This is a genomic window from Maritalea sp. (assembly GCF_047634455.1).
Lineage (GTDB): Bacteria > Pseudomonadota > Alphaproteobacteria > Rhizobiales > Devosiaceae > Maritalea.
The window spans coordinates 1-55,008 of sequence record NZ_JBLIAI010000014.1; the positions used below are offsets into that span (position 1 = coordinate 1).

51 protein-coding genes, 1 tRNA gene and 1 pseudogene are annotated in these 55,008 nt (G+C 51.2%); 31 read left to right on the plus strand and 22 right to left on the minus strand.

Going from position 1 to position 55,008, the window contains the following annotated elements; genetic code table 11:
* The 11 genes and pseudogenes from ACJAZW_RS05785 to ACJAZW_RS05835 all read left to right on the plus strand — a co-directional run.
* Window positions 1-219 (plus strand): annotated as a pseudogene (locus ACJAZW_RS05785) (3-phosphoshikimate 1-carboxyvinyltransferase); the annotation flags it as partial.
* A 14-nt stretch (window positions 220-233) separates the two neighbouring features.
* Window positions 234-857, plus strand: a complete 624-nt coding sequence (cmk, locus tag ACJAZW_RS05790) for a (d)CMP kinase (protein ID WP_415155973.1) — start codon at window positions 234-236, stop codon at window positions 855-857.
* 226 nt (window positions 858-1,083) lie between these two features.
* The gene (gene rpsA, locus ACJAZW_RS05795) at window positions 1,084-2,799 is read left to right on the plus strand and encodes a 30S ribosomal protein S1 (protein ID WP_415155975.1); all 1,716 of its coding nucleotides are present in this window, start codon (window positions 1,084-1,086) and stop codon (window positions 2,797-2,799) included.
* 184 nt (window positions 2,800-2,983) lie between these two features.
* Window positions 2,984-3,931 (plus strand): signal peptide peptidase SppA, encoded by a 948-nt coding sequence (sppA, locus tag ACJAZW_RS05800; RefSeq protein WP_415155977.1) that lies wholly within the window; start codon window positions 2,984-2,986, stop codon window positions 3,929-3,931.
* Between the two features lie 48 nt (window positions 3,932-3,979).
* Window positions 3,980-4,258, plus strand: a complete 279-nt coding sequence (locus ACJAZW_RS05805; protein ID WP_415155979.1) for an integration host factor subunit beta — start codon at window positions 3,980-3,982, stop codon at window positions 4,256-4,258.
* A 51-nt stretch (window positions 4,259-4,309) separates the two neighbouring features.
* Window positions 4,310-4,657 (plus strand): lipopolysaccharide assembly protein LapA domain-containing protein, encoded by a 348-nt coding sequence (locus ACJAZW_RS05810; RefSeq protein WP_415155981.1) that lies wholly within the window; start codon window positions 4,310-4,312, stop codon window positions 4,655-4,657.
* An 83-nt stretch (window positions 4,658-4,740) separates the two neighbouring features.
* A complete protein-coding gene (locus tag ACJAZW_RS05815; protein WP_415155983.1) occupies window positions 4,741-5,385 on the plus strand; it encodes a phosphoribosylanthranilate isomerase in 645 nt (214 codons plus the stop codon).
* A gap of 24 nt (window positions 5,386-5,409) precedes the next feature.
* A complete protein-coding gene (gene trpB / locus ACJAZW_RS05820) occupies window positions 5,410-6,630 on the plus strand; it encodes a tryptophan synthase subunit beta (protein WP_415155985.1) in 1,221 nt (406 codons plus the stop codon).
* Window positions 6,631-6,673: 43 nt separating this feature from the next.
* Entirely contained in the window at window positions 6,674-7,498 is an 825-nt protein-coding gene (gene trpA / locus ACJAZW_RS05825) for a tryptophan synthase subunit alpha (RefSeq protein WP_415155987.1), read from the plus strand.
* A 177-nt stretch (window positions 7,499-7,675) separates the two neighbouring features.
* Window positions 7,676-8,668 (plus strand): acetyl-CoA carboxylase, carboxyltransferase subunit beta, encoded by a 993-nt coding sequence (accD, locus tag ACJAZW_RS05830; RefSeq protein ID WP_415155989.1) that lies wholly within the window; start codon window positions 7,676-7,678, stop codon window positions 8,666-8,668.
* A gap of 6 nt (window positions 8,669-8,674) precedes the next feature.
* Complete coding sequence (locus ACJAZW_RS05835; RefSeq protein ID WP_415155991.1) at window positions 8,675-9,979, plus strand: bifunctional folylpolyglutamate synthase/dihydrofolate synthase; 1,305 nt, start codon at window positions 8,675-8,677, stop codon at window positions 9,977-9,979.
* Between the two features lie 558 nt (window positions 9,980-10,537).
* Here the strand turns inward: ACJAZW_RS05835 and trxA (ACJAZW_RS05840) are convergent.
* The 13 genes from trxA (ACJAZW_RS05840) to ACJAZW_RS05900 form a co-directional block, all read right to left on the minus strand.
* The gene (gene trxA / locus ACJAZW_RS05840) at window positions 10,538-10,861 is read right to left on the minus strand and encodes a thioredoxin (RefSeq protein WP_415155993.1); all 324 of its coding nucleotides are present in this window, start codon (window positions 10,859-10,861) and stop codon (window positions 10,538-10,540) included.
* A gap of 14 nt (window positions 10,862-10,875) precedes the next feature.
* Complete coding sequence (trxA, locus tag ACJAZW_RS05845) at window positions 10,876-11,199, minus strand: thioredoxin (RefSeq protein ID WP_415155995.1); 324 nt, start codon at window positions 11,197-11,199, stop codon at window positions 10,876-10,878.
* Window positions 11,200-11,271: 72 nt separating this feature from the next.
* Window positions 11,272-14,742, minus strand: a complete 3,471-nt coding sequence (gene addA / locus ACJAZW_RS05850) for a double-strand break repair helicase AddA (RefSeq protein ID WP_415155997.1) — start codon at window positions 14,740-14,742, stop codon at window positions 11,272-11,274.
* Window positions 14,739-17,777, minus strand: a complete 3,039-nt coding sequence (gene addB / locus ACJAZW_RS05855; protein ID WP_415155999.1) for a double-strand break repair protein AddB — start codon at window positions 17,775-17,777, stop codon at window positions 14,739-14,741. The genes addA and addB overlap by 4 nt, the downstream gene beginning before the upstream one ends.
* Before the next feature lie 28 nt (window positions 17,778-17,805).
* Window positions 17,806-18,300, minus strand: coding sequence for a tRNA (adenosine(37)-N6)-threonylcarbamoyltransferase complex ATPase subunit type 1 TsaE (gene tsaE, locus ACJAZW_RS05860; protein ID WP_415156001.1), 495 nt, complete (start codon window positions 18,298-18,300; stop codon window positions 17,806-17,808).
* Between the two features lie 12 nt (window positions 18,301-18,312).
* Window positions 18,313-20,709 (minus strand): ATP-binding protein, encoded by a 2,397-nt coding sequence (locus ACJAZW_RS05865; RefSeq protein WP_415156003.1) that lies wholly within the window; start codon window positions 20,707-20,709, stop codon window positions 18,313-18,315.
* A 237-nt stretch (window positions 20,710-20,946) separates the two neighbouring features.
* Complete coding sequence (gene ahcY, locus ACJAZW_RS05870) at window positions 20,947-22,350, minus strand: adenosylhomocysteinase (protein ID WP_415156005.1); 1,404 nt, start codon at window positions 22,348-22,350, stop codon at window positions 20,947-20,949.
* A 98-nt stretch (window positions 22,351-22,448) separates the two neighbouring features.
* Complete coding sequence (locus tag ACJAZW_RS05875) at window positions 22,449-22,952, minus strand: DUF2937 family protein (protein ID WP_415156007.1); 504 nt, start codon at window positions 22,950-22,952, stop codon at window positions 22,449-22,451.
* Window positions 22,953-23,014: 62 nt separating this feature from the next.
* The gene (locus ACJAZW_RS05880; RefSeq protein WP_415156009.1) at window positions 23,015-23,335 is read right to left on the minus strand and encodes an HPr family phosphocarrier protein; all 321 of its coding nucleotides are present in this window, start codon (window positions 23,333-23,335) and stop codon (window positions 23,015-23,017) included.
* An 11-nt stretch (window positions 23,336-23,346) separates the two neighbouring features.
* Window positions 23,347-23,748 carry a PTS sugar transporter subunit IIA gene (locus ACJAZW_RS05885; protein ID WP_415156011.1) on the minus strand — a complete coding sequence of 134 codons (402 nt, stop codon included), beginning with the start codon at window positions 23,746-23,748 and terminating at the stop codon, window positions 23,347-23,349.
* 132 nt (window positions 23,749-23,880) lie between these two features.
* Window positions 23,881-24,351, minus strand: coding sequence for an HPr kinase/phosphorylase (locus tag ACJAZW_RS05890; RefSeq protein ID WP_415156013.1), 471 nt, complete (start codon window positions 24,349-24,351; stop codon window positions 23,881-23,883).
* Window positions 24,352-24,360: 9 nt separating this feature from the next.
* On the minus strand, window positions 24,361-26,139 hold the full coding sequence (locus tag ACJAZW_RS05895) for a stimulus-sensing domain-containing protein (RefSeq protein WP_415156015.1): 1,779 nt from the start codon (window positions 26,137-26,139) through the stop codon (window positions 24,361-24,363).
* Window positions 26,140-26,144: 5 nt separating this feature from the next.
* Window positions 26,145-26,855: a response regulator transcription factor gene (locus tag ACJAZW_RS05900; RefSeq protein ID WP_415156017.1), complete on the minus strand. Its 711-nt coding sequence runs from the start codon at window positions 26,853-26,855 to the stop codon at window positions 26,145-26,147.
* 344 nt (window positions 26,856-27,199) lie between these two features.
* On the opposite strand from ACJAZW_RS05900, the gene ACJAZW_RS05905 reads away from it, so the two are divergent.
* From ACJAZW_RS05905 to ACJAZW_RS05915, 3 genes are all read left to right on the plus strand, one after another.
* Window positions 27,200-28,795, plus strand: coding sequence for a phosphoenolpyruvate carboxykinase (locus ACJAZW_RS05905; RefSeq protein ID WP_415156019.1), 1,596 nt, complete (start codon window positions 27,200-27,202; stop codon window positions 28,793-28,795).
* Window positions 28,796-28,967: 172 nt separating this feature from the next.
* Entirely contained in the window at window positions 28,968-29,159 is a 192-nt protein-coding gene (locus ACJAZW_RS05910; protein WP_415156021.1) for a hypothetical protein, read from the plus strand.
* A 99-nt stretch (window positions 29,160-29,258) separates the two neighbouring features.
* The gene (locus ACJAZW_RS05915) at window positions 29,259-30,044 is read left to right on the plus strand and encodes a MerR family transcriptional regulator (RefSeq protein WP_415156023.1); all 786 of its coding nucleotides are present in this window, start codon (window positions 29,259-29,261) and stop codon (window positions 30,042-30,044) included.
* Window positions 30,045-30,047: 3 nt separating this feature from the next.
* On the opposite strand, the gene ACJAZW_RS05920 is transcribed toward ACJAZW_RS05915, so the two are convergent.
* A complete protein-coding gene (locus tag ACJAZW_RS05920) occupies window positions 30,048-30,812 on the minus strand; it encodes a GNAT family N-acetyltransferase (RefSeq protein WP_415156025.1) in 765 nt (254 codons plus the stop codon).
* A 45-nt stretch (window positions 30,813-30,857) separates the two neighbouring features.
* On the minus strand, window positions 30,858-31,439 hold the full coding sequence (locus ACJAZW_RS05925) for a cell wall hydrolase (protein WP_415156027.1): 582 nt from the start codon (window positions 31,437-31,439) through the stop codon (window positions 30,858-30,860).
* A 300-nt stretch (window positions 31,440-31,739) separates the two neighbouring features.
* On the opposite strand from ACJAZW_RS05925, the gene ACJAZW_RS05930 reads away from it, so the two are divergent.
* Both ACJAZW_RS05930 and ACJAZW_RS05935 read left to right on the plus strand, forming a co-directional pair.
* On the plus strand, window positions 31,740-33,014 hold the full coding sequence (locus ACJAZW_RS05930) for an MFS transporter (RefSeq protein WP_415156029.1): 1,275 nt from the start codon (window positions 31,740-31,742) through the stop codon (window positions 33,012-33,014).
* Between the two features lie 23 nt (window positions 33,015-33,037).
* Complete coding sequence (locus tag ACJAZW_RS05935) at window positions 33,038-33,457, plus strand: GNAT family N-acetyltransferase (protein ID WP_415156031.1); 420 nt, start codon at window positions 33,038-33,040, stop codon at window positions 33,455-33,457.
* A gap of 19 nt (window positions 33,458-33,476) precedes the next feature.
* On the opposite strand, the gene ACJAZW_RS05940 is transcribed toward ACJAZW_RS05935, so the two are convergent.
* The 5 genes from ACJAZW_RS05940 to ACJAZW_RS05960 all read right to left on the minus strand — a co-directional run bounded on the left by ACJAZW_RS05940 (window position 33,477) and on the right by ACJAZW_RS05960 (window position 39,003).
* Complete coding sequence (locus tag ACJAZW_RS05940; protein WP_415156033.1) at window positions 33,477-33,680, minus strand: hypothetical protein; 204 nt, start codon at window positions 33,678-33,680, stop codon at window positions 33,477-33,479.
* 167 nt (window positions 33,681-33,847) lie between these two features.
* Complete coding sequence (locus tag ACJAZW_RS05945) at window positions 33,848-34,762, minus strand: homocysteine S-methyltransferase family protein (protein ID WP_415156035.1); 915 nt, start codon at window positions 34,760-34,762, stop codon at window positions 33,848-33,850.
* Window positions 34,763-34,768: 6 nt separating this feature from the next.
* The gene (locus ACJAZW_RS05950; protein WP_415156037.1) at window positions 34,769-35,389 is read right to left on the minus strand and encodes an NYN domain-containing protein; all 621 of its coding nucleotides are present in this window, start codon (window positions 35,387-35,389) and stop codon (window positions 34,769-34,771) included.
* Window positions 35,390-35,504: 115 nt separating this feature from the next.
* Window positions 35,505-38,366: a DNA polymerase I gene (polA, locus tag ACJAZW_RS05955; RefSeq protein WP_415156039.1), complete on the minus strand. Its 2,862-nt coding sequence runs from the start codon at window positions 38,364-38,366 to the stop codon at window positions 35,505-35,507.
* A 94-nt stretch (window positions 38,367-38,460) separates the two neighbouring features.
* Entirely contained in the window at window positions 38,461-39,003 is a 543-nt protein-coding gene (locus ACJAZW_RS05960; protein ID WP_415156041.1) for a gluconokinase, read from the minus strand.
* Between the two features lie 199 nt (window positions 39,004-39,202).
* Between ACJAZW_RS05960 and ACJAZW_RS05965 the strand changes: the two genes are divergently transcribed.
* Window positions 39,203-39,279 (plus strand) — tRNA-Arg (locus ACJAZW_RS05965).
* Window positions 39,280-39,311: 32 nt separating this feature from the next.
* Here ACJAZW_RS05965 and ACJAZW_RS05970 read toward each other — a convergent pair.
* Window positions 39,312-40,280: a LysR family transcriptional regulator gene (locus tag ACJAZW_RS05970; protein WP_415156043.1), complete on the minus strand. Its 969-nt coding sequence runs from the start codon at window positions 40,278-40,280 to the stop codon at window positions 39,312-39,314.
* Window positions 40,281-40,413: 133 nt separating this feature from the next.
* Here ACJAZW_RS05970 and ACJAZW_RS05975 point away from each other — a divergent pair, with 133 nt between their 5' ends.
* From ACJAZW_RS05975 to alr, 11 genes are all read left to right on the plus strand, one after another.
* Complete coding sequence (locus tag ACJAZW_RS05975) at window positions 40,414-41,190, plus strand: transporter substrate-binding domain-containing protein (RefSeq protein ID WP_415156045.1); 777 nt, start codon at window positions 40,414-40,416, stop codon at window positions 41,188-41,190.
* Between the two features lie 234 nt (window positions 41,191-41,424).
* Entirely contained in the window at window positions 41,425-42,072 is a 648-nt protein-coding gene (locus ACJAZW_RS05980; protein WP_415156047.1) for an amino acid ABC transporter permease, read from the plus strand.
* Between the two features lie 18 nt (window positions 42,073-42,090).
* Window positions 42,091-42,747, plus strand: coding sequence for an amino acid ABC transporter permease (locus ACJAZW_RS05985; RefSeq protein ID WP_415156049.1), 657 nt, complete (start codon window positions 42,091-42,093; stop codon window positions 42,745-42,747).
* A 14-nt stretch (window positions 42,748-42,761) separates the two neighbouring features.
* A complete protein-coding gene (locus ACJAZW_RS05990) occupies window positions 42,762-43,532 on the plus strand; it encodes an amino acid ABC transporter ATP-binding protein (RefSeq protein WP_415156051.1) in 771 nt (256 codons plus the stop codon).
* Window positions 43,529-44,881 (plus strand): aspartate aminotransferase family protein, encoded by a 1,353-nt coding sequence (locus ACJAZW_RS05995; protein WP_415156053.1) that lies wholly within the window; start codon window positions 43,529-43,531, stop codon window positions 44,879-44,881. The genes ACJAZW_RS05990 and ACJAZW_RS05995 overlap by 4 nt, the downstream gene beginning before the upstream one ends.
* Window positions 44,878-45,570 carry a CoA transferase subunit A gene (locus tag ACJAZW_RS06000; protein ID WP_415156054.1) on the plus strand — a complete coding sequence of 231 codons (693 nt, stop codon included), beginning with the start codon at window positions 44,878-44,880 and terminating at the stop codon, window positions 45,568-45,570. Before ACJAZW_RS05995 ends, ACJAZW_RS06000 begins: the two co-directional genes overlap by 4 nt.
* A complete protein-coding gene (locus tag ACJAZW_RS06005) occupies window positions 45,557-46,210 on the plus strand; it encodes a 3-oxoacid CoA-transferase subunit B (protein WP_415156056.1) in 654 nt (217 codons plus the stop codon). The genes ACJAZW_RS06000 and ACJAZW_RS06005 overlap by 14 nt, the downstream gene beginning before the upstream one ends.
* Window positions 46,211-46,217: 7 nt before the next feature.
* The gene (locus ACJAZW_RS06010; RefSeq protein ID WP_415156058.1) at window positions 46,218-47,510 is read left to right on the plus strand and encodes an ArgE/DapE family deacylase; all 1,293 of its coding nucleotides are present in this window, start codon (window positions 46,218-46,220) and stop codon (window positions 47,508-47,510) included.
* Window positions 47,511-47,521: 11 nt separating this feature from the next.
* Window positions 47,522-48,697: an acetyl-CoA C-acyltransferase gene (locus tag ACJAZW_RS06015; RefSeq protein WP_415156062.1), complete on the plus strand. Its 1,176-nt coding sequence runs from the start codon at window positions 47,522-47,524 to the stop codon at window positions 48,695-48,697.
* Between the two features lie 10 nt (window positions 48,698-48,707).
* Entirely contained in the window at window positions 48,708-49,865 is a 1,158-nt protein-coding gene (locus ACJAZW_RS06020) for an amidohydrolase (protein ID WP_415156064.1), read from the plus strand.
* Between the two features lie 2 nt (window positions 49,866-49,867).
* Window positions 49,868-50,986, plus strand: a complete 1,119-nt coding sequence (gene alr, locus ACJAZW_RS06025) for an alanine racemase (RefSeq protein WP_415156066.1) — start codon at window positions 49,868-49,870, stop codon at window positions 50,984-50,986.
* A gap of 694 nt (window positions 50,987-51,680) precedes the next feature.
* Here alr and ACJAZW_RS06030 read toward each other — a convergent pair.
* Window positions 51,681-52,247, minus strand: a complete 567-nt coding sequence (locus tag ACJAZW_RS06030) for an ArsR/SmtB family transcription factor (protein WP_415156068.1) — start codon at window positions 52,245-52,247, stop codon at window positions 51,681-51,683.
* A gap of 215 nt (window positions 52,248-52,462) precedes the next feature.
* Here ACJAZW_RS06030 and ACJAZW_RS06035 point away from each other — a divergent pair, with 215 nt between their 5' ends.
* From ACJAZW_RS06035 to ACJAZW_RS06045, 3 genes are all read left to right on the plus strand, one after another.
* Complete coding sequence (locus ACJAZW_RS06035; protein ID WP_415156070.1) at window positions 52,463-53,308, plus strand: sterol desaturase family protein; 846 nt, start codon at window positions 52,463-52,465, stop codon at window positions 53,306-53,308.
* Entirely contained in the window at window positions 53,305-54,303 is a 999-nt protein-coding gene (locus ACJAZW_RS06040) for a VTT domain-containing protein (RefSeq protein ID WP_415156072.1), read from the plus strand. The genes ACJAZW_RS06035 and ACJAZW_RS06040 overlap by 4 nt, the downstream gene beginning before the upstream one ends.
* Window positions 54,304-54,371: 68 nt before the next feature.
* Window positions 54,372-54,566, plus strand: a complete 195-nt coding sequence (locus ACJAZW_RS06045) for a hypothetical protein (RefSeq protein WP_415156074.1) — start codon at window positions 54,372-54,374, stop codon at window positions 54,564-54,566.
* The last annotated feature ends 442 nt before the right edge of the window (window positions 54,567-55,008 follow it).

Genomic DNA, 55,008 nt, shown 5'->3' on the forward strand with positions numbered 1-55,008 from the left:
GACTTTTTGAGTGTTGAAGGCGGCAATGGCCTTGTTTTGGGCGGCGGCCGGGTGAAAACTCATCTGGACCATCGGATTGCCATGTGTTTTTTGGTGATGGGGATGGCCACAACAAAAGACGTCAGTATTGATGACAGCAATATGATCGCCACTAGTTTCCCTACATTTGCGCCTGAGATGAGCCGTTTGGGCGCCGAATTTGTTCGCCTAAATAGCTAGAGGATCATATTGAGATGTTGATTGCTGTTGATGGACCCGCCGCTTCTGGAAAAGGCACAATTGCTAAGCGTTTGGCCGCCCATTTCGGCTTGGCGCATTTGGATACGGGGCTCCTTTACCGCGCTGTGGGCTTGGCGACCATGGGGAAAGAGGGCCAGGCGGACTTTGAATCTGTTGCAATTGATGCAGCGATCAATCTGGATACTTTGACCTTGGATGAAGACATTCTGTCCACCGCAGAGGTTGGACTGGCGGCCTCAAAAGTGGCGCAAATCCCAGAGGTGCGTAAAGCGCTCAACCGCATGCAACGCACCTTCATGGAACAGCCGCAAGGCGCGATTTTGGATGGGCGCGATATTGGCACCCGAATTTGTCCGCAAGCCGAAGTTAAATTGTTCATTACGGCCAACGCTGACACGCGGGCGCGCCGTCGCACGGAGCAGCTTTTGACTCGTGGTCTGGATGTGACGTATAATGAGATCCTAAAACAGATTGAGAAACGCGATAAAGATGACCGGGAAAACCCGGCGGGCGCGTTTTTTCAGGCGGCGGATGCCCACTTGCTAGATACATCAAAATTGAGTATAGAAGCGGCATTCAAAGCAGCTCTTGATATTGTTGGGCGCGTTACCGGGTAAAAGATCAGCATTTTGGTGCTAAATCCAATCTTTTTCCCTTTGAACGCCAGAACAGATCAGGACACGAGAATACTGGCTCATCTGCTTTGGATAAATCGGTGTATCACGTTGAATGCGGACCCTTTACGTGCCGGATTTGTTGGTTTCAACAATCGGGGTTAAGCGCATTTGGCATTGATGCTTTTTTGAAACACTAAACATATTCGGCACGCCGAACGGAGTACGCATGACAGATACTGCTGTCTCGATGGAAGATTTTGAAGCTCTATTATTTGAAAGCTTTGAAGTAAATGAACCTGCAGAAGGCAACGTTGTTAAAGGTAAGATTGTTGCGATTGAAAAAGATCTCGCAGTAATCGACGTTGGACTTAAGACCGAAGGCCGCGTGCCTTTGAAAGAATTTGGCGCAGCTGGCCGTGATGGCACGCTTGTTGTCGGCTCAGAAGTCGAAGTTTATGTTGATCGCGTTGAAAACGCGATGGGCGAGGCTGTTCTGTCCCGCGAAAAAGCGCGCCGTGAAGAGAGCTGGGTTCGTCTTGAAGAACTCTTCGAAAAGAACACACGTGTTGATGGCATCATTTTTAACCAAGTTAAAGGTGGTTTCACTGTTGACCTTGATGGCGCAACAGCGTTCTTGCCACGTTCTCAGGTAGATATTCGCCCAATCCGCGATATCGCACCTTTGATGAACATCTCACAGCCTTTCCAAATCCTGAAAATGGACAAGCGTCGCGGAAACATCGTTGTTTCTCGTCGTGCTGTTTTGGAAGAAAGCCGTGCAGAGCAGCGTTCTGAAATCGTTGGTAAGCTTGAAGAAGGCCAAGTTGTTGATGGTGTTGTTAAAAACATCACTGACTATGGTGCATTCGTTGACTTGGGTGGCATTGACGGCCTATTGCACGTCACGGACATCGCATGGCGTCGTGTGAACCATCCTTCAGAAGTTCTGACAATTGGTGAGACCATCAAGGTTCAAATCATCCGCGTGAATATGGAAACACACCGTATTTCACTTGGCATGAAACAGCTTGAAGCTGATCCTTGGGAAACAATTGGCGAGAAGTACCCACTTGATAGCCGCTTTACTGGTCGCATCACAAACATCACCGATTATGGTGCGTTTGTTGAACTTGAGCCAGGTATTGAGGGCTTGATCCACGTTTCAGAAATGAGCTGGACCAAGAAGAACGTACATCCTGGCAAAATCGTTTCAACATCTCAAGAAGTTGAAGTTAAGGTTCTTGAAGTTGATCCAGAGAAACGTCGTATTTCTCTTGGTCTTAAACAGTGCCTTGATAATCCTTGGGAAGCATTTGCAGCAAGGTTCCCACAAGGGACTGAAGTTGAAGGCGAAGTTAAGAACAAAACTGAATTTGGTTTGTTCATTGGCCTTGAAGATGATGTTGACGGCATGGTTCACTTGTCTGACCTTGATTGGAACCGTCAGGGCGAAGAAGCCTTGGAAGATTACAATCGCGGCGACATGGTGAAAGCTGTTGTTCTAGACGTTGATATTGACAAAGAACGTGTTTCTTTGGGCATCAAGCAACTTTCAAACGACCCATTCACCGAAGCAACCGATGGTATGCGCAAAGGTTCAATCGTTACTTGTGCTGTGACACAGGTAAATGATGGCGGCATTGAAGTTCAAATCGCTGATGGCGATCAAATTGCCTTCATCAAGCGCAATGATCTGAGCCGTGAGCGTTCCGAGCAACGCCCTGAGCGTTTCGCCGTTGGTGACAAAGTGGACGCCCGTGTGATCCAGTTTGACAAGAAAACTCGTCGCATCACATTGTCTATCAAAGCTCTCGAAATCGCAGAAGAAAAAGAAGCTGTGGCCCAGTATGGTTCAACAGATTCTGGCGCTTCACTTGGCGATATTCTTGGTGCAGCTTTGAAAAAAGGCGATGCCCCTGCAAAAGGCGATATAGCTGAATAGCTTTACCGCTTAATCAGTGATCTGAATTTATCCCGGCGCGTCTTGATTGATGCGCCGGGATTTTTGCATCAGCGGCATTTCAACGCCTTGCAAATTTCAAGACAAGGCAATAGGACTTTGCAGGTCATGTTTTTACCATGCTTGGACCTTCTCTGAGCAAAGCATCGCTAGTGGAGCGCGCCCTGTGAGCAACATTCCAAATTCCGAGCAGATCGACAATGTGATGGCGCAACGCGAATTGCGACGGTCGCGCCGCAACTGGCGTTACATCGCTTTTGCAGCACTGGCAATTGCCGTGATCGCGGTTCTGGGCAAAGCCTTGGGCGGCTTTTCCGAACCGATAGCAAAAACGCATATTGCGCGGGTGGTGATTGACGGCACTATAACTTCAGACCCGACACGTCGGGCAATTTTGAACGAATTGGCCGACAATGACGAAGTTTCGTCGGTGATTGTGCAAATCAATAGTCCTGGTGGCAGCACAGCAGGCGGCGAAGAGCTGTATGAAGGTCTGATGCGCCTAAGGGCAAAGAAACCAGTGGTTTCTGTGATCAACGAGCTGGGCGCTTCGGCTGCTTATATGATGGCGGTTGGTTCTGACCGCATCTATGCGCGGCGATTGTCGATTGTTGGCTCTATCGGCGTGTTGGTGATGCATTTGGATGCGTCAAAACTGTTCCAAACGATCGGTTTGGACTATGACAAGGTGTCAACCGGGCCGTTAAAAGCTGAACCAGATATTGATGAGCCGATGGCGGATGATGTCCGGTCCAGCTATCAGGCGTTGGTTGATGATTCCTATAATTGGTTCGTGGACATTGTGGCCGAGCGTCGTCAGATTGAGCGCAGCCAAGTGCTCATACTTGCCGATGGCCGGGTGCTGACCGGACGGCAAGCTTTGGCCGAAAAGCTCATTGATGCGATTGGCGATGAAACAGATGCGCTTGCTTGGCTTAAAGAGAATCACGATATTGATGAGCAAAACGTGAGCACTTACTTCCCGCTACCCGAAAATCAATGGGACAAAGTGCAAAATCTAATTGGCACAACGGCCAAAGATTTGCTTGGATCAAGCTTTAAAAGCGTAACAGCGCTTGACGGTGTCGTGTCTGTTTGGCAACCTGCAAGATAGCTAATTCTTGTGGCGTTACAGTGAATTAGTGATTTTGGGGAGGCCTAAGTGATTAAATCGGAACTTATTCAGCAACTGGCGGATGAAAATCCGCACCTGTTTCAACGGGACGTTGAGAATATTGTAAATACGATAATTGACGAAATTGGGGATGCATTGGCCGATGGTGGCCGTGCTGAGTTGCGTGGCTTTGGCGCATTTTCTGTCAAAAATCGCCCTGCTCGTGTTGGGCGCAATCCGCGCACCGGCGAAAAGGTAGAAGTTGAAGAAAAATTCGTGCCGCAGTTCAAAGCAGGCAAAGAAATTCGGGAACGGCTGAACAAATAGTTTTGCCGCTCTGGCGCGCCCGAAAACGGAGCGCATTATCGCTAGGAATACATGATGATCAAACGCGTGGTGATGTGGTTTGTGCTGGTGCCGTTTGGCCTAATACTGGTCATATTTGCACTGGCAAACCGTCATATAGTGCAAATTGGGATCGACCCCATATCGCCTCAGGCCCCGTTTTGGGGACCAATGGAATTACCACTTTTTGTGGTCATCTATTTGTCGCTGCTCGTGGGTGTTGTTTTGGGCGGCGCTGGCGGATGGTTTAGCCAAGGCAAACACCGCAAAGCTGAACGCCAACTTCGGCGCGACCTCACAAAGGCGCAAAAGGAAGTGACGCCAGCCCCGACGACGCCGGCAGACGACCCTTTGGCCCTGCTCGAAAATGACAAGTACTAATCTTTGATCGACACAACTACAGCACCAATTGCCTTTGCAAATTGGATGGGCTTTGATGTTGAGCTGGCAAGGCAGGAAACTAAATGCAACTTCAGATCAAAATTTGCGGGCTTAAGACCGAAAAGATGGTGGACACCGCCATTGAAGCGGGCGCCGACTATATTGGGTTTGTGCATTTTGCGAAGAGCCCCAGACATCTTGAATTGGACCAAATTGGCGAGTTGATCAATTATGTCGGTGCGCGGGCGCAATCTGTGATCTTATGCGTTAACCCGGATGATCAATTGATCGAACAATTCAATCAATTGCGACCTTACTATATTCAGCTGCATGGAAGTGAGACCGTTGAACGGGTTAAAGAGATAAAGGCCAACTGCCACGCCCGCTTGATCAAAGCGCTTCCAGTGGGCACTTTTGACGACCTTGAGCCTGTGGCAAAGTACCACCCATTTGTGGATTGGGTTTTGCTAGATGCGAAACCACCCAAAGACGCGACCCGACCTGGGGGGAATGGCGAGGTATTTGATTGGTCAATCCTTAAAGCGCTTGACCCAACGATCCCCTTCATGCTTTCGGGTGGGCTGAATGTTGAAAATGTGGCAGATGCGATAAAACAAGTCCAACCCGCAGCGATTGACGTATCGTCTGGTGTGGAACACGCCAAAGGCGAAAAAGATGCGGAGAAAATCCGCCGGTTCATCTCGCAAGCAACCATTGCTAGCATTTGAGCGACAATTTAGGAGCGACGTAAAATGTCTGGTGAAAACAGTTTGAGAATGGGTCCGGATGAACGGGGCCGGTTTGGTCATTTTGGCGGACGTTTTGTTGCTGAAACTTTGATGCCGCTGATCCTTGAGTTGGACGCAGCGTATAAAGCGGCAAAAGCCGACCCAACGTTTAAGGAAGAGTTCGACTATTTGCTCAAGCATTATGTGGGGCGCCCGTCGCCACTTTATTTTGCGGAACGCATGACTGAGCATTTGGGCGGCGCGAAGATTTACTTCAAACGCGACGAGCTGAACCACACAGGTTCGCACAAAATCAACAATTGTATTGGGCAAATCCTTTTGGCCAAGCGCATGGGCAAGCCTCGGATCATCGCCGAAACAGGCGCGGGCCAGCACGGCGTCGCGACCGCGACAGTTTGCGCGCGGTTTGGCTTTCCTTGCACTATATATATGGGCGCAAAGGACGTTGAACGCCAAGCGCCAAACGTTTTCCGGATGAAGCTTTTGGGCGCTGAAATTATCCCGGTAACCGCGGGCAAAGGCACGTTAAAAGATTCCATGAACGAAGCGTTGCGTGATTGGGTGACCAATGTTGAAGACACCTATTACTTGATCGGCACAGCGGCTGGCCCGCACCCCTATCCTGAAATGGTGCGGGATTTCCAATCGATTATTGGCGAAGAAACCAAAGAGCAAATGCAAGAAGCAGAAGGCCGCTTGCCCGACATGCTGATCGCCGCCGTTGGTGGCGGCTCAAATGCTATTGGCTTGTTTCACCCGTTCCTTGATGACCGAGACGTCAAAATTGTTGGTGTTGAAGCTGGCGGTAAAGGCTTGGACACAGACGAGCATTGCGCGTCATTGACGGCGGGAAGCCCGGGCGTGTTACACGGCAACCGCACCTATTTGCTGCAAAACTATGATGGGCAAATTGATGAAGGCGCATCAATTTCTGCCGGACTTGATTATCCGGGCATTGGCCCTGAACATTCATTTTTGAAAGACAGCGGTCGGGTTGAATATGTACCGATCAATGACGATGAGGCCTTGGAAGCGTTCCAACTTCTCACCCGTCTTGAGGGGATTATCCCAGCGCTTGAGCCGAGCCACGCTTTGGCAGAAATTGTCAAACGCGCGCCGACCATGGGTAAAGATCAGATCATCGTGATGAATTTATGCGGGCGCGGCGACAAAGATGTGTTCACCGCCGCTAAGCATTTGGGCATCGATCTTAACAGTGGCTAGCGCAATTGGTTTGGCGTTGATCGCCTTTTGAGGACTTGAATTTATGACACAACGTATGGACACTCGGTTTGCGGCGCTCAAACAAGAAAACCGCCCAGCATTTGTCACCTTTGTGATGGCGGGCGATCCTGATCTGGAAACCGCGCAACACATCATAGATGGACTGCCTGCAGCCGGTGCCGATGTGATTGAAATCGGCATGCCATTTTCTGATCCGATGGCGGATGGTCCGGCTATTCAAGCCGCTGGTCAGCGCGCCTTAGAGGCTGGTCAGGACATGGTCAAAACCGTGCAAATGGTGCGCGATTTCCGCAAAAAAGATGATACAACGCCGATCGTTTTGATGGGCTATTACAACCCGATCTATATTTATGGTGTCGAGCGCTTCATTGCAGACGGGTTGGCGGCCGGTATCGACGGGTTGATTATCGTGGATTTGCCGCCGGAGGAAGATGAGGAGTTTTGTCTGCCCGCGATTAAAGCTGGGTTGAACTTCATCCGTTTGGCCACACCAACAACCGATGACGCGCGCTTGGCGATGGTGATGAGCAACACGTCTGGCTTTGTCTATTATGTCTCGATGACCGGGGTAACCGGGTCAGCTCTTTCCAACCCAACAGATGTCGCCCAGCAAGTTAATCGCCTCAAATCGCACACTAATCTGCCGATCTGCGTGGGCTTTGGCATCAAAACCGCAACGGATGCGAAACGCATTGGCGCTGACGCTGATGGCGTTGTGGTGGGTTCAGCCTTGGTGAAAGCGGTTGAAGACAGCCTTTTCAATGGCAAAGCCACCAACAAAACTGTGGCCGCAGTGCACACGCTCGTGGCCGAGATAGCAAAAGGTGTTCACGCCGCCAGATCTTAAATTTGGCACAGCAAAACCCTATATTTATGGTCAGCGGGAATAGCTGTCGCCCATTATGCCCAAAAGCTGCCTCGCCAACAAAGTTGAGTTGCAGTATAATGGGGAAAAGACTATGGCTGCTGCGATCAAATTTTGCGCGGCGTAAACAAACGCAATACAGGAAGGCCTGATAGCTTCATGAACTGGATCAATTCAGTTGTTCGCCCAAAAATCCGCTCGTTTTTGAACAAGCGCGAAAGCCCCGAAAATCTTTGGGTGAAATGCCCTCAAAGCGGCGAGATGGTGTTTTATCGCGATTTGGAAGCCAACCAATGGGTGGTGCCAAATTCTGGTTTTCATATGAAAATCAAAGCACGGGACCGCATGAAATCCTTCTTGGATGATGGCGAATTTACCGAGCATGAAGTGCCCGATGTTGTGCACGATCCGCTGAAGTTCCGTGCCAACAAAAAATATGCCGATCAATTGCGCGAATATCGCGCCAAAACAGACATGAAAGACTGTGTGTTATTGGCTAGTGGCAAGCTGATTGGCCGTGATGTGACCGTTGGTGTGCAAGATTTTGACTTTGGCGGCGGCTCGCTGGGCATGGCAGCTGGTGCGACGATTGTTAAGGGCCTTGAGATGGCGGTGAAAAACAAAACACCGTTTATTCTGTTTACCGCATCGGGCGGCGCGCGCATGCAAGAGGGCATGCTTTCGTTGATGCAAATGCCACGCACAACGGTTGCTGTGGCGCGTTTGCGCGAGGCTGGCCTTCCGTACATTGTGGTGTTCACCGATCCAACAACTGGCGGTGTAACGGCGTCCTACGCGATGCTGGGGGATGTGCAAATTGCAGAGCCAAATGCATTGATCGGTTTTGCTGGCCAACGGGTGATCGAGCAAACGATCCGCGAAAGTCTGCCCAAAGGCTTCCAGCGCTCAGAATATTTATATGATCACGGCATGGTGGATATGGTTGTGCACCGGCACAATTTGCGTCCAACGATTGGTAAATTGGTTGGCATATTCACCAAATCACCGCTTAACGATATGGAACTCAAGGCACCTAAAAAGTCGACTGTGCGCGACGCAATTGTTGCAGCAGAAGGGGTCGACGAAACTGACAATGTGCCCGCCGAAAACAGCGAAGATTTGACACCACCCCCTGCTGCCCACGCCGAATAGGCTTCAATGACCCGCACCGATGAGATCACGCAGCGCCTGCTGGCGCTGCATCCTAAAAAGATGGACCTTTCGTTGGAACGATTGATGCGTTTGCTTGAGCAATTGGGTCATCCTGAGAAACGTTTGCCGCCGGTTATTCATGTTGCAGGCACCAATGGCAAGGGCTCTACCATTGCCTTTATGCGCGCGATGCTGGAAGCCGCTGGGAAACGGGTTCATGTCTATGTCAGCCCGCACCTGACCCACTTTAACGAGCGGTTTCGACTAGCTGGGTCGCTGGTTGACGAAACCCGTTTAAACGAAGCGTTGGAGCGGGTCGAGCGGATCAATGACGGGCAAACGATCACCTTCTTTGAGATTACCACGGCGGTCGCCTTTGTTTTGTTTTCTGAAGTCGATGCCGACTATGTTTTGCTTGAAACAGGGCTTGGTGGGCGATTGGACAGCACCAATGTGGTGGAAAAACCGCTAGGTTGTGTCATTACGCCTATCTCCATCGACCATATTCAGTTTTTGGGCGACACGATTGAAAAAATCGCCTTTGAAAAAGCAGGCATTTTGAAGTCTGGCGCAAAGGCTGTGTTTTCGCGGCAACCCCATGATGCGATGGACGTGTTGGAAAAACGCGCTGCGGAGTTGGGCATTGTGCCTTTCATTTGCGGGCAAGATTTTGATGGCTATCCAGAGCGCAATCGTTTTGTCTATCAAGACCTTGACGGCCTTGAAGACCTCCCCGCGCCACGCCTGCACGGTATCCATCAATATGAGAATGCGTCCACCGCCATTGCCGCGCTAAAACATTTTGGCGCCGGCATCACGTCAGAAACGATTGCAGCAGGCATGCAAAACGTTGTTTGGCCGGCGCGCATGCAGCCCTTGCCCGGATTATTGCAAAACATGCTGGCGGTGGGCAGTGACCTGTGGCTCGACGGCGGGCACAATTTGGCGGGCGCACAAGTGTTGGCCCAGGCGCTGGGCGATCTTAATGAACGTCAATCTAGGCCGTTAACCCTAATACTCGGCATGCTGGGCAACAAGGATGTTGAAGGCTATCTGAACTGTTTTAAAGGCTTGGCCAAGCGGGTCATCACGGTGCCGGTCCCGGCCGATGACTTGACGACAAACGCGGGCACTTTGCCTGAAGTTCTTGCCGAATTGGCGATTAAACACGGTTTTGCAGCCACCCACACCCAATCAGTGCAGGACGCGCTTAAACTGGTGGCGCGCGATGAACCACAACGGGTGGTGATTTGTGGATCGCTTTATTTGGCCGGTGATGTTTTGGGACAAAACAAAACGCCGCCCGTGTGATTTCGTCTAAATAAAGGTGCTTTTGGGGTGCGCTGGGGTTTTTGGTTTACCCCCCACCCCAGCCCTCCCCACAAGGGGGAGGGAGAAGACTGAGGATGCCGACAAATTTGAAAGATGGGATTTGTGATTTAATTGCTGCGGATGACACGAAAACCAAACCTAATTTCCCTCCCCCTTTGTGGGGAGTGGAACAGAGGCAGTGCCTTGAATGTGCTTAAATTTGCGACCCTGGCTCTCGCAAAAAGTAGAAATGTAAGCTGCCTCCATTCCTATCCCATCAAATCTCTCTCAGGTTCTTCGCTCGGATACCCCAAATCGATGACTTGACGTTTTGGTTTCCCTCCCCCTTGTGGGGAGGGATTAAGGGTGGGGGGAAGCCAGTCGTGCGCTCAAAAGGGTCGGATTAAACCAAACATCCAACTGATTTGGCAAACCGCGTATAACCAACTACAAGCCAAAAACGCTTCCCACGTGCCCGACATGGGGCGATACACTTGCAAACAAAACGCCGCCCCATTAGTTGGCGCGGCGTTCTAATTTTAACAATTTGAGGATGGCCTAAGCCTCATAGCTTTCCAGCCACTTAACCAGCCCCACATGTGACAGGGTCGCGCCGACTTTCATATCCACCACTTCGCCTTGTTTGAACAGCAAGTAAGTTGGCATGTTGCGCACCCCATATTGGCTCATCGTTGAAGGGTTATCCGCACCATTGAGCTTTACAAGCTTCACACGTCCGGTCAAATCTTGGGCCGCTTTTTCTAAAATCGGATCCATCGCCTTGCATGGTGCGCACCATTCGGCCCAAAAATCGACCAAGACAGGTTGATCGCTTTGCAACACTTCGGAAGCAAAGTTTTGGTCATCGACATCTTTGAGCATGGTGGTTTTCCCTATTAAGCTGCGTGACCTTCAAGCCATTTAACAAGACCAGCTTTTGGTTCGCCTGCGCCAACTTTCATGTCAGCCGCTTCGCCACCTTTGAACAAGATCATGGTTGGGATTGAGCGAATGCCATATTTGGCTGCAATGTTTGGGTTTTCATCCACATTGAGCTTAACGATTTTCACGCGTCCGGCCATCTCATTTGAAATTTCTTCCAAAACAGGTGCAATCGCTTTACATGGTCCGCACCATTCTGCCCAAAAATCGACCAAAACTGGTACGTCTGCGCCCAGAACTTCTTCAGAGAATTGTGCTTCTGATACTTGGGTGGTCATAGCCTGCCCCTTTCTTGAATTATTACTCGGTTAAGTTGAACGTAAGAAGAGTCGTCGTCCGGTTCAAGCAAATCACGACGAGGTGAACGATTTTGTGGTCGATTGAAATTCAGAATCTAACAATTTGGACATTTGCGCATTCTGTGTCCACAAAATCGCACAATTTATCGGAAGATTTGGAAACTGATTGCGCAAGGCGGCACGGTAACGCGTCAGCTGGGTGCGATAGTTTTTAGGAATGGCGTCGCTTGCCGATGGCGGATTGGCGTCTGATTTAAAGTCAACAATCAGCACTTCTTGATCAGTGATCAGCAACCTGTCAATTCGCCCGGTGATGCGCGACGGCTTGCCTTCATAGTGAATGTCAGCGGCCACCGCTACTTCGCCACGCGATTGTACGCCAAACAGGTCGGCAAAATTTGGGTTACTAAGAATAGCATTTGCTTCACCAATCATCGCTTCATGCAATTCAGGGCGAATTGGCATGAGGGACAAAAGCGCCTGCGCGGCCATTTTATCGCGCTCAGCCTCAGAAAATCTGGGCATGAATTGCAACAAGGCGTGCAAGGCTGTGCCGCGCACCCGTGCAGTTTCGCGATCTAGGCTGCCCCCTTTGCCCGACGGGGCAGTTTCATCATGTTTTGAGGGTTCAACAATGCGTCTAACGACAGGCTCAGGCGCTGCACTTGTTAGCCAATCGGGCGAAGGGGCCACAATCGGTTTTAGATCAATTGCGCGGCCCAAGGGTTTATGCTTAGCATCCGCTGGATAGCGCCACGCAACGATCTGATCATCGACTTTGATCGATGCACAATGGGGCGCGAGGCCATCATAGACCATTTGGTACCAGCTTTTGTCCTGCCCCCGTTTGGCGACACCGGTAATGTACAGTTCGTCTTCTGCGCGGGTCAGGGCCACATAAAGTTTGCGGCGATATTCGGCTTGGTCCTTATTTTTCTCAGTTTCAATCAGTTCTTGCACAAGGGCTGCTTGATTATTTGATGAGCCGTTCGCCCATAAAAGATATGCGTTTTGCGGCGCATCATGATCTGCTTCGATCAGAATCGATTTGGCGTTCTGCTTGCCTGCGGGTGCAGATGTTGCATCAACGCAAAAGACAATTGGTGCTTCCAAGCCTTTTGCGCCATGCACGGTCATCACGCGAATGGCGTCGCCTGCTTCGCTCAGTTCGCGTTTGATCTGGCTTTCGCTTTGTCGCATGGAGGTAACGAACCCAAGGATGGAGGGTTGATCAGTTTGTTCGTGGGCCAATGCCATGTTCAAAAACTCGTTCACCACATCGTCAATTTCTGCGCCCAAACGGGTATGGAATTTTTGCAGTCCTTGTTCTTTGAACATGATGTGCGCAAAAAACTCGTACGGGCGATCAAGATCGATCCGATTGCGCCAACGCCGGATGGTTTCAACAGCAACCTGCGCAACATCGTTGCTTTTTGCATCAGCTTGAAGCTGCACCCACAAAGGCCAAACGGGTGATTGGTTTTGCATGCGGCATTTGCCGTTACGACTGCCGCGCGCCAGGGCGAACAGCTGATCTTCGTCCCAGCCGAAAAGCGGCGAGCGCAGCAAGGTCGCCAAACCCAAATCGTCGGCGGGGTTCAACATGACGTCCGCCAGAACCAACAAATCCTCGACAGCGATGTGGGTGGACACGGTCAGTTTATCTTCGCCCAAATTGGGCAGGCCCTTTTGCTTGAGCGCGCGGATCACGGCTTTAAACATCGCGCCGCGCGACTGCACGAGGATCAAAATGTCACCCGGCTTGACCACCGCATCTCGATTGCCCAATTGGCGACCGGAAGTGACCCACTGATTGATTTTGGTGGCGATTTTGTCGGCCAAAATATCTTCGGGACGAGCGCGCGGTTCGCTGGCATTTGTTTTGTAGATTTGATCGGTTTGCGGTTCGTCCGGCTTTTCAACTGGTGGCCACATCTCAACCATGCCGCCGCCCATGGTGCGGGCCGCTTCATGCACGGTTTTCTCATCATCCCCCGTTAGTCCCTCATGGGCGAATGGACGCTCAAAAACATAGTCTACAGCGCCAAGAATAGTTTCAACCGTACGGAAGCTGGTTTTTAGCGTTATGCTCTCCCAGCTGCGTGCCGCCGTCAAAGCCTGCAAACCAAGCTTGCGGCCCGTCTCGCCAAATAAGCGCGGCTCTGCGCCTTGGAAACTAAAGATCGATTGTTTTTCGTCGCCCACAGCAAACACTGATCGTGGGCGTTCGATTGCGCTTTCGCCATCGAAAAAGTCGGCGAGTAGCGCCTCCACAATCCGCCATTGTTCTGGGTTGGTGTCTTGGCTTTCATCGACCAAAATATGGGTGATGCCTGCATCCAGCTTATAGGCGATCCAGTCTTTGAATTCAGACTTCTCCAAGAGTAGGCGCAAATGGATGATCAGATCATCAAAATCAAGCAGCGCCCGCCCGCGCTTTTGCACATCATACTGGTTAAAGATCGCTTCAATCGTCGCCAGCAGCGCCATGGAGTGATCAAGCGTTTGCGCGGCCCTGTAGGTTTGAAACAAGCCTTCAAGCCGCTCAGTCTCCTGCTCTAGCCGTTCTGCGAGCAATGGATCGTGCTTGGCAACACCAGAATGGGCTTCATGGCCTTTGCCCGGACGGGTGCCTTCAGGTTTTAGAAATGTGGCAAACATCAATTCTGGCGATGGCGGCGATCCGACGGCTTTTGTGAGTTTCTTGTTGAAGTTTTTTGCGACGCCGAGATGCGTTAGTTCAGCGGAAACAGCGCCATATTCGCTTGGCGGCAGAATTGCGCCGTTCAAAACCTGATCGGTAATGCGGGTTAAAGTGTCTTCAGTGCCAAGGCCCAAAAGGTTTTGCAAGTTGGTCTGGCAGCGGCTTTTATTGTTAAGCACCAAACGCAGTTTTGCGCCGAACGACAAAGCGCCAGAAATCGCGTCCTCAAGTGCTGTATCAGAAGCTATGTCAAACAATTGGGTGACAGCTTGCTTGAGTTCAGGATCATCAACCCGTTGGGCGAGCACCTTTTCGCGAGCTGCGCGCAGCAATTCGAACTGCTCAGCGTCATCGATCACTTGAAAGTCGAACGGCACGCCAGCTTCCAGCGGGAACCGATGCAACACGCTCTCACAAAAAGCGTGGATGGTGTTGATTTTCAAACCGCCAGGGGTTTCGAGGGCTCGTGCAAAAAGCTGGCGCGCATGGTTTAGGCGTTTTTCGTCCGGGCGCTTATGCTCAAGATCGATAATCGCCTCAACCAGCTTTTCCTCGTCCATCACCGCCCATTGGCCGAGCACTTTGGTAACGCGGGCGCGCATTTCAGCGGCGGCGGCCTTGGTGTAGGTCAAGCAAAGCACTTGTTCGGGCGGCACCCCATCAATCAGCAACCGCAAAACGCGACGACTGAGCACATAGGTTTTGCCGGAGCCCGCATTGGCTTTCACCCAAACATTGGTGCTCGGGTCTGCGGCGATTTTTTGACTATTTTGCGTTTCATCAGAGATCGAAAGGGGGCCACGAGGTCCATTACTCATTCCTCATCTCCTTGATCAATCATCCATTCTTTTTGCCGCGCGAAATGGTCGTAATCGCCCGCATATTGCTGGTTTTCTTTTGGCATCAACTGCGCCGCCATGGCGGTTTCATCGCGCAAAAGCATCATGTCCGCATAGGCGGAAAAGTGCCGCCAATAATCGTCGATCAGCGCATCAAGACCTTGTTTTCCGGTGGCGAAATTAGTGATTTCAAACGGGTCTGGGCCATGCGATAATTTGATGTAGGTGAGCGCATCACTGTCGGCTTTTGGCACATCAGCAAATCCGGCGTGGCGCAAAATCATCGCCTCCATGGGCAATTGCGGGCTCATGAAATTTTGCATGTCTTTTACGGTTGGAATAGAACCAGTTTTAAAATCAATCAGTTCCGCAGCCCCATCAAGTTGAATATCAACCCGATCGGCATAACCATAAATTTCGAACTGGGCGCTGGCGACGGGCAGAGTGGTTGCGCCAAATTTTTCGGCATAACGTTGGCTGATCTTCGGGTCGCGCGCAGTTTCATAGGCAATCACTTTGTGCGCAATTGCTGCGAACCGCTTCAGCCAAATGTCGCGCCGATCCGCCACATCATCAAGGCGTTGATATATGTTGGTCGCAATATCCATCAAGGCCCGATGCGCGTTTGGCGCAGTGAAATCATTGCCCTCTTCGACGAATGAGCCGAGCACATCATGGATCAAGCTGCCGCGTTCTGCGGTATCGGGCGCAGCGCCCAAGGGCCGCAGTTTTTTGAGGCCTAAAACGTGCTTTGCGTAAATCGCATAAGGGTCGCGGATCAGCGTTTCAATTTCAGTGATCGACAGGCGGCGCGGGCGGACATTTGCAGGGGGAGCGGGGACAGGTCGGCGGCTAAGTTTTGGGGTGTCCACCGCATCGATGGACTTGAGGTAAGTCTTGAAATGAGCCGTTTTTGCATAGAGGGTTTTGGTGCGGGTTTCGCCCAAAAAAGCTTCTAACCGTTGGATAAAACGAGAGGGATCAGAAGGCGATGTGCCGCGCCGCTTTGCATAGGTGATCAACAGTTTTTGAGCCCCCATGCCCATCAAAAAATCGTGGGCCGCAAGACCAACTTTTCGCTCAGGCGGGTCAAGCGATAAAGCCAGTTTCATGCCACGTGAAAGCCATGGTCCCGGCTCTGCGATTTCGGGCCAGACGCCCTCGTTTAAACCGGCCAAAATCATCATGTCAGCACTAAGAAGACGGGCTTCAATACGGCCCCAAATTTGCACATCTTGGCGTGTGGTTTCGGGTGGGCGAACGGTAATATTTTGCATCAACAGGCCGATGGAATTGATCACATCATGGGGAGTTGAAGCGGGTGAAAAATGGGTGCAGCGGGCCAAATCTTCGGCCCATTGCATCAGCTCAATGACCCCTTGGAACATCCCACTTTGTGCCGCGTCTGTACCGCAAATGTTTCGCACAAGTGCCGGGACAGTTTGGGCAATTCTAGTCATGTTCCAACAAACGTTTCCATCGTCAAGAATTGGCGCGATTGCTGTGTGCACATCATCAATCAATTGCGTGAGTGCATCCGCCTCATCTTGGCTAAGACGCTTTGTCACGCGCTTGGTTTTTTTCGCTGCGTTGTCAGCAATCAGCTGTTTGATGCCTGCAAGCCCATTGATGCCGCGCGCGCCGCGCAGCACACTCAGATCGAGCAATTCGCGCAGTTTTGATATTTCGGACCGTTCTCGGCCTAGTCGCACATTGCGGTTGGCGAGCAGCGCGATCAAGTCAACTGGCTTGAAGTCTGATTTTAAGGCCGCCAACAATTGGCGCAGCAAGCGCCCGGCGGGCGACTGATTGAGCGGCATGCCCGCGCTGTCATCGATGACAATATCAAACCGCTCGAGTTCTACCTTGATCCGGCGCGCCAGATCTCGGTCCGGGGATATGATGCCCACTTGTTGACCGTTTCCTACAGCCTCGCGGGCCGCAAGCGCAATCGCGCGCGCTTCCTGGTCCAGATTATCAACGCCCAATAGTCCGACGTGATTGAGCGCATGATCCAACGCAACTGGGTCAATGCTTGATCTATCATGATGCCAATTGGCCGTTTGTTCAGGTCGAGCCAAAGTCGCGTTGAGAACGATTGAACGCACACTTGTTGACGCACCCAATTCTTGCACGGCGGCAGGACCTTCGCCGATTTGGCGCAACAATTTTGCCATGCCAAATTGTGGATGAGCGTGGCATTCATTTTTGTCTTCAATCAGGTGCGCCTGCTCGTTTGCAGACATCGATACATCAAAGCCGGGCAACACAATCGCGGCGTTCGGCAGTTTAGCAATTGCGGCGAGAAAACGCTTGGTTGCAGGCACAGAACCGGTTGACCCTGCGGCAATGACAGGACGATCAGTGTAGCGCAGGGGCAATGACGCGGTAGCAAAATCAAAGCGTTGACGGCGCAACAAAGCAGCATCGATTTGTCCGATTTCGGCAAGGTGAGCGGGCCAGGCCTCAAATGCAATTTCTAAAAATTGCAGCGTTTCTTGCCAATTTTGCGCCAACTCTTCTGGCACCAATTGTTTGATGCGTTCAAAACCAACTTCTTCGGTTAAAAAATCGTCGATCAATCCGCCAAGGCTTTGGGCCATGGCCAAAATTTCAGTCGTCGAGGGGGGTGATGAAAATCCCGGCTGTCCGCTTTTTGCTGCGGTTTCAGCCCATTTTTGGATCAACTGACTGAGAATTGTGGTGCGGTAAAGCTTTGAGGTTACATTGAAACTTTCAACATCCGGATCGGTGAAAAACGCGTTTTCTGCATCATCACCCTCCCCCATGGTGAAGATATTTGGCAACAATTGACTGCCCTGATTGAGCTTGATCAACTGATCTATCAGGGCCAATCGTGCGCGCTTGGTGGGCAAATAGATCGTGATATCAGAAAGCCAGAACGGCCCACTTCGCGGCCAATTGGGCAACAAGCTGCCGTCCATCAAACCTTGCGCAAGCGTTGGCAAAAACGGCGCATGGGGCGGGATGGAAAACAGCTTTTGGTGTTGCATTGCAACTTTTGCCTTAGGACGGAGCGAATTAGATTGTTAGATGAATATCTGAATGGGATTCGAGCAGCGCGGCAAGCGATTTCAGGTCATTTGCTTGAGCGGTGACGGTCAAAATGCGGCCCTCTGCCTGGCCACTGACATTCTTAATGGCCAGCGCGTAACGGGCTTTGTCACTTAAGTCTGGCAACCGATCAGGCCATTCAATCAGCATCAAATGCTCACCGTCAAAAAGCCCGAGTTCTTCGGCTTCACTTTCATCTGACAAACGATATAGATCGGCGTGAAGGCAAGCGATGGTCGGAAAATGGTACGGCTGAACGAGCGAAAAAGTTGGGCTTGGGACTTCCAATTCTGGATCGTTTGCCAGTTCTCTCAACAAACAGCGCGCGAAGAAAGATTTTCCCGCGCCCAAATCGCCAGACAGCAAAATCACGTCGTCAGCCTTTACAATTTGTGCAAAGGCGCGCGCGAGCTGCTTCGTGCCGTTTTCGGTTTCAATCTTGTAGTGCGCTTGGTCCGTCATTTTCGGTCCACATTACTCCGCAGCGCCTTGGATAATTTGTTCGGCTGGCAGATTGACGATTACACGGGTGCCTTTGGGCTCGCGTTTTTCAATGCTGATGGTTCCGCCGTGCATATGGGCAAAGGTTTTGACGATCGAAAGGCCCAACCCAGCGCCGCGTTGCCGCCCGGCAACGGCGCGGCCTTCAAACCGGTCAAAGATGGATGAGATCATATCTTCAGGGATGCCTTCCCCTTCATCTTCAACGATAAACAAAATACGTCCAGCCCGTTCGATCACGTCCAGCGCGACCTTTGAGCCAGGTTCTGAATAGCGGACCGCGTTTGACAAAAGATTATAGAGCACCTGCACGATACGCGCACCATCCGCCACAAAGGCGGGCAAATTATTGGCCACATTGATGGATAAATTAATCGGCGTCTCCGATTCAGCAACTTGCAATGTTGCGACCACGCCAGCCTTGGCTTTTTCAACCAGTTCGGCGACATCGAGTATTTCAGGGTGAAGCTCTGCGATGCCCGCGTCTATGGTGGTGAGATCCAAAATATTGTCAATCAACAGCCCCAGCGTCGCGCTTGAAGATCGAATATAGTTTGCGTAGTTCATTTGTTTTTCGTTAAGCGCGCCAGCTTCGCCAGACGTCAACAGGTCAGAAAAACCAATAATGTTTGTTAGGGGCGAACGGAACTCATAGGATACGTTTTGCACGAACGCATCTTTGAGTTTATCCGCCGTTTCGAGCGCTTCGTTGCGCTCTTTGAGCACCCGTTCATAAGATGCATTTTCGGTGACATCGACAAAGGTGACCAGCGTTTGCCCGTCTGGCAATCGCACGATGGCGTAATCGATCAGGCGGCCATCCGCGCGCGCGATACGTCCTGTTTTGTTTGAACGCTCGGGGCTGATGTCGATAATGAATGATTTCAGGTCGACCCAAATGTCGCGCCCATCTTCTGGCAATGCCCTGTCGCTCATCTCGACAATGTCAGAAATGTGGGTTTTTTTGCTGAGTTCGTTGAGTGGAAGCTTCCATATCGACGAAAGTTTTGTGTTGTGCAATTTCAGCCGACCGTCTGTCCCAAATACAGCGACGGCTTCACGCAGGGCGTTTAGTGTTTCATCTTGCACATGAATAAGCGCGTTATATCTGCTCTCTAGGGCCAGTTTTTCTGTGACATTGTGATAGACATAAATCACGCCACGGGCGTTTGGCGCTGGCGATGCGGTGACATTGAGCACTTGACCAGACGGTAGGTGCCACATGTCTTCGCGGGTTTTTTTCAACCCATAGCTTGAAAGATGTGTGGAGCGCCATTTTTTATAATCTGGCTCAAGTGGCAAGTGGCCTTGGGTGCGCAATCGGTCCAGAATGGCTTTTTCATTTGGGTGCGTATCGAGCCATTTGGTGTCAAGCTCCCAAAACTCTGCAAAACTTCTATTGTAGTGGGTTAGCTGCGCACTGCCATCAAAAACGGCAACCGGGGTATGCAGCTCGTTGATCGCAGCGGTGAGGAAGCTGGCGCGAGGGTCGTTTTTTTTCTCGTTGGACGCCAGGCCCTGAACAGCATATCCTGCGGTGCCGTTTGCCAGCTTAAATTTGGTCACGTCGAGCGTTCCAAATTTTTCATGCTGTTCGGTGATGGAGTGCGACCCGCCAGTTGCGCCGATTTCCCTCAACCGGAGCAATGCCGCATTGTCGAACAATTCAGGCATGTCGCCGTTGCGATTTTCTTCGCTTATGCCAAGCAGCTCGTAATAGGCTTGATTGACCTTGACCAACTTACCCCGCACATCACGTACCCAAGAGGGGTGCTTCAGTTTGTCAAATAGTTGCGCGCAGGTTTCGATATCGAGTGAATGTTTGCCCGTGCTGGGCAACACATATGGCACTTCTTCTGCTGCAATGCGACGCGCGATCCGCAACACGGGACTGCCAGCAACCAATTTGCCACAAACGCGATAACGTTGTTCCGAACTGCCATTGGCGCCAAATTCAAACTCGGTGCCTTGCGCAAGCAAGTCGGCAAGCTTGAACTTGACCTCAATCGCGCTTTGAGCGGTGAGCCAACTGTCAAAATCAAGCACCATTTGGTTTGTGATAAAGTTCTCGATCACCTGTCGAACCGGGCCAACGACTTCTGGGGTCGATGTCGGGTCGCGCCATATGACGGTAATTTCGGACATGCCGTTGAGGATGTTTTCTTTTTCATCCAGCGCTGCGCTTAAGTCCATAATTTGCTGTTTCGCGCTGGCCGTCGCACGTTGGCTTTTTTGTCGCTGCATCAGGGCTAAAAATGTGGTGGCCGTACCAAACAATACGGCACCGACAGCGATTGCATATGGTGTTGTTGCGAGCAGTTGCGAATTGGTCAGTTCATTTGCCTGTGCAAATACTGGGCTCGTCAGCATGAGCGCGATGGGCGCGCTTGCGAATCTTGCGACTCCTTTACTGATCGGGAAAGTTCCCGGCTCCATGTTTTGCCCCTCAATCGAATAAAATACGAATTTGCCGCCAAATCGAATCACCCAACCATAGCCCCTGTGCGAATCTGGCAACAAGAGTCTAAATGCGACCATGAACAAAAAAGGGTGGCACGAGGCCACCCTGATCTTGAAATGTTCTGCGAATGAATCGCAATCGCAGTTTTAGTAGCGATATTGCTCTGGTTTGAATGGGCCATCTTTTGGCACGCCAATATAGTCGGCTTGTTCTTTTGTGAGCTTTGTCAGCTTGGCACCGAGTTTTTCCAAATGCAATTCCGCAACTTTTTCGTCCAGATGCTTTGGTAGCACATGAACCGCGTTGTCGTAATTCTCTGCTTTGGTCCACAATTCGATCTGCGCCAATGTTTGGTTGGCAAATGAAGCACTCATGACAAAGCTTGGATGCCCCGTTGCGTTGCCAAGATTAACAAGGCGACCTTCGGACAACAATATGATCCGACTGTCTTCGCTAAGGTGCACGATATCCACTTGCGGTTTTACATTTGTCCATTTGAAGTTTTGCAATTCGGCAACTTCAATTTCATTGTCAAAATGTCCGATATTGCAAACGATTGCCATGTCTTTAAGGCGACGCATCGCATCCATTGTTACGATGCCTTTGTTGCCCGTACATGAAACTATGATGTCAGCCCGCTCAGCAGCGTCGTCTAAGGTTACAACTTCAAAACCATCCATCGCTGCTTGCAGCGCGCAGATTGGATCAACTTCTGTCACCAAGACGCGCGCGCCTGCACCGGCCAATGATTGGGCTGAGCCTTTGCCCACATCGCCATAGCCACAAACGATTGCCACTTTGCCAGCCATCATAACGTCGGTGCCACGACGGATCGCATCCACCAAGCTTTCACGACAACCATATTTGTTGTCGAACTTAGATTTGGTGACACTGTCATTGACGTTAATGGCTGGAAACGGCAATTCGCCACGCTCTGCCAATTGATAAAGGCGCATCACACCTGTGGTTGTTTCCTCAGAAACGCCGCGCAGGTTTTCGCGGACTTTTGAATAAAAGCCCGGGTTTGCAGCGATACGTTTTTTGGCCTGGGCGGAGAAATATTCTTCTTCTTCGCTTTTTGGGTGATCCAACACTGTTGGATCGGTTTCCGCTTTTGCCCCGGTGAGCACCAACATTGTCGCGTCGCCACCATCATCAAGGATCATGTTGGCGGTCTCGCCATTGCCCCAATCAAGGATGCGGTCTGCAAAGTCCCAGTATTCTTCCAGCGTTTCGCCCTTATGCGCAAACACGGCAATGCCTGCCGCTGCCATAGCCGCCGCAGCGTGGTCTTGAGTTGAAAAGATGTTGCAGGATGCCCAGCGCACGTCAGCGCCCAGCGCGACAAGCGTTTCAATCAGCACAGCTGTTTGAATGGTCATGTGTAACGAACCTGCAATCCGCGCGCCCTTTAGGGGCTGCGCTGCTGCAAATTCTTTGCGGATGGCCATCAGACCTGGCATTTCGATCTCTGCCATCTCAATTTCAGTACGTCCCCACTGAGCCAGTGAAAGATCTTTTACCGCATATTCTTGTGTTAAGCCGCTCATGGCGCGTCTCCTATTGAACCCAATTGCCGCCATTCATACGCGTTCATTCTTTACTATTCAATAAAGACATAAAGAAATATTTATATCCCCAATGCTGGTCAGCGTGAAATGCGCACCCGGCGACGGAACGGCCATGCAAATATACCCCAAACAAAACGGAACAATCCCCAGCCAATAAGCAATCCGAGCCCCAAAAATGTCAGCCCTGATGGGGTAACCGGCACCGCAGGTTTGTAACTATTCATTGTATCCGACAGGAGTTTTGGATCCAAATGGCTTGCGAAGGCGGTGAATTGTTCCACAGGCCCTGCATCAATGAGAGCTTGTTGATGGGCTTTCAGGTTCTCAAACCGGGCAATTGTTTGAGAAATTGACAGGCCGCGCTCAATCAAAAACTGATCTGTGGACGCATCGTAGCGGGCGAGGGCCTGATCGCGGTTGAGACCTTGGTTGGCCGCATCTTGGTCAAAATTTTCAATCACGACCCCAAGCTCTTCAACCGCCCCACCCAAGCGTTGCTGATATTGCTGTGTATATTCAGGATATTGAGACGCGGTTAAACCACCGGCCAAAGCCCCAACCAACAAAAAAGGTGATCGCATCAGTTCCTCGCAACGTTCGTCACCGTGGAAAAAAGTTATCGCGTTGATGGCGTGTGCAAGGGCTAAGCCTGCTTGACTTCAACCCCATCGGTATCTTCGTCAAACCCAGCTTCCACCAGCGCCACAATTGCTTCTAGGGCTTCTCGGGCTTGCGGGCCTTTTGACTGGACCAGTACTGTCGATCCTGGTCCTGCGCCCAACATCATCAATCCCATGATGGAGCAACCACCAACCGTCACCCCATCGCGGGTTACTGAAATGTCTGCCCTAAAACACTCAGCCGTTCGTGCAAATCGAGCAGATGCGCGTGCATGCAGGCCGCGCTGATTTACAATCGTTAAGCGCTGTCCAAATGCTTTTTCTGGTTGGCAAGAATTGGGCATGATGGTTATGATTAAACACCACCCAGCACATCATTGGCAACGTTGATATATTTGCGCCCAGCCTCTTGGGCTTCATGTACCGCATCACGCATATTCATATCAAGGCGGACACGTGCCAGCTTAACCAGCATGGGCAAATTGACCCCAGCGATCACATCAACTTCACGGTTTTCCATCACTGAAATGGCCAGGTTTGACGGTGTGCCACCAAACATGTCCGTCAGAATAACCACACCCTCGCCGCTATCTGCACTGTGCACAGCGTCCAAGATATCTTGGCGGCGCATTTCCATATCATCATCAGGCCCGATGCTTACGGCTACGCATTGTTCTTGCGGTCCAACCACATGCTCAAGTGCGGAACGAAATTCGTCCGCAAGTCTGCCATGTGTTACCAACACCATGCCAATCATATATGACGCTCCTCATTCAACGACGTCGATCTTCTTATATATTGTTAGTTTTGCCGACCAAGCGGTTGCACGCAAGTCAAAATCGGCGCTATGTCGCTTACCTCAACGCGCCAACCTTCAAAAATATCAGCGTTAACTGTTTTCTGCTTGTTGGACACGTTTGATCGCCTCAATTACCAACAATCGTTGGTGCACGCTATCAATTAATGAACGAATGGGCACCGGGCAACGCGGAATTTTTACGCCCATCAATTCTGTTTCAAATTCTTCGTTTTCCGGCATTCTATCCAGCTCGTTGAGCAAGTCGATCACCAGATTTACCTTGGTCTGCTCTGTTGTTGCCCGTTCAATAACGCCGCATCCGCGCAACTCGATTTGACCTGCGATCTGTGGCGGGGACTTACATATCACCGCACCATCTTCAACATGCAACAATACCCGGTCATCTGAAATGAGAAAAGCCTCAAGCCCTTGCGTTTCAGCGCGGTCCAACAAATCCAGGGCCAACAAAGATTTTCCGGCGCCAGATTGGCCGCGCAGCAAGATGCCATACCCGTCATAAGTTATACCAGTTCCAAAGACGTTTTCAGTTTTTTTAGACATAGTTGGCCTCTAAGTGGTTGTTGGGAGACAGACTGTAAACTCTGCCCCTGATCGATCTTGCCTGTTTTGAACGCTGATTGTACCGCGATGAGCCTCAACAATTTGTTGCGAAATTGATAGGCCCAAACCCGAGTGATTGCCAAAACCATCGCTGGATGGTCGGTCTGTATAGAACCGCTTAAAAATTTGATCGGTTTCGCCGCGAATACCGCTGCCCTGGTCTTTGACGATGATGTTCACCATTTTGCCCAAACGATTCAGCTCTATGTTAACAATAGCGCCTTCGGGCGAAAAAGAAACAGCATTATCAATCAAGTTGGTCAGGACCTGAGCCAAGCGCCCGTCATGACCGGGGATGAGTTGTTGGTTGAGCTTGAGTTGGTCGACAAAGTTGATCTTGACTTGGCGTTTCGCCGCAGTTTCCGACTGGATATCCACAATTGTTGACACCAACCCTGAAATATTGACCTCACCAAATTGTTCTCGAGCCAGTTCCGCGTCTAAACGCGAGGCCTTGGAAATGTCGGTGATCAATCGATCAAGTCGCCTGACATCATGTTGAATAATCGTGGTCAGGCGCGAACGATCTTCGTCGTTTTTAACCACGGGCAGTGTTTCCACCGCACTGCGCAAAGACGTCAATGGGTTTTTGAGTTCATGGGCAACATCGGCCGCAAAACTTTCAATAGCTTCGATGCGGTTGTAAAGCGCGTCTGTCATGTCGCGTAGGGATCCGGACAAATGTCCTATTTCATCTGGCCGATGTGTGTAGTCTGGGATCTCCTCGCGCGCGGTCATGGAGGTGCGAACACGTTGCGCTGCTGCCGACAAACGTCGCATTGGGCCCGCAATCGTTCCTGCAAGCAAAAGTGACATAATGGTGGTGATGGAGGCCGCGATTAAAAAAATCTTGAAGACGTTCCAGCGCTCTTTCTCCACCACATGATCAATATCGCCCGGCGCAGTGGACAACAAAAGCACCCCCACATTGGTTTTCAGCCGTCGCACCGGCACGGCCACGGACACCACCAGCCGATCATTGACGTCAACACGCACAATTGAAGCGGTTGAACCGCCAAGCGCGGATTTTACTTCAGGATATTTCAAGCCCTCCGCACCGGAATATTCTTGATAACGCGGGAATTCGCCCGCGCGCAGCCAGCGGAAAAACCTGTTCCACCAATCAACAAAAAACAAAACTTCGTCGTCCACTGAGCCCGAAATTTGGCGCAATACGTCACCGCGTGCATAAATATTATCGCTGTCCAGTATCAATAATCCGGATCGATCATAAATCCGAGCGCGGGTGCCAGTGGGGGTAATGAGGTTGCGCAGCAACGGGGCGACGCGTTCTGGATTTATGGGAAATTCAAGCGATTGATCGAAAAAGCTCAGCGTTGACGCGGGGTCATCCCCTTGCAATTGCAAGAATTTATCCGGATCGACGGTGATAACATCGGAATCCACGGAAGCCGAGGCGGCAATCGCCCCAGAAATAATTTCGCCCTGCACGCGCAAACTATCAACGCGCGCATCGATCAGTCCAGCGCGCCATTGGTTGAGATACAGAATCGCAATCACCAGCGCGGCGAGAGCGGCAAGGTTAAGCACCACAATTCGGCGCGTAAGCGAGGAAAATATGGTGTAGCCGAACAACCGTTGCAACGGGTGCAGCAATGTGGAAATCACAGATTTAGGGCGCCCAGACGCTTTTTTTCCGGTCGCCGCATCTTGCAGTTTTTCCGGTTGTTCCGTTGTGGAATGGGAGGAGGCCCTCTCTGGGGTCAAAATGCCTATTGCTCCTTAAAGCGATAACCAACGCCGTACAATGTCTCAATCATGTCAAATTCAGCATCAACGACACGGAATTTCTTGCGTAGACGTTTAATGTGACTGTCGATGGTGCGGTCATCCACGTAAACTTGATCGTCATAAGCTGCATCCATCAAGCTGTCGCGGCTTTTTACGACACCGGGACGTTGGGCGAGTGCAAAAAGAATTAAAAACTCCGTCACAGTCAGCGTCACATTCTTTGCGTCCCAGGTTGACGTGTGGCGTTCTTGATCCATGGCGAGCCGACCGCGTTCAAGCACTGACTTGGAGGGCGAGCCGTCTGAGTTTTGGCTGTTGCCTTCCGGGCGCGCTTGCCCGCGACGCAAAATTGCCTTCACCCGCTCGACCAGCAAACGCTGCGAGAACGGTTTAGTGATGAAATCGTCGGCGCCCATTTTAAGGCCAAACAACTCGTCAATCTCATCATCTTTAGAGGTCAAAAAGATCACCGGAATATCCGATTTCTGCCGCAGGCGTCGCAACAATTCCATGCCATCCATACGGGGCATTTTGATGTCCAAGATCGCCAAATCCGGCATGTCAGAGGTTAGCCCTTCAAGGCCGGATGCGCCATCGGTATAGGTGCTGACTTGGTATCCTTCTGCCTGCAAGGTCATGGCAACCGAGGCGAGAATGTTTTGGTCATCATCAACAAGAGCGATTTTTGGCATATTTATTCCTTCCGGCCACATCATATATGATTGGCGGCAAATGAAAAATCAACATTGCTTGTTCATTGCACCGACAATTGCGCACAAATTGTGACCTGTTAGACTGATTAACTTTCCCCATACATCGATATGCAAGACAAGTTACCACATTTGACACATGTACATCATGTGAGCGAATCTGTAAAATTTACCATATATTTTATACATTTAGCTGGGTTAGACAAAGGTCGTACGACCTATCGCCAGATGGAAATTTGCGGATAAAAACCCTAGGTTCTTTTGACCGAACAGGAAAATTTCTCCTTATTTCGGCATGTTTCACGAATGACAGCAGGATCAGCCCGATGAGCACCATCACACGGCGGGAAATTAATCAGACCATTCAAGCGAATGCAAAATCGCTTTCTTACAATGACAAGGCGCCTGTTTTGGCATCGCTTGCGGTAAAGCGCGATGAAGTTGTATTTAGCGCCGATGGCGCGTTGGTTGCCGACACCGGTCAACATACTGGCCGCTCAGCGCAAGACAAATATATTGTTGATGACGCGCTAACCCATGACACCGTGTGGTGGGACAATGCAAAAGCTGCGTCAACAGAACAGTTTGATTTACTGCTTGGCGACATGCTGGACGCTGCAAAAGACAAAGAATTATTTGTGCAGCAGCTTTACGCGGGTGCTGACGTCTCGCATCAGTTGAACGTCGAAGTTTTCACTGAGAACGCTTGGCATGCCTTATTCATTCGCAATTTGCTGATCCGCCCGGCGCTCGCCGCTTTGGGTAACTTTGAATCAAACGTGACGATTGTCCATTTGCCAAGCTTTAAGGCAGATCCAGCGCGCCATGGCACACGGTCAGAAACAGCTATTCTTTTGGATTTTAGCCGCAATATGGTGCTCATATGCGGTACAGCCTATGCTGGTGAAATCAAAAAATCTGTGTTCTCATTGTTCAACTTTCACGCGCCCCAAAGAGGCGTTTTGCCGATGCATTGCTCTGCTAATATCGGCAAAGATGGTGACACCGCGCTATTTTTTGGCCTGTCAGGAACGGGCAAAACGACTTTGTCGACAGATCCTGAGCGCACTTTGATTGGCGATGATGAACATGGCTGGCATGCCGATGGGGTGTTTAACCTTGAAGGCGGCTGCTACGCCAAAACCATTAAATTGTCACGCAATGCGGAGCCTGAAATTTTTGGTGCCACCGAGCGTTTCGGCACTGTGCTTGAAAATGTGGTGCTTGACGAAGAAACCTTGAAGCCAGATTTCAACGATGGGTCAAAAACTGAAAACACCCGCGCCGCATACCCATTAACCGCTTTGGACAATGTGAGCCGCACGGGCATAGGGCCGACGCCAAAGTCTGTGATTTTGCTCACCGCTGATGCATTTGGCGTTTTACCGCCTATTGCAAGGCTGACACCTGACCAAGCGATTTACCACTTCTTATCGGGTTACACGGCCAAGGTGGCAGGCACCGAGCGTGGCATTACCGAGCCACAAGCAACATTTTCAGCCTGCTTTGGCGCACCCTTTATGTCGCTGCATCCCAGCGTTTATGGCAAAATGTTGAAAAAGCAACTTGGCGAAAGCCTTGCCGAATGTTGGTTGCTGAACACGGGTTGGACCGGTGGCCCTTATGGGGTTGGTGAGCGCATATCAATCAAAGACACCCGCACGTTGCTGACAAGCGCCTTGTCTGGCGAGTTGATCAACACACCGATGCGCGTTGACCCCATATTTGGCTTTGAAGTCCCCACCATAGTGGAGGGCATCGATGCTGGCCTGCTTGAGCCACGCACCACTTGGGAAGATGGCAATGCCTATGACGAGCAAGCCGCCAAATTGGTCAAGTTGTTCGAAGACAATTTTGCAAAATTTGGGGCAAGTGCTGAAGAATTGGCAGATGCAGGACCAAGCCTGAGCAATGCGGCTTAGGGCTAAGTAGAACTAACTATTTCATACTCAGAGCTTGGGGGTACGCCCCCGGCTCGCACCATTTTTTGTCGACATGACCTCCCCATTCTGCTAGTCATTTAACAGTATATTGTATTTCGCCGTTTTTGGTTTGTTAACCATAATGCGGCAGCGTATTTTTAGAGGTATTATTATGAGCGTTTTGGCACGAGCAGACTGGGCATTTGGGGCATTTTGGGCCGTTTTTACTGGCGTTCTTTTTGGGCTGGCCAGCGTGTTTGTTCTTGATCGGCCGATCGACATAGAATTCATTCTTCAAAATATCGCCCTTTGGACTGCTGCTGGCATTGTGATGTCAATCGCGATTGGCTTAAAGCGACGCTAGATAGGCCCGCAAAAACTCATCTCTATTTTCTCAAATTTGTGGCTTGACCCTGACGTTGCGTAAGGGGCTATTTCTCTTTTCAGCGGAAGGAAAAGGGTTATGCTTAGCTATAGGGTTAAACAGGTTGCACAAATGGCGGGCGTTTCTGTGCGCACGCTGCACCATTACGACCAAATCGGCTTGCTTGAACCTGCCTACATTGGCGAAAATAGCTATCGGTACTACACGCGCGATGAATTGGTGAAATTACAACAAATTCTGTTCTTTAAGGACATGGGATTGAGTTTGAGCAATATCGCCAAAGCGCTGAAAAACTCCGAAGCTGAACGTGCCCAGGTGCTGATTGAGCACAAGAAACAATTGCAAATGCAAGCGCGTCGCCAAAACCAACTCATTAATACGATTGACCGCACAATCGATGAGTTATTGGGGAATGAGAAGATGAAAGTGGAAGATCTTTACAAAGGCTTTTCTGAAGAAAAGCAACACGAGCATGAGCAATGGCTGATTGATAATCATGGGCGGGATATGAAACAGAGCATCGACGCGGCCCGCACCAAGATTGAAACCGACGCGGTTGGCGGCAGGGAACAGCTGATCGCCCAGCGGATGGCAGAGCTTCAGGACATAGAGAGCGAAATAATACTTGCGCTACAGGGTGGCATTGCTTGCGATGACCCAGCTTTGGACGAAGCGATAACACGCCACCGCAATTGGGTGGCAAAATGGTGGGGCAGACAACCAGACCATCCTTCGTACATCGGGCTGTCGCAAATGTATCAAAGCCACCCCGATTTCATTGCACGGTACGAAGCGTTAGCGCCCGGCTTCACAGAATATTTGGGTGGGGCGATGGCTAGCTTTGCCAATAGGTGTTTGCGCTAGTTCCTATTTTATTGGTTTGGTCCGATAATGGTAGTCATATAGCTCTGTCGAAAAGCCAAGTTTTTTGTAAAGAGCGCGCGCAGCGGTGTTTTGTGCCACCACTTGCAATGCGGCTTTGGTGGCACCCAACCTTTTGCATTTGGCAAGCAAACTGGACAACAGTTTGGCGGCACGGCCCTGACGGCGAAACTTTGGCGCTGTTTCTACTGATTCAACAATTGCGATGTCGCCAATCACCACAGCGTACGCAATAGCGGCAAGTTCTTGGTCTTCTTCGATATGTGCGAACAAAATGGGGTAACCGATATTGAGCAATGCTTGGCGGAACCACACATGACTGTCCGCTGAGAAATCCGCCCGTTCCAGCGCAAATTGCAGCCATCGATCTTCTGGGTGCGTCGTGATTTGCACATCTTGCTGCCATTCAAACCCAGACATTGTTGGGGCAAGCAGCGTTTTGGTGCGCGCCTGAGCTTCATCAAAATGATTTAAGTCCAGAATATTGTCGAGTTCGCTGATCATTTCTGGCACACGAAACACGGTGTTTTGATCACATGCTGCATAAAAATTTGTTGCCGCATCAAGCAATTTGGCATCAACGGGTTGATGCTGGAAAGTCGGATTTACCGAATTAATACGTCGCGATTTGGTGCCAACGGTTTGGCGAAACTCAAAACCTTGGCATGATTGTATTTGTTCCGCGGGCCATGCGGCAGCGCATGCGGCTTCAACTTGCCAACAAAGCTCAAGGTTTTGAATGTTGGACATAACTACAGGCCTTTCAACAATTTATAGTGAAAAGTTAGCAGCCGATCAGAGTGGTGTATAGAAAATATGTTCGCCGATTTGCTTAACTTCTTGATAGGCAGACGCCCATTTGGGTTGAACGCGCTTGGCATGATAAAATAACGTAGTATCGGGCAACAAATTTACAGACTTTTGCTGCTGGAATTGCTTGTATGCATAATTTGCAATCAAGCCCGCTTTGACCCAGCTGACCCGAACGATGCGGTTGCCGTTGCCGCCCACATCCGACTTGCCGTCACAGGCAAACGAAAATTGGCACCGATTGGGCTTGTCCGCGTTCTGATAAACCACACCACAAACCGTATTTGGGTATTTGGCGTACTTGACACGGTTAAGAATGACCTGCGCTACGGCCCATTGCCCAGCTTCGGGTTCGCCCCGTGCTTCATGGTAAACTGCTTTTGTGAGGCAGTCTTTTTCGGCTTGAGCTATTTTCAATTTTTCAGCGGTCGGGGTGAATTTGGTTTTTGCATAAGTGGAAAGCAATTGTGGTGTGAGGTGGGTTGATTGCTGCTCAGCGGCAGCAGGCAATGCAGCAAGGAGCACAAGTGCACAAGCCAACCCGAATTGCTTTAAAAGTCGTACCACAAGCAAAATCCCAAATTCCCCAACCCGACCGGCTGGCTGCAACATAGTTTTTGTTTTAACGCGAAGCCAGCCCGTTGTTAAGTCATGGTTAACCACATTTTTTTACATTTCGTTAATTGATAGGAAATGGTGGCATTTGCGCAACCTTTTTCTTTAATTTTTGCGCAATCGTGGAGCTACTCTAGGGCTTGGCAGCTCTCTAAATAGGGCGTACCAATTCAATACTTGGTGCAATTCGCCCCATTCTCCGCTCAGCCATACGCCGCTTTTTGTCTACGCGTGCTCCCAAAAGGTTTGATTATGTCTCTCGTGTCGCCTAGCCCGCCGCTATCTGAATTGTCGTCACGCCAATGGCAGTGGATCGGCGCCGGTTTTATGATGACCTTCGCCTCGATGGGCGGGCAAACGTTGTTTATCGCGCAGTTTAACCGCGAAATTCGGGCCTATTTTGAGCTTACCGACGGCCAGTTCGCCGGGCTTTATACACTTGCAACGCTGTTCAGTGCTGTTCTAATCGCGTTTATTGGCAATGTTACCGACAAATATTCACCCCGGTTTTTGGGCGTCATTTGCCTTGTTGGGTTGGCGCTGACCGCGTTAGCAATGTCATTTGTGAATAACTGGGTCGTCTTATGTTTGGTTTTGTTTGGGATGCGGTTTTTCGGACAAGGCATGTTGCCGCACATCGCGCAAACCGCCATGTCGCGTTGGTTCAACCGATTTAGGGGGCGGGCGCTTGCCTTTTCGCAAATGGGCTATACGGCGGGTGAAGCCATGTTGCCCTTTATCGTCACCACGGCGCTGATCAGCCTCAGTTGGCGCGATGTTTGGGCCATTGTTGCAGCGTTTCTGATCATTGTGATGCTGCCGTTGGTGCTTGTGTTTTTGCGTGATCCACCGGATGGCAAAAAAGCCAAGGCGCGCGGCGACGTTAACCCGGACAGTGCTGAAACGACGGCTTTGACGGGTGCGCACTGGACGCGCAGCACAGTATTGCGTGATCCTTTGTTCTGGTTGCTCATACTTGGTGCGATGACGCTGCCAGCTTTGGGTACACTATATTTTTTCCATCAAGCGCACTTGGTGGGCGTTAAAGGATGGGACGTTACAACCTACACCGCTTGGTTCCCCATCATGGCGATTACCGGCGTTTTAGTGTCGATCCTGTCCGGCTTTCTTGTGGACAGGTTTAACGCCTATAAGTTGCTGCCGGTATTTTTGCTACCTGTGGGCGTCGCCTGCCTCATCATGGCGAACTTTGATAGCGTTTGGACAATACCCGTTTTCCTTACGGTATTGGCGATGGGTACTGGCATGACCCCGTCAGTGATCGGCGCACTTTGGGCTGAAATGTATGGCACAACCCACATAGGAGCTGTTCGCTCGCTTGCGATTGCCGGTATGGTTTTCGCGTCGGCGGCAGGCCCTGGAATTTCTGGCGCGTTTATTGATGCAGGCATCAACCTTGAAACGCAAAGTTGGTTCTATGCCGCATATTGCTTTGCCATCTCAGCGCTATATCTTGTCTTGCAACCCCAATTGGCGCGCCGAAAACTGGAGCTTGACCCAAGGTAGCTTTGTTTTGACAGGATTTAACGATGACAGTGAATATTGTTGAAATCACCCCGAACAATAAAGCGCTTTTGACCAATGTTACTGATGATGTTTTTGATTATGGTATCGCCGCGCCACAGCTGGACGCCTATTTGGCGCAAAGCAATCACAAGCTGATTGTGGCGGTTGTTGATGATCAAGTGGTTGGGCAAATCCGCGGCATGATCCATTTTCAGCCCGACGAACCGCCGCATCTCTATGTGGATAATTTGGGCGTTGCCCCTGAGCAAAAGCGAAAAGGGATAGCAAAAGCACTGTTTGAAGCGCTTACAGATTGGGCCAAAGCCGAAGGTTGCGTTAGCTTTTGGGTGGCCACAGAAACTGACAATCATGAAGGCAACAGCTTTTACCGTGCTATCGGGCTAAAAGGTCAAACCATGTATTTGTATGAACAAGACATCTAGGTCGTTGTTTGTCGTCTCATTATTTTTTGAGCAGTTTTCGTAATCCAAACATGGCCAAAAACACAATTCCACCTGCCGCGAAAATAAAAGTCAGCGGCAGGAATAGACTCTCTTGCAGGACGTTGTTTTCGTCGACCCCACCATAAAAGGTGCTTTCCGCAATGCCACTTGCCGCAGCTAGGCCGAAAAACGCGAGACTGATGATGCATAGCGGATGTCGCATATTGGATGCCTGTTACTATTTGAGTGTGGGCGTGACAAACCGATAGGCGAAGATTTGGACAAAACTAGGTCAACAATTGCGCAGCGCATCCACAAAGCTTTTCAGATACACCAACAACCTTCCGGGCGCAGGTTGGCCCAAGGGCGTAAAATGGTAATTGAAGTTGCTTATATTACAGCCTGGGCAATTTCGCGCATATGCCGCATGTCGGTGCCGCAACAGCCACCAAAAATCTTCATGTGCGGATAGGTGTTTTTGATCAGCCCCATATAGGCCCCCAGTTCTTTTGGGTCACCATCGTCAAGTTCTGTGGATTTATCCAGTTCTGCATGCGAACAGCGCGACGCATTGACCACCACACCCGCCAATCGCTTAATCCAGGGACTGTCATCCAAGTTGGGTAAAAAATGCTCCGGGTGCGCGCAATTGATCAAAAAGTATTCCGCATAATTTTCGGTCGCCGCATCGACCGCGTCAAGCGCCTCCCCCAAGGGCATGCCCGTCGGCAATAGGCCGTCAGTCTCAACGGTGAATGAAATGGCGATGGGCAATTCGTGTTTTTGGGCCGCGCGAACGATGCCCATCGCTTCCTCTGGATAAGAGATGGTGAACGCGCTCACAATGTCTGGTTTGGCTTTTGCCAACTGCGCAATTTGCACGCTATGATAGTGCTCGGCTTCCTCGTCATCCATGTGACTTTCGGGCAAGTACCCGTCACCACGTGGTCCAACTTGTGCACTCAAAACAATCGGCACGTCGCCGACATTATCGCTTAAGTCACGCATAAAATCGATGGCATCAATATTGATTTGTTCGAGAAGCTTTGGCCCATGTCCAAGCCGCGCAGCCCGATCTTTGTTGGCGACCCATGTGACGCTTTCAAACATCACACCGCAGCCAAGCTCGCGCGCCAGATCAACCTGCGCCATGTAAGATGTGGCCAAAAGCGCCCGCCCCTCGTCCGTTTCCAGCAGAGGAAAGGTCGCAAATCCGGGCAAATCAACGCCCTGATTGAAAATCAGATCTGTTTCAATCCCAGTGTAACAAAGGAGCGGTCGGTCGAGTTTTTCAAGGATGGGCAAAGTGAGCTACCAAGTCCTTGGCTTCTTTAGATTAGTACCTTTGATAGTTAAAGGTAGTTGAGACCTCCTGAGTGCGCTCGATCTAATCGTACGAACAAAATCAGCGTGTTTTCTCAACTCCTGTGACGTTTTAGAACGCCCCGGTGTAACCAAGCCCAGAAGTTTCTTTGGGTGGTGCTGCTTTACCAGCCTCATTCCTTCTGCCATGTCGCTATCATTCGAAACAACAACTGCGCAGTCAAAATGATCCAGCCACGCCGAATTTAGCAAGTTTACCGCTAGATTGACATCAGATCCCTTTTCTTCCGTTTTCATCACTTCCAACGTGTTGGGGGGTGGTGCCGCATTTTCCATTCGAACTTTGTGTCTCAAAAAGTGACCATAATGAACGTGCAGCTCAGGTGTTGTGGCCATCAATGCCCGGATATATGCCTGCTGCCTTTGAGGTGCCTGTGGATCTGCGGGTTTTGGTTTTATTTGAGCCGTGAAATAGTGAATATCGACAATCTCATTGGTCGGCATAAGTACATTCTGAAAAAGCTTCATCAAGTCGAGCCACTTGAAAGCTGAACCTTTTAAGCAACCATAATATAAGTTGAATCCATCAATGAATATTGCTGTTTTCAAAAAACCACCTCAAAAAAGGCAAAGGCCCCTTACGGGGCCCTGCAATCTGCGGACTAGTCCTACAGATGGAATACAAAATTTATACGTTTTTCGCACAGATTTGTCAACGAAACATCTAATGCGCATCGTTCCAATTGTTCGCAGCGCGGGCATCCACCTGCAAGGGCACTGACATGGAAATAGCGGGCATTGGCGCGTCGATCATGACTTGGGAAATCACTGGGATCGCCGCTTCTGCTTCACCTTCTGGCACTTCAAAAATCAATTCGTCATGCACTTGCAATAACATTTCGGCGGGGACGTTTTTCGCTTCTAAAACGCCTTCCATTTGGATCATCGCGCGGCGGATGATGTCTGCTGCTGACCCTTGGATGGGCGCGTTGATGGCGGCTCGTTCATAGAATGAGCGATGGCCCGCATTTTTGGTGTTGATGTCTGGGAAGAAGGCTTTGCGGCCGAACATTGTTTGCACATAGCCTTTGTCATGCACGAATTTTTTGGTGACTTCCATATAGTCTTTGATGCCGGGGAAGCGTTCGAAATAGGTCTTGATATAGTCCCCGGCTTCTGTGCGCGAAATGCCCAACTGATTGGCGAGGCCGAACGCTGAGATGCCATAGATGATGCCGAAATTGATGGCTTTGGCGCGACGTCGTACCGATGGGTCCATGCCCTCAATCGGCACGTTGAACATTTCAGATGCGGTCATGGCGTGAATATCCAAACCATCCGCAAAAGCCTTTTTCAATTCAGGAATGTCCGCAATGTGCGCCAGCACCCGCAACTCGATCTGGCTATAATCGGCAGAAATCAACTTCTTTCCCGACCCTGCCACAAAGGCTGTGCGAATTTTTCGACCGTCTTCGGTGCGCACCGGAATGTTTTGCAAGTTTGGGTCTGACGACGACAGCCGTCCAGTTGCCACCGCTGCTTGCGCATACGACGTGTGTACGCGTCCTGTATTTGGATTAACAAAAGTCGGGAGCGCATCTGTGTAGGTTGATTTCAGTTTGGACAGGCCGCGCCATTCCAAAATACATTTGGCAAGATCGTTGCCTTCGATGGCCATATCCTCAAGCACACCAGCGCCGGTTTGCCACGCGCCGGTTTTGGTTTTTTTGCCGCCGGGTAATCCCATTTTGTCAAATAAGATTTCGCCCAACTGTTTGGGTGAGCCCACATTAAACCGCTCGCCCGCCAGCTCGTGAATTTCGGCTTCCAAACCAGCGGCCCGTTGCGCAAAATCACCAGACAGTCGGGCCAAGATTTGCCGATCCACATGAATACCGCGCGCTTCCATGCGGGCCAGAACAGGCACCAAAGGTCGTTCTGTGGTTTCATAAAGCGTGACGGCTTTTTGTGCCACCATATGTGGCTTTAGGACCTTCCACAATCGCAACGTAATGTCTGCATCTTCTGCGGCATATTTGGCCGCATCCTCAATCGGAATTTGGTCAAATGTCTTTTGTTTTTTACCCGTGCCAACAAGATCGGTAAACTTTATCGGCTTGTGGTCGAGCCATTTTTCGCTTAGCGCATCCATGCCGTTGTTGCGCGCGCCATCGGTTGCATAGGACATCAACATGGTGTCGTCGATTGGGGTCATATTAATGCCGTAACGCATCAACAAGCCCATATCATATTTCATGTTTTGACCAATTTTGAGGATCGACTGATCTTCAAAAACGGGCTTGAGTTTGGCGATGACATCTTTGGTTGGCAATTGGTCCGGCGCCATGCCGCCACCCAACAAATCATCTTCACCCGATTTGTGAATGAGCGGAATGTAACAGCCATTGCCCACTTCGGTGGACAGGCAAATGCCGACCAAATCAGCTTGCTGATTGTCGAGCCCGGTTGTTTCTGTGTCGACAGCCACATAACCCTTGCCTTTGATCCTATCGATCCAAGCATCAAGCGCGTCCATGATGCGCACGATTTCATATTTCTCATGTTCAACCGGCAGCCCACAAAGTTCCAGCGCAACTTTTTGTGCCAGGGCCAAGGGCGTGTTTTCCCCCGCATCAGTTGTGGGTGCGGCAGCGCCTTCAGGGGCAGGTTCTGGCGCAAGCGATGCGTCAGCATCAATCGCGTCGGCATCTGCATCAATGGCGGCGGCGACGCGTTTGGTGATGGTGGTGAATTCCATCGCTTTAAGGAACGGAATAATCAGTGTTGCATCGAGCGGCTGGCGCACAAAATCGTCCAGTTGCACGTCAACCGGCACGTCGATTTTTAGCGTCACCAAATCACGCGACACCCGCGCTTGGTCGGCAAATTCGATCAGATTCTCTCGGCGTTTGTTTTGCTTGATCTCACCAGCGCGGGCCAAAAGCGTATCAAGGTCACCATATTCGGCGATCAGTTGCGCTGCGGTTTTTATGCCAATGCCGGGCACACCGGGCACGTTGTCGACGCTATCACCGGCGAGCGATTGAATATCGATCACCTTGTTTGGGGCGACGCCGAACTTTTCAAAGACTTCTTCTGCGCGGATCCACTTGTTTTTCATGGTATCGAGCATGGAGATTTTATCTGTGACCAATTGCATCAGATCTTTGTCGGACGAAACAATGGTCACATTCATGCCCTTGGCTTCCGCCTGACGCGCATAAGTGGCGATCAAGTCATCCGCTTCAAAACCTTTTTGTTCAACCGAAGAAATCGAAAAGGCACGGGTTGCCTCTCTGGTCAGCGGAAATTGGGGCACCAAATCTTCGGGCGCAGGCGGGCGATGCGCTTTATATTCAGGGTAGAATTCATTGCGAAATGTTTTGCCAGAATGGTCAAAGATCACCGCCATATGGGTCGGCGTTTCCATCTCCTCGGCTTCAAAATCCAGCGTCAGCTTATAGAGCATATTGCAAAAGCCGGATACGGCCCCAACCGGCAACCCATCGGATTTGCGGGTAAGTGGCGGCAAGCCATGATAGGCGCGAAAAATGTAGGTCGAGCCATCTACCAACAGCAAATGCATGTTTATCCCCTTAAGAGCACTCGTGAATCAAAACGGTTTTGTCGTTCAATCTAATCGGATCAGCAAGTTGGGTCTATGGGGGATTGAGTTGGCGTCAAACTCTAAGCTGGTGCCAAACTATGGCTTTTTGAATTATGGCTTTGATGGGCAACGTCCCGTCAATTGTCACAATGTCAGTTTCGTCTGGTGCGGGCAATTGCAGCGTTTGCAATTGGCTTGCGAGCAAACCAACAGGCATATAGTGCGCTGTTCTACTTGCAATGCGTTGGGCAAGCACTTGTGTATTTACATCCAAAAATACAAATCTGCAATTGGCCACACGCGCTCTTATGGCGTCGCGATAGATTTTCTTTAGGGCCGAGCATGCAACCGTTGTGTTGGTATTTTGCGCCAATGTCGCATCGCAAACATCCTGCAACCACCCTGCCCGCATGTCATCGGTTAGCGGCACACCGGATGCCATTGATGCAACATTGTCAGCCGAATGGAAATCATCCGCATCCAGAAAATTACCGTCAATAGCGTCCGATAATGCCTTGGCGATTGTTGACTTGCCCGTGCCGCTCACCCCAATCACAAATATTGCTTGATTGTGATTGCCGATCTGATCGGTCTGCGTTTGGCGCGCCGTGGTCATAGCTGCTTGATGTCCTGTTTTCGTGGTTTGTTTTGATGTGCTTAATGTACCTAAACAGAAAAGTATTCATGGTCGAGATGAACAAACCGCTTTGTGTGCTGTCAAAGCCGATTTTTTTGCACAAATCCCCATTGTGAAGCGCGTGCGGTTCGGTTAAGTTCGCGCCAGTTTCACGAAGCAGCAATTGCTTCTTGCAGACGCACCCGTAGCTCAGCTGGATAGAGCGCTGCCCTCCGAAGGCAGAGGTCATGAGTTCGAATCTCGTCGGGTGCACCATAGCTTTGAGTTCAGACCCTAGCAAGGATAGGTCAGATTTCGGTTGGACCATATGTGCGCTCTGAAATGTCAATTGCAGAAAACTCCTTCTCAACTGCTGTCAAAAAGATTGCCTCGGCATCTGATTTGCGCCGCGTGGGGTTGCTGATCAAGTAAATATCGATCATCGGCAGATCTTCATATGGCGGCAATTGACGAATATGCCCAGCGGCTACATCTTGTTCCGCAACATGGATAGGCAGCGCACCGATCCCGATGTTTGACATGATCATCCGTCGGATTTCATTGAGACTAGACGAAACGCCGCGCCAAGTATTTGCGAGTCCCAACCGTGCCCGCAACAAAGAGATTGCCTCAAGTGGGCCGCCTTCTGCTTCGGTTTGAAAGGCAACGAAGGGTTCCCCCGCAAGCTCTTTGGGGTGAATAACTGGCGCCTTGAAAAGTGGGTGGCGCGCCCCACAATATAGGCCAAAATATTCGCGATAAATGATCAACGCATCCAAGCTTTTGGGCAATTTGGATAGCAAACAAATGCCAAAGCTTGCGCGATTTTGCGCGATCACCGTCTCAACCTCATCGCTTTCACTGACCGAAAACGAGTAGGTAACGTTTGGGTGCGCGTTTGAGAATCGATCTAAAAAATCATCGAAGTGTTTGGAGATGACATGGCTCGTGATGGCAATTGATAGATGTCCGCGCAACTCTTTGTTATCTGCATCCATTAGCGAGGGGAGCTGGGACACCGCGCCGAAAATTGTCGCGCACTCTGCGTATAGAATTTGTCCGGCCCGGGTTACGGTGAATTCGTTGGGCTTGCGAATAATCAAAATTTGTTCTGTGGCGCGCTCGAGTCGCTTGAGCGCGAACGAAATGGTTGGTTGTTTCAGACCCAAAAAGTCTGCGGCTTTAGATATCCCACGCTGCTCGACCACGACCATGAAGGTGCGCAGCAGGTTCCAGTCCAAGTTCCAAGGGAAACGATGATGGGACGGGTTATGCATAAATTTTACCTATATTAAAGATGTTGTATATTTATTTGCGCAATATCTCGTGTCATGCAAGTGTCTTTTCTGGAATTCGACGCATCCGTGGGGCAAATCCCATCTGGTGCGAAATCAACAAGGGAGAGAAAACATGACCGTTCGTCGTACTTTTTTGAAATTTGCAGTTGCCGCTGTTGGCTTTGCTGCTATGGGGATGACCCCCGTCGTTGCAGAAGAACTGGACATTTTGAAAGAAAAAGGTGTCATTCGCATCGCAATGTCTGGCGCATACCCTCCGTTCAATTTCGTGAACGATGAGAATCAGGTTGTTGGCTTTGATCCAGCAATCGGGACCGAAATAGCCCGGCGTATGGGTTTGGAAGCGGAAATCGTGACCACAGCATGGGATGGCATTATTGGGGGGCTTTTGGCCAACAAATATGACGCGATCGTTGGGTCGATGACCATCACGAGTGAACGTGATGAAGTCGTGGATTTCGTTGGCCCATACTATGCGGACAAACGGGCTATCTTCACCAAGCCTGGCTCAAATATTAAGAGCCTTGCCGATCTGGAAGGTAAAAAAGTTGGGCTGACACTTGGTGAAACGCACGAAGATTGGGCGCGCGCCAAGGGTTACAATATCAGCACCTACAAAGGCTTGCCTGAGTTGCTGCTTGAACTGGAAAATGGCCGCGTGGATGCCATTGTGAATGATTCAATTGCTGCCATACTTGCTATGACCGCAAAAGGTCAAGCGTTTGCAATGTTTGACGATCCGGACACCGCGCCATTTGGTGCAGGCATTGCCATCCGTGAAGGAAGCCCAGAGCTGGCTGCTGAAATGCAAAAGGCGCTTGATTCCATGATGGAAGACGGCACATATCTGGAACTTGCCGAAAAATGGATTGGTGCGGATATCCGCTAACGGCCCATGCATAATTGTCCCGTCGCCATTGGTGGCGGGACAATTCTTGAATATTTGTTACGTCACCATTTGGCCACTGTCATTTTGCGCAACAAACGTAACGCATACTCTTCACCAGTGACAATGTTCCCAAACAGACTACTCTTTGAGAAGATTATGTCGGTTCGGCTACGAGTTTTACAGATTGAGCGACGGGAAAAATCCCACTCGCAGCGGTCAACGAAAGGATAGGTTATGGATTTTGAGCTGATGCAAAAGGTCTACCCATTTTTTGTTGAGGCGGCATGGGTGACCATCATTCTGTCGGTTCTCACCGCTATTCTGGGGTTGATCTGTGGAGCATTAGGCACATTTGCGCGATTATCTCGCTTTGCAGCGTTTCGATTTATCGGAACGGCATATGTCAGTGTATTTCGCGGCACTCCTGCGCTAATTCAGCTTTTCATCTTATATTTCGGTGGCCCGCAAATTGGCATCCAACTAGATGCGTTTCAGGCTGGCGTTATTGGTCTTGGGATCAATGCAGGCGCCTATATGACGGAGACGATCCGCGGCGCTATCATCTCTATTGACCGGGGTCAGGCCGAGGCAGCCCGAACACTTGGACTTAGCCAATGGCAGGCGATGTACAAAGTGATCCTACCGCAGTCAGCACGGCTGATGGTCCGCCCGCTTGGCGTCAATATTAACGCTCTCATTAAAGCAACCGCGCTTGTGGCGGCGATTTCGGTTGTTGAACTGACCTACACCGCGCAACGCTATATCGGCTCGACCTACAAGCCTTTTGAAATGTTCCTGCTCGCAGGCATTCTCTACATGATCATCATTTATGTTACCGGCCGAGGTGTCACTTGGTTGGACCGCAAAGTGCAGATCACATAACCGGGAAAGGATAAACAGATGGGGCTCGATTTTTCGATTCTTCCAAAATACATGGATGTATTGTTGCTGGGAAGTCTGTGGACCATCGGCATTACGCTGGCAGCTTCACTACTAAGCTTTGTTGGCGGCATCGTTTTTGCGGTGATCGCACTCTATGCGCCATGGCTGGTCCGGCAACCCTTTCGCCTGATCGAATGGATGTTCATGGGCACGCCGCTTTTGTTGCAACTTTTCCTAATCTATTTCGGGTTGGTGCAAATAGGAATTGACCTGCCAGCTTTTGTGGCTGGCATTATCGGGCTTGGATTGCATTTCGCTGTCTATAATTCTGAACTGATACAGACGGCGATCCTTGCCGTGGATAAAGGCCAAATGGAAGCAGCTCGCACATTGGGATTGGGCCGCGGGCAGGCCTTGCGCAAAGTGGTCATTCCTCAGGCTGTACGGGCTGTCATTCCGCCGATTGGCAACAATATGATTGCACTGCTTAAAGACAGCGCGCTCGTCTCGGTGATTGGGGTGAGTGAACTTACGCTATCAGCTCAGCGCATGATCGGTAAAACCTACCGACCATTTGAGTTCTACCTGCTTGCCGCCGCGCTTTATTACACCATCAACCTGGGTATGGAATGGGTGCAGCGCCGCATTGAACGCCGCATTTCATCCTCCCGCTGAGTTAGAAGGCCACCATGAACGATCAGACAAAATTCGTCGAAATCCGCCACGCCCAGAAATCATTTGGTGACTTAGAGGTTCTCAAAGACATCAGCCTAACCGTGGAACGCGGTCAAATTGTTGGCATCATCGGCTCTTCTGGGTCGGGTAAATCTACCCTGTTGCGGGCGATCAATGATCTTGATCCATTGACCGGCGGTGAGATCTGGCTTGACGGCGTACAGGTGAATAAAAAACTGCCCCACCGCAAGTACGAAAAGCACATCAATGAAATGCGCCAGCAATTGGGGATGGTGTTTCAACATTTCAACCTGTTTCCACATATGACGGCCCGCGAAAATGTCACCTTGGCACCCATGATGCTTAAAAAGCTCTCCAAAGCGGAGGCAAACAAGCTCGCGGAAGAACAGCTTAACGAGGTCGGGCTGCTGGATCGGATCGACTATTATCCGTCGCGGCTCTCTGGTGGACAAAAACAGCGCGTCGCTATTGCTCGGGCATTGGCGATGAATCCCAAGCTAATGCTGTTTGATGAGGCAACCTCGGCTCTGGATCCAGAACTGGTGGAAGAAGTGAATCTGGTCATGAAAAAGCTTGCTGAAAAGCACATGACAATGATCATCGTGACCCACGAAATGGATTTTGCAGCGTCCGTATGCGACCGTGTTTTGTTTATGGACCAAGGGGTCGTTGTTGAAGAGGGCCCACCTGAGGTGATCTTCAAGAATCCAAAGCAGAAACGCACACGTGAATTCCTTCGAAAACATCTTGAAGGTGCAAAATGAACGACGTGCCTTCCTATCTTTTTTATCAATCCCGCAATCCGCGCCCCTTTTTGGATCGCGGCGAAGGGATTTATCTATTTGATGAGAGCGGCAAACGATACATTGACGGATCGTCAGGTGCGATGGTGTCCAATATTGGCCACTCAAACCCGCGCGTATTGGCAAAAATAAAAGCGCAGATGGATAAAGCTACATTTGGCTATCGACTGCATTTCCGCACACATCCGTCTGAAAATCTCGCGGCAAAGACGGTTGCGATGACGCCCGAGGGGTTGGACCGCGTGTTCTTTGTTTCCGGCGGATCAGAAGCGGTGGAAACTGCGATAAAACTCGCACGACAATATGCGTTGGCGACGTCGAATACGAGCCGGTATAAGGTTATTTCTCGCTTTCCATCGTACCACGGCTGCACCCTAGGGGCCTTAGACCTGACAGGTTATGACCCTTTGCGTGAGCCTTTCGCCCCAATGATGCAAGGCATGCCCAAAATTGCGGCCCCGGCCACCTATCTGGATCGTGACAATTTGACCGAAGAAGCGCGCGGACTGAAATACGCAGAGCTTTTGCGCGATAAAATCTTGGCCGAGGGGCCGGACAGCATACTAGCCTTTATTATGGAGCCAGTCGGTGGCGCATCGACTGGCGCGTTGGTCGCGCCGGACAGTTATTATCAGCGCGTGCGCGAGATTTGCGACGAGTTTGGTGTGCTCTTGATCTATGACGAGGTGATGACCGGCGCAGGGCGCACGGGCAAGTTCTTGGCAGCGGAACATTGGGGGGTGACCCCTGATATTGTGGCGTTGTCCAAAGGATTTGGCGCGGGTTACGCGCCACTTGGGGCGATTGTCTCAAGTGTACGTATCGTTGAAAAGGTTCTTGATGCTGGGGGTTTCTTGCATGGTTTTACTTATGCGGGCAATCCTCTAGCATGCGCAGCTGGGTTGGCTGTACTTGAAGAGCTGGAAGAGCAGAATCTGGTCGAGAATGCCGCCAAAATGGGCGCTGTTTTGATGGCCGAATTGCACGCCCTTATGGACACTTATCCGTTTATTGGTGATGTGCGTGGCAAAGGCCTTCTAACGGCATTCGAATTTGTTGCCGACCGAGATACAATGGAGCCGCTCCCCGTCGAACTCAACGCCCATGAACGGCTTGTCGAATTAGCGTACGAGCGTGGCCTGATCATTTATTCTCGACGCACCCGCGGCGGTACGGCGGGCGACCATTTCCTTCTTGCACCGCCATTGATCATCACCCAAGAACAGATTCTCCAGATGATGGCGATCCTTCGTGACGCGCTTGATGCTTTTGCCAATGAGGCGGATTTACCCATAGTGGGGAGCGCATGAAACTACCCAACAAAACCTGTTCGATGGAATCCGCCATCGCCAAAATTCGAGATGGCGACACGGTAATGATTGGGGGGTTCGGTGTGCCTGGTACGCCGATGACCTTAATCCATGCTTTGGTGGACCATGGCGCATGCAACCTGACTGTGGTCAAAAATGATGCGAATGAGCCGGGCATGGGTATCGACCATTTGCTGCAAAATGGCCAAGTAAGCCGCTTGATCACGACACACCTTGGCCTGAACAATCATGCGATTGAGATGATGAATAGCGGTGGAATTGCAGTGGAATTCAACGCTCAAGGAATTTTGGCTGAGCGTATTCGAGCCGGTGGTGCCGGATTGGGCGGCTTTTTAACCGATATAGGTATCGGCACCGAATTGGCTGAAGGCAAGCAGCAGATTGAATTCGGCGGCAAACGTCAGATCATCGAGCCCGCTTTACGAGCTAACGTTGCGCTCGTTCACGCCGACCGGGCCGATACTTTCGGCAATTTGGGGTTTGTTGCGACTGCACAGAACTTCAACACTTTAATGGCCATGGCTGCCGATTGCGTCATTGCAGAGGCTGAAAGCCTATTGCCGCTGGGCGGCTTGGACCCCAACAACATCCATGTGGCTGGTGTTTTCGTAGATCATGTTGTCGAACTCAACTCGCTGTCTAAGGAATACGCCGTTGTTCAACGCTAGAGTACGCATGGTTGCTCGGGCGGCGCGCGAGATCCAGCCCGGCATGGTGGTCAATTTGGGCATTGGCTTGCCGACAAGGGTTGTTGACCACTTACCAGACGATCTGTGTGTTTGTCTGCATACAGAAAACGGAATGACCGGTGTTGGTCCCAGTTTGCCGTCAGATCAAGCGGACCGCAATTTGATTGATGCGGGCGGTGCTTATGTCTCGAGCATGCCAGGATCCGCTTTTTTTGACAGTGCGACTAGCTTTGCAATGGTCCGCTCCGGGCGGCTTGACCTGACCATGCTGGGGGCGTTTGAGATTGGTGCAAATGGCGACCTTGCCAATTGGAAAATCCCGGAAAAATTTAGCCCCGGTGTGGGCGGAGGAATTGAGCTGGCGCAAAAGGCAAGGCGGGTGGTTGTCCTCACCACCCATACTGACCGCGCAGGTAACCCCAAGCTAAAATCTACATGCTCGTTGCCTTTAACCGCACCAAGCTGCGTAGCGCGTGTCTTTACCGATTTGGCCGTGATTGATGTCAGTCCAAAAGGCTTCGTCCTCGTCGAATTGGCCGTCGGGGTAACCGTAAAAGAGGTGATTGAAGCCACTGGTGCGCCCCTTATCCTGCCAGACGGCGAATTGGGGGCATTTTGAGGGCATCATGACACACAATTTGCACGCCTACCTATTTGATGAAGTGGACAAAGCTTTCGAGCGACAGGTTGATTTTCTGGTTGAGCTGACATCCCATGCATCTGTGCGAGGGCAAGAGCAATCTGCCCAAAACCTTATGGCCGATCAACTGGCCACGCGCGGCTATGACATTGATCGCTGGCAAATCAGCCTTGCAGACATTCAGCATCTTCCGGGGTTTTCACCTGTTCTCGCGCCTTATAAAGACGCGCTCAATGTGGTCGGCACGCACCGCTCAACAACACAGCAAGGTCGCTCACTGATCCTGAACGGACATATTGATGTGGTGCCCGCTGGGCCACTGGACATGTGGGACAGTCCACCGTTTGAACCACATATCGCTGGTGGTTGGCTTTATGGCCGTGGCGGCGGAGACATGAAGGCTGGACTAGTATCAAACCTCTTTGCACTCGACGCGCTACGCGCTTGCGGCTATGCCCCTGCAGCGGATGTGTTCTACCAGTCCGTGGTTGAAGAAGAATGCACCGGCAACGGCGCGCTGGCATGTCTGGCGCGCGGTTATACTGCTGACGCCGCGCTGATCCCCGAACCATTTTCAGAGCACTTGGTGACCGCCCAGCTCGGGGTGATTTGGTTTCAGGTTCACCTTAAAGGCCTGCCTACGCATGTGGCGTATGCGGGCAGCGGTTCCAATGCGATTGAGGCAGCCTTCCCCTTAATCGAAGCTTTGCACAACATGGAACATCGCTGGAACGTTGTGCAAAACCGCCCCGATGACTACGCCCATATGGATCACGCGTTGAACCTGAATGTTGGAAAATTTGCGGGCGGTGATTGGACCAGCTCAGTCCCCGCGTGGAGCGTGTTCGACGTGCGCATGGCGATCTTCCCGGGGCAATCGATTGATAGCGCTAAAGCTGAAATCGAACAGGTGATTTTAACGACCGCCCGCGACAACGCGTTTTTGCGCAACAGCTTGCCCGAGATTGTCTATCACGGCTTTCATGCTGAGGGTTATGCGCTGTCACAAGACAGCTCCGTAAACGCTGCCGCTGCCATCGCGTCGCTCGAAAGCGCCCACCAGACAGCCACTGGAGAACCATTGGTTCGCGAGGCAATTACCGCCACCACAGATGCGCGGTTCTTTGGTCTTTACGCGGATATTCCAGCGCTGGTGTATGGCCCGCGCGCCGAGGCGATACATGGGTTCAATGAGCGTGTTGAGTTAGAAAGTATGCGCAAAATAACAAAGACCACCGCACTTTTTATCGCGGATTGGTGTGGCGTAGAAAAGGTTTAGGGACAATCAAAATGCGTGAAGCCGTCATCGTTTCAACCGCCCGCACACCGATCGGCAAAGCCTATCGCGGCGCGTTCAATAATCTTGAAGCACCAAACCTTGCCGCCCCGGCTGTGCAAGCCGCGTTGGCGCGTGCGGAGCTGACAGGGGACGAGGTTGAAGAGGCAATTTTTGGTGCCGCGCTGACCCAAGGTTCGTCTGGGGTCAATGTCGCCCGCCACATTGTGATGGCCGCCAATTTGCCCGACAGCGTGGCCGGGGCGACGGTGGATAGACAATGCGCGTCGGGTTTGAATGCGATTTCCATCGCCACGCATATGGTTACGAATGAAGGCGTGGATGTGGCGTTGGCCGGTGGGCTCGAAAGCATCTCTTTGGTGCAAAACGAGCATTGGAATGCGTACCGATACAGCGCCCCCAATGTCGCAAAAGACTATTATCTGAGCATGTTAGACACAGCAGAAGTCGTGGCCAATCGCTATGGCGTTAGCCGTTCGGCGCAGGATGAATACGCCTTGCAAAGCCAGTTGCGCACGGCCCGCGCCCAAGAGGCAGGGTTGTTTGGAGATGAGATTATTCCCGTCGAAGCGACAAAAATTATTACCGACAAGACCACAGGCCGCACCCACGAAGAAACAGTGAAACTTGAGCTCGATGAATGCAACCGCCCAGCAACCACCGCTGAAGGCTTGGCGGCGCTGCCCCCGGTACTTGGCACAGGCAAAACCGTAACTGCTGGCAACGCCAGTCAATTATCTGACGGGGCGGCGGTGTTGGTGGTCATGGAAGCCGCAGAAGCCTCGCGGCGCAATCTGCACCCGCTTGGTGCCATGCGCGGTTTTGCGGTAGCTGGAGTTGCGCCCGCCGAAATGGGTATTGGCCCAGTGGTTGCAATCCCGCGTCTACTTGCGCGGGCCGGTCTTAGTTTGGCTGACATAGATCTGTGGGAAATCAATGAGGCCTTTGCCGCACAACTTGTTTATTGCCGGGATCATCTTGGTCTGCCGAACGACCGGTTGAACGTCAATGGTGGCGCAATTGCCATCGGACACCCCTATGGCATGTCTGGCGCCCGCATGGCGGGACACATTTTGCTTGAAGGGAAGCGCCGAAATGCCAAATGGGGCGTGGTTTCCATGTGTGTTGGCGGCGGCCAGGGTGCCGCAGGCCTTTTCGAAATATTTTGAGGACGACGCCATGTACAGGCTTACAGCCGCTCAAATCACTAAGCTTACTGCACTGCGCCATGAGCTGCACCGCCGCCCAGAGATATCTGGCGAAGAAGTGCATACAGCTGAACGGATCAGTCAAGAATTGCGCGCGCTTGGTGCTGACCGAATTTGGCAAGGTCTTGGTGGACTTGGTGTCGCCGCAGAATTCACTGGTGCAAAAGATGGGCCTACAGTTTTGCTGCGTTGCGAACTGGATGGGCTACCAATCCGGGAAATGTCGGAACTGTCGTACCGCTCTGCAATAGCCGGAAAAGGCCACCTGTGCGGTCATGACGGCCATATGGTTTCGCTTTTAGGCGTAGCGATGGGGCTGGCAACTCGACCCGCTACAGGCCGGGTCATCTTGTTATTTCAACCCGCCGAGGAAACCGGTGCAGGCGCGAAAGCGGTAATTGAAGATCCACAATGGGCAGAAATCCGGCCCGATTTTGCCTTTGCCTATCATAATGTGCCTGGTCGGCCATTGGGAGAAATTGGTCTGCGTTCGGGACCAAGCAACTGCGCCTCTCGTGGCATGAAAATTCGACTTGAGGGAAAAAGCTCTCATGCCGCAGCGCCCGAAGACGGATTGTCGCCCGGCCCTGCAATGGCCGCACTGATGGCGGCGCTACCTAAACTGAGCCACGGTACAATCGGCGATGATGATTTTACACTTGTCACACTAACCCATGCTGCGCTCGGTGAAGCGGTATTTGGTATTTCGCCTTCAGACGGCGAAGTATGGGTCACCTTGCGATCTATGACCAACGCGCGAATGGACAGGTTGGTGGCTGACGCCCAAAAAGTACTTGAAGAACATGCCACCGGACTAGCGGTGGAGAGGAGTTGGCACGATGTGTTTTTGTCCGTGGTGAATGATGAAGAAACCACGGCTTTGGCGCAAGATGTGGCTATCGGGCAAGGGCGGAGTGCTGTTGATATGACTGTCCCTTTTCGCTGGTCCGAGGACTTTGGACGTTTTGCTGATGCGGGCGTAAAGGCCAGCCTGCTTTATATCGGGGCGGGAGAAGATCATCCTCAGCTGCACAATCCCGACTATGATTTTCCCGACGCGTTGGTGCCTGTGGCGAGTGAATTGTTTTTCGGCATAGTCACTCATATTTTGGGACGGCCTAGGGGGTAGTTATGCAAAACCCCACCCCAAACAACGCTTGGTGCGAAATTCGCCAGGACAGAATTTCGAGCAATCTAGCACTCGCGCTTGCGTTGGTGCCAGAGGGAACACGGTTCTGCGCTGTCCTTAAGGCAGACGCCTACGGCCACGGCATATGCCAAGTCGCTCCCTTGGTGCAGGAACAGGATGTGGGCCATATCGGCATTACAACAAATGGTGAGGCTCGCGCGGTGCGCGAGGCGGGCTTTAAGGGCAGTCTGATCCGCCTGCGCGCGGCAACTGTAGCTGAAATGGACGACGCAATTGATGATTGTGTGGAAGAGCAAGTCGGCTCCTTACAAGCGGCGGAACAACTTGAAACGCTCATAGATGCTGGCCGATACAAAATGGGCGCGCACCTTTCGCTGAATGCAAAAGGGATGTCGCGGGACGGATTGGAGATTTCGACCGCTGCGGGAAAAGAGATTTGTCAAAGGATCATTGAACAGTTGAGCAATAGGATTGTCGGAATTTGCAGTCATTTTCCATCAAATGAGCTGGAACAACTGCGCCAAAGTTCGACGCTATTTCAACAGCAGGCCGCTTGGGTGTTGGCTCATAGTGACTTGAGGCGTGAGGAACTTCTTATTCATGCGGGAAGTTCTTTGACCCTTGTATCCGATGAGCATATTCAAACGGACATGTACCGCTGTGGGGCCATCTTATATGGCATTTTGAAACCAGAATTGGGCTTTCGCCCAACCATGGAGCTAAAGGCGCGAGTTGTTAGTCTTGGCGATTACCCCATGGGCACAACGGTTGGTTATGACCGCTCAAAGCTTTTGGAACAAGATGGTCGCCTCGCTTGCATTTCAATCGGCTACGCAAATGGATTTCGCCGAAACGGATATGAACGTAGTACCGTTGCAATCAATGACAGTCTTTGTCCCGTTGTGGGTAAAATCTCGATGAATACGATCGTCGCCGATGTTACAGATATGAAAGACGTTGCGGTGGGGGATGAGGTCATCATTTTTGGCGGGGAGCGTTCCAATACCATCAAACGCGGATCGGCGGAACATCAGTTTGAAACGATTATGGCTGACCTATACGCCGATTGGGGCCTTCGCAACCCCCGCCTCTATCGGTGACAACGTGCGAAGTTGAGAACGTTTGATCCCCGCATCAATTCACACACCGCCTTCATAAAGTGGATGCGATTTGTGGATCGTTTCCAAAGCGCAAGATATTGCATGCACCCACATGACCCGTGGCACGTTTAAGCACTGGATATATCCGCCCACATGCGGCGGTAAAGCTGGCAGCGACCGCTGCCTTTTCGCCGTCGCGCCGCACAATCTCTGCCCGCAACTCAAGCGTATCTGGCCTAACAATGAATTCGTCGAAAATAGGTTGATCACGCTACGCATTGTTGTTTAGGTTCGAACAACGAACATTGCTTTTGCTAATTTGAATTTCTGCCGTTGGATATTGGAGTTGCAATTAGAATGCGGCTGTCCATTCGCAAAATATTGCGCAGTTTAGTAAACTGTCACCGTAATTCCACCGTAATTCCTGTCACCGTAATTCAAACTGTCACCGTAATTCCACCGTAATTCAACCCGAGCTCAACCTATGCGTTTTTCAACAGAATAGGCTCGAAGCCGCCATTTGCCCGAATTACCAATAGTGAAAGATGGCATATTTCGCACCGTTATTTATCCTCGCGGAACATGTGTTCAGCTGAAATTTTCGCTACGACTTCTTGCATTGCTTCAACGGCGGCTCATATGACATCAATCTGCCTTTTAGATATGACTCGTGGCGCTTACACTTGCACCAAGTTTAGCCTTCCACCGTTAGCCCTGCCGCTCGCCATTCTGGCATACCCTCTTCAAGCCGCCTCGCATTAAAACCACGTGATCGAAGTGCCGCAACTGCTTCAAACGAGAGAACGCAATAGGCGCCTCGACAGTATGCGACGATCTCCTGTGTTTCATCCAGTTCTTGGAGGCGCGCCTGCAGTTGTTGCAGCGGAATATTGATAGCACCCGGCACGTGCCCCGCCGAAAATTCGTCCATCGGGCGAACGTCAAGAATAGTCACAAGCCCTGAGTTTGCGCGTTCGAGTAGTTCAACGCGCGTCATTGGCTCCATGCCGTCACGATCGGCAAAGTATCCACTGACAATACGATCCACGCTTGCCATATTCTCCTCTGCGACCCTTCTGAGCGCATTCAGAAGCTCAACAACGCGACCGTCATCAGCAATGCGATAAAGCACGGATTTCCCATCCCGCCGCGACAACACTAACCCGGCGCGCCGCAGGTTCTGCAAGTGTTGCGAAGTGTTGGCGATAGACATTTCTGTGCGCTCGGCCAGCGCATCCACCCCTTTTTCCCCTTGAGCCAAGTGTTCAAGAATCTCCAGTCGATTTCCCCTTGAGCCAAGTGTTCAAGAATCTCCAGTCGATGCGAAGAGCCTAAGGCCCGCGCTACGGTGGCGAACTCAGCAAAAATTTCTTGTTTGGGACCAGTTGACATTTCTATGTTCCTATTATTATATCATTCAATTGAACTATTGAATGTATAACAACAGTCCACTTTCCGCAACCTAAAGGGTAGAATATGACCGTTTTCCTGCTACAAAATGAACCGGCTATCCGCATGGGGTTCTTCTTAGGTGTTCTCGTGCTTATGGCCGCGTGGGAATTTGCGGCCCCGCGTCGTCGCATGGAAATCCCGCGCTTGCTACGCTGGAGCAATAATATCACAATTGTTGTGGTTGATACACTGCTGGTGCGACTGACATTTCCCATAGTTGCGGTCGGCTTGGCTCTCATGGCAGAGCAAAAGGGTTGGGGTCTACTAAACATCTTTGGTGCACCTGGCTGGCTTGGTTTCATTGTTGCGGTATTGGCTCTCGATCTGGCCATTTATCTCCAACACGTAATGTTCCATGCCGTTCCCGCTTTGTGGCGGTTGCACCGCATGCACCACGCCGATCTGGAGTTTGACGTCACCACTGGGCTACGCTTCCATCCGGTGGAAATTCTTCTGTCCATGGGCATTAAGCTTGCTGTGGTCGCCGCGCTCGGCCCTCCAGCCGTTGCCGTACTCGTGTTCGAAGTGCTGCTGAACGCGACGGCAATGTTCAACCATTCCAATGTTCGTATTCCCATCGGCATCGACCGTGTGCTGCGCCTTCTGGTGGTAACGCCGGACATGCATCGCGTACATCACTCGATTCACCCCGTCGAGACCAACAGCAATTTCGGTTTTAATCTGCCCTGGTGGGACCGGCTGCTCGGCACCTACCGCGCCCAGCCGCGCGAAGGGCACGAGGAGATGACCATCGGCATCGAGCAATTCCGGACCCGACGTGACCTGTGGATTGACCGGATGCTGATCCAGCCAGTTCGTGGTCCGGCCAGCGGCTACCCGATCAATCGCGAAGAGGACGATCAACGATGAACCGACGAAGTCTGGTTATCCGCATTGTGCTTGTTGCGGCAGTTGGCGTCGCAATAGCTTGGGCTGGACTGAACCGCGACCAATTCGACCCGGCGCAGTTTGATGCCTGGTTAGCTGGCATGGGCATTTGGGCGCCGCTGGTCTTCGTCGGCCTCTATGTAGTCGCAACGGTGCTCTTCTTGCCCGGTTCGCTTTTTTCTCTCGCGGGCGGCGCGGCCTTTGGCCCTTTTTGGGGTTCGATTCTCAATCTCGGCGGAGCAACGATCGGCGCGGGAATTGCGTTCCTCGTCGCCCGCTACCTCGCCGGAGACTGGGTTGCACAGAAGTCCGGCGGCCGCCTTCAGAAAATGATCGAGGGCGTGGAGGCCGAAGGCTGGCGCTTTGTTGCGTTCGTGCGGCTCGTCCCGTTCTTTCCGTTCAATCTGATGAACTATGCGTTGGGACTAACCCGCATCAAATTCCTTCACTACATAATAACTTCACTGGTTTGTATGGCACCGGGCGCGGTGGCGTTCACTTGGATCGGTTATGCTGGGCGCGAAGCCCTGTCCGGCAATGACACGGCGATCCGCTACGGATTGTTGGCACTTGGTTTGTTCGCGGCTATCGCCTTTATCCCGCGAATCGTCCGCCGGATGCGTGGCGGCGAAACACCCCGGTGGATTGAAGTTGCAACGCTTGCGGATCAGCTTCGGGATACAAGCGTCAAAATAATCGACGTACGCGAACCAGACGAATTCAACGGCCCTCTCGGGCACATCGCAGCTGCCTCAAACCTGCCCCTCGGTGAATTGTCTGATCGATTGACCGAGATCAGCGCATTCAAGGACAAGCCCGTCATCCTGGTTTGCCGCACCGACAAGCGCTCCGCCAGCGCTGCGGGACTGCTCAAGGATGCTGGCTTTCGCGATGCCCGAGTGCTGCGGGGCGGTATGGAGCAATGGAACCGAGACATATTGCTGAGCGAGGGCGGATATTCAGGCGAACGGGCATAAGGAGCGTGGAAATTTCAATTGATGCAGGTTCAACAAGGAGCAGGAAAATGAAGAAAGTTGCGATACCGATGAGCATGGTTTTAGTCCTTATGCCGAGTTTGGCATGGGCGCAAACACCTTCCGGTTCAGAAAATTACACGTGGGGCCCTGGTATGATGGGATGGGGTGGTGGATGGTCGGGTATGATATTTGGATTTACGGTGATTTACGGTGGATTTACGGTGACAGGATTTACGGTGACAGTTTACTTATTTCGTGATTAAATTGATCCCATGCAATTCGTTAGATCGGCCATATGCAAAGCGATTTTCCTGTTTGCCGAAGTATCGTTCAGTTACAGCGATACACATCAGCCCAACTTATTTGGCCTGACAAAAAACTGGTCGAATTTGGTTGATGCACGCTACGATTGTTGTTTAGGTTCTAACAACGAATACTGCTTTTGTTAATTTGAAAGTACGCTGTCGGATATTGGAGTTGCAATTAGAATGCGGCTGTCCATTCGCAGGATATTGCGTAGTTTAGTAAACTGTCCCCGTAATTCCGTAATTCGAATTACGGTGACAGTTTACTTATTGCGTGATTAAATTGATCCCATGCAATTCGTTAGATCGGCCATATGCAAAGCGATTTTCCTGTTTGCCGAAGTATCGTTCAGTTACAGCGATACACATCAGCCCAACTTATTTGGCCTGACAAAAAACT

Coding starts and splice junctions, on each gene's coding strand:
- cmk (WP_415155973.1), top strand. CDS start 234: ATGTTGATTGCTGTTGATGGACCCGCCGCTTCTGGAAAAGGCACAATT.
- rpsA (WP_415155975.1), top strand. CDS start 1,084: ATGACAGATACTGCTGTCTCGATGGAAGATTTTGAAGCTCTATTATTT.
- ACJAZW_RS05810 (WP_415155981.1), top strand. CDS start 4,310: ATGATGATCAAACGCGTGGTGATGTGGTTTGTGCTGGTGCCGTTTGGC.
- ACJAZW_RS05815 (WP_415155983.1), top strand. CDS start 4,741: ATGCAACTTCAGATCAAAATTTGCGGGCTTAAGACCGAAAAGATGGTG.
- trpB (WP_415155985.1), top strand. CDS start 5,410: ATGTCTGGTGAAAACAGTTTGAGAATGGGTCCGGATGAACGGGGCCGG.
- trpA (WP_415155987.1), top strand. CDS start 6,674: ATGACACAACGTATGGACACTCGGTTTGCGGCGCTCAAACAAGAAAAC.
- accD (WP_415155989.1), top strand. CDS start 7,676: ATGAACTGGATCAATTCAGTTGTTCGCCCAAAAATCCGCTCGTTTTTG.
- ACJAZW_RS05835 (WP_415155991.1), top strand. CDS start 8,675: ATGACCCGCACCGATGAGATCACGCAGCGCCTGCTGGCGCTGCATCCT.
- trxA (WP_415155993.1), bottom strand. CDS start 10,861: ATGCTCAAAGATGTCGATGACCAAAACTTTGCTTCCGAAGTGTTGCAA.
- trxA (WP_415155995.1), bottom strand. CDS start 11,199: ATGACCACCCAAGTATCAGAAGCACAATTCTCTGAAGAAGTTCTGGGC.
- addA (WP_415155997.1), bottom strand. CDS start 14,742: ATGAGTAATGGACCTCGTGGCCCCCTTTCGATCTCTGATGAAACGCAA.
- addB (WP_415155999.1), bottom strand. CDS start 17,777: ATGCAACACCAAAAGCTGTTTTCCATCCCGCCCCATGCGCCGTTTTTG.
- tsaE (WP_415156001.1), bottom strand. CDS start 18,300: ATGACGGACCAAGCGCACTACAAGATTGAAACCGAAAACGGCACGAAG.
- ACJAZW_RS05865 (WP_415156003.1), bottom strand. CDS start 20,709: ATGCTGACGAGCCCAGTATTTGCACAGGCAAATGAACTGACCAATTCG.
- ahcY (WP_415156005.1), bottom strand. CDS start 22,350: ATGAGCGGCTTAACACAAGAATATGCGGTAAAAGATCTTTCACTGGCT.
- ACJAZW_RS05875 (WP_415156007.1), bottom strand. CDS start 22,952: ATGCGATCACCTTTTTTGTTGGTTGGGGCTTTGGCCGGTGGTTTAACC.
- ACJAZW_RS05880 (WP_415156009.1), bottom strand. CDS start 23,335: ATGCCCAATTCTTGCCAACCAGAAAAAGCATTTGGACAGCGCTTAACG.
- ACJAZW_RS05885 (WP_415156011.1), bottom strand. CDS start 23,748: ATGATTGGCATGGTGTTGGTAACACATGGCAGACTTGCGGACGAATTT.
- ACJAZW_RS05890 (WP_415156013.1), bottom strand. CDS start 24,351: ATGTCTAAAAAAACTGAAAACGTCTTTGGAACTGGTATAACTTATGAC.
- ACJAZW_RS05900 (WP_415156017.1), bottom strand. CDS start 26,855: ATGCCAAAAATCGCTCTTGTTGATGATGACCAAAACATTCTCGCCTCG.
- ACJAZW_RS05905 (WP_415156019.1), top strand. CDS start 27,200: ATGAGCACCATCACACGGCGGGAAATTAATCAGACCATTCAAGCGAAT.
- ACJAZW_RS05910 (WP_415156021.1), top strand. CDS start 28,968: ATGAGCGTTTTGGCACGAGCAGACTGGGCATTTGGGGCATTTTGGGCC.
- ACJAZW_RS05915 (WP_415156023.1), top strand. CDS start 29,259: ATGCTTAGCTATAGGGTTAAACAGGTTGCACAAATGGCGGGCGTTTCT.
- ACJAZW_RS05920 (WP_415156025.1), bottom strand. CDS start 30,812: ATGTCCAACATTCAAAACCTTGAGCTTTGTTGGCAAGTTGAAGCCGCA.
- ACJAZW_RS05930 (WP_415156029.1), top strand. CDS start 31,740: ATGTCTCTCGTGTCGCCTAGCCCGCCGCTATCTGAATTGTCGTCACGC.
- ACJAZW_RS05935 (WP_415156031.1), top strand. CDS start 33,038: ATGACAGTGAATATTGTTGAAATCACCCCGAACAATAAAGCGCTTTTG.
- ACJAZW_RS05940 (WP_415156033.1), bottom strand. CDS start 33,680: ATGCGACATCCGCTATGCATCATCAGTCTCGCGTTTTTCGGCCTAGCT.
- polA (WP_415156039.1), bottom strand. CDS start 38,366: ATGCATTTGCTGTTGGTAGATGGCTCGACCTACATTTTTCGCGCCTAT.
- ACJAZW_RS05960 (WP_415156041.1), bottom strand. CDS start 39,003: ATGACCACGGCGCGCCAAACGCAGACCGATCAGATCGGCAATCACAAT.
- ACJAZW_RS05970 (WP_415156043.1), bottom strand. CDS start 40,280: ATGCATAACCCGTCCCATCATCGTTTCCCTTGGAACTTGGACTGGAAC.
- ACJAZW_RS05975 (WP_415156045.1), top strand. CDS start 40,414: ATGACCGTTCGTCGTACTTTTTTGAAATTTGCAGTTGCCGCTGTTGGC.
- ACJAZW_RS05980 (WP_415156047.1), top strand. CDS start 41,425: ATGGATTTTGAGCTGATGCAAAAGGTCTACCCATTTTTTGTTGAGGCG.
- ACJAZW_RS05985 (WP_415156049.1), top strand. CDS start 42,091: ATGGGGCTCGATTTTTCGATTCTTCCAAAATACATGGATGTATTGTTG.
- ACJAZW_RS05990 (WP_415156051.1), top strand. CDS start 42,762: ATGAACGATCAGACAAAATTCGTCGAAATCCGCCACGCCCAGAAATCA.
- ACJAZW_RS05995 (WP_415156053.1), top strand. CDS start 43,529: ATGAACGACGTGCCTTCCTATCTTTTTTATCAATCCCGCAATCCGCGC.
- ACJAZW_RS06000 (WP_415156054.1), top strand. CDS start 44,878: ATGAAACTACCCAACAAAACCTGTTCGATGGAATCCGCCATCGCCAAA.
- ACJAZW_RS06010 (WP_415156058.1), top strand. CDS start 46,218: ATGACACACAATTTGCACGCCTACCTATTTGATGAAGTGGACAAAGCT.
- ACJAZW_RS06015 (WP_415156062.1), top strand. CDS start 47,522: ATGCGTGAAGCCGTCATCGTTTCAACCGCCCGCACACCGATCGGCAAA.
- ACJAZW_RS06020 (WP_415156064.1), top strand. CDS start 48,708: ATGTACAGGCTTACAGCCGCTCAAATCACTAAGCTTACTGCACTGCGC.
- alr (WP_415156066.1), top strand. CDS start 49,868: ATGCAAAACCCCACCCCAAACAACGCTTGGTGCGAAATTCGCCAGGAC.
- ACJAZW_RS06035 (WP_415156070.1), top strand. CDS start 52,463: ATGACCGTTTTCCTGCTACAAAATGAACCGGCTATCCGCATGGGGTTC.
- ACJAZW_RS06040 (WP_415156072.1), top strand. CDS start 53,305: ATGAACCGACGAAGTCTGGTTATCCGCATTGTGCTTGTTGCGGCAGTT.
- ACJAZW_RS06045 (WP_415156074.1), top strand. CDS start 54,372: ATGAGCATGGTTTTAGTCCTTATGCCGAGTTTGGCATGGGCGCAAACA.